The sequence below is a fragment of the Pasteurella sp. P03HT genome, assembly GCF_054052285.1.
In genome coordinates this window covers 1-56457 of record NZ_JBSIUM010000011.1, presented here as the reverse complement: position 1 = coordinate 56457, position 56457 = coordinate 1, and the positions used below count along the sequence as shown (strand labels likewise).

General features: G+C 40.1%; 65 protein-coding genes and 1 riboswitch (1 of these 66 only partly in view). Of the genes, 16 read left to right on the top strand and 49 right to left on the bottom strand.

Going from position 1 to position 56457, the window contains the following annotated elements; all coding sequences use genetic code 11:
- Window positions 1-303 carry the 3' portion of an autotransporter outer membrane beta-barrel domain-containing protein gene (locus tag ACWIT3_RS09195; protein ID WP_457162394.1) on the top strand. It extends 990 nt beyond the left edge of the window, so 303 of the gene's 1293 nt are visible here — the last part of the coding sequence; its start codon lies beyond the left edge, outside the window; the stop codon is at window positions 301-303.
- A gap of 64 nt (window positions 304-367) precedes the next feature.
- Here the strand turns inward: ACWIT3_RS09195 and xylB are convergent, their stop codons facing one another.
- From xylB to mak, 5 genes are read right to left on the bottom strand one after another with little or no spacing between them, the layout of a single operon-like run.
- Window positions 368-1837, bottom strand: a complete 1470-nt coding sequence (gene xylB, locus ACWIT3_RS09190; RefSeq protein WP_457162393.1) for a xylulokinase — start codon at window positions 1835-1837, stop codon at window positions 368-370.
- 17 nt (window positions 1838-1854) lie between these two features.
- Complete coding sequence (locus ACWIT3_RS09185) at window positions 1855-2835, bottom strand: adenosine kinase (protein ID WP_457162392.1); 981 nt, start codon at window positions 2833-2835, stop codon at window positions 1855-1857.
- Window positions 2822-3706, bottom strand: a complete 885-nt coding sequence (locus tag ACWIT3_RS09180; protein WP_457162391.1) for a ketose 1,6-bisphosphate aldolase — start codon at window positions 3704-3706, stop codon at window positions 2822-2824. The genes ACWIT3_RS09185 and ACWIT3_RS09180 overlap by 14 nt, the downstream gene beginning before the upstream one ends.
- 1 nt (window position 3707) lies before the next feature.
- Window positions 3708-4391, bottom strand: a complete 684-nt coding sequence (locus ACWIT3_RS09175) for a D-lyxose/D-mannose family sugar isomerase (protein WP_457162390.1) — start codon at window positions 4389-4391, stop codon at window positions 3708-3710.
- A 57-nt stretch (window positions 4392-4448) separates the two neighbouring features.
- The gene (gene mak, locus ACWIT3_RS09170) at window positions 4449-5360 is read right to left on the bottom strand and encodes a fructokinase (protein WP_457162389.1); all 912 of its coding nucleotides are present in this window, start codon (window positions 5358-5360) and stop codon (window positions 4449-4451) included.
- Window positions 5361-5459: 99 nt separating this feature from the next.
- Between mak and ACWIT3_RS09165 the strand changes: the two genes are divergently transcribed.
- Window positions 5460-6179 carry a response regulator gene (locus ACWIT3_RS09165; protein ID WP_457162388.1) on the top strand — a complete coding sequence of 240 codons (720 nt, stop codon included), beginning with the start codon at window positions 5460-5462 and terminating at the stop codon, window positions 6177-6179.
- Between the two features lie 46 nt (window positions 6180-6225).
- On the opposite strand, the gene ACWIT3_RS09160 is transcribed toward ACWIT3_RS09165, so the two are convergent.
- Genes ACWIT3_RS09160 through ACWIT3_RS09150 form a run of 3 tightly spaced genes read right to left on the bottom strand, consistent with a single transcriptional unit; the run spans window position 6226 to window position 9714 of the window.
- Window positions 6226-7155: an ABC transporter substrate-binding protein gene (locus ACWIT3_RS09160; protein ID WP_457162387.1), complete on the bottom strand. Its 930-nt coding sequence runs from the start codon at window positions 7153-7155 to the stop codon at window positions 6226-6228.
- A 26-nt stretch (window positions 7156-7181) separates the two neighbouring features.
- Complete coding sequence (locus ACWIT3_RS09155) at window positions 7182-8153, bottom strand: ABC transporter permease subunit (protein ID WP_046339242.1); 972 nt, start codon at window positions 8151-8153, stop codon at window positions 7182-7184.
- 49 nt (window positions 8154-8202) lie between these two features.
- On the bottom strand, window positions 8203-9714 hold the full coding sequence (locus tag ACWIT3_RS09150) for a sugar ABC transporter ATP-binding protein (protein WP_457162386.1): 1512 nt from the start codon (window positions 9712-9714) through the stop codon (window positions 8203-8205).
- Between the two features lie 313 nt (window positions 9715-10027).
- On the opposite strand from ACWIT3_RS09150, the gene ACWIT3_RS09145 reads away from it, so the two are divergent.
- Complete coding sequence (locus ACWIT3_RS09145) at window positions 10028-12616, top strand: ATP-binding protein (protein ID WP_457162385.1); 2589 nt, start codon at window positions 10028-10030, stop codon at window positions 12614-12616.
- A gap of 61 nt (window positions 12617-12677) precedes the next feature.
- Here the strand turns inward: ACWIT3_RS09145 and speB are convergent, their stop codons facing one another.
- The 3 genes from speB to ACWIT3_RS09130 all read right to left on the bottom strand — a co-directional run bounded on the left by speB (window position 12678) and on the right by ACWIT3_RS09130 (window position 17082).
- Entirely contained in the window at window positions 12678-13598 is a 921-nt protein-coding gene (gene speB, locus ACWIT3_RS09140) for an agmatinase (RefSeq protein ID WP_457162384.1), read from the bottom strand.
- Between the two features lie 66 nt (window positions 13599-13664).
- Complete coding sequence (gene speA / locus ACWIT3_RS09135) at window positions 13665-15599, bottom strand: biosynthetic arginine decarboxylase (protein WP_457162383.1); 1935 nt, start codon at window positions 15597-15599, stop codon at window positions 13665-13667.
- A gap of 187 nt (window positions 15600-15786) precedes the next feature.
- Window positions 15787-17082, bottom strand: coding sequence for an NAD(P)/FAD-dependent oxidoreductase (locus ACWIT3_RS09130; protein WP_457162382.1), 1296 nt, complete (start codon window positions 17080-17082; stop codon window positions 15787-15789).
- Window positions 17083-17275: 193 nt separating this feature from the next.
- Here ACWIT3_RS09130 and ACWIT3_RS09125 point away from each other — a divergent pair, with 193 nt between their 5' ends.
- Complete coding sequence (locus tag ACWIT3_RS09125) at window positions 17276-18325, top strand: extracellular solute-binding protein (protein ID WP_457162381.1); 1050 nt, start codon at window positions 17276-17278, stop codon at window positions 18323-18325.
- A gap of 66 nt (window positions 18326-18391) precedes the next feature.
- On the opposite strand, the gene ribB is transcribed toward ACWIT3_RS09125, so the two are convergent.
- Window positions 18392-19036, bottom strand: a complete 645-nt coding sequence (ribB, locus tag ACWIT3_RS09120) for a 3,4-dihydroxy-2-butanone-4-phosphate synthase (protein ID WP_457162380.1) — start codon at window positions 19034-19036, stop codon at window positions 18392-18394.
- 112 nt (window positions 19037-19148) lie between these two features.
- A riboswitch (FMN riboswitch) is annotated at window positions 19149-19297 on the bottom strand.
- A gap of 95 nt (window positions 19298-19392) precedes the next feature.
- Here ribB and ubiK point away from each other — a divergent pair.
- From ubiK to ACWIT3_RS09105, 3 genes are all read left to right on the top strand, one after another.
- Window positions 19393-19644, top strand: coding sequence for a ubiquinone biosynthesis accessory factor UbiK (gene ubiK, locus ACWIT3_RS09115; RefSeq protein WP_457162379.1), 252 nt, complete (start codon window positions 19393-19395; stop codon window positions 19642-19644).
- A gap of 75 nt (window positions 19645-19719) precedes the next feature.
- A complete protein-coding gene (nadR, locus tag ACWIT3_RS09110; protein ID WP_457162378.1) occupies window positions 19720-21009 on the top strand; it encodes a multifunctional transcriptional regulator/nicotinamide-nucleotide adenylyltransferase/ribosylnicotinamide kinase NadR in 1290 nt (429 codons plus the stop codon).
- Window positions 21006-21686: a metallophosphoesterase family protein gene (locus tag ACWIT3_RS09105; protein ID WP_457162377.1), complete on the top strand. Its 681-nt coding sequence runs from the start codon at window positions 21006-21008 to the stop codon at window positions 21684-21686. The genes nadR and ACWIT3_RS09105 overlap by 4 nt, the downstream gene beginning before the upstream one ends.
- Before the next feature lie 398 nt (window positions 21687-22084).
- On the opposite strand, the gene rplQ is transcribed toward ACWIT3_RS09105, so the two are convergent.
- The 28 genes from rplQ to rpsJ all read right to left on the bottom strand — a co-directional run bounded on the left by rplQ (window position 22085) and on the right by rpsJ (window position 35810).
- Window positions 22085-22474, bottom strand: coding sequence for a 50S ribosomal protein L17 (gene rplQ / locus ACWIT3_RS09100; RefSeq protein ID WP_032855573.1), 390 nt, complete (start codon window positions 22472-22474; stop codon window positions 22085-22087).
- Window positions 22475-22515: 41 nt separating this feature from the next.
- Window positions 22516-23505: a DNA-directed RNA polymerase subunit alpha gene (locus tag ACWIT3_RS09095; RefSeq protein ID WP_005764296.1), complete on the bottom strand. Its 990-nt coding sequence runs from the start codon at window positions 23503-23505 to the stop codon at window positions 22516-22518.
- 32 nt (window positions 23506-23537) lie between these two features.
- Window positions 23538-24158: a 30S ribosomal protein S4 gene (gene rpsD, locus ACWIT3_RS09090; protein WP_005717911.1), complete on the bottom strand. Its 621-nt coding sequence runs from the start codon at window positions 24156-24158 to the stop codon at window positions 23538-23540.
- 29 nt (window positions 24159-24187) lie between these two features.
- Window positions 24188-24577 carry a 30S ribosomal protein S11 gene (gene rpsK, locus ACWIT3_RS09085; protein WP_005701868.1) on the bottom strand — a complete coding sequence of 130 codons (390 nt, stop codon included), beginning with the start codon at window positions 24575-24577 and terminating at the stop codon, window positions 24188-24190.
- A gap of 17 nt (window positions 24578-24594) precedes the next feature.
- Window positions 24595-24951, bottom strand: coding sequence for a 30S ribosomal protein S13 (rpsM, locus tag ACWIT3_RS09080; protein ID WP_005717912.1), 357 nt, complete (start codon window positions 24949-24951; stop codon window positions 24595-24597).
- Between the two features lie 140 nt (window positions 24952-25091).
- A complete protein-coding gene (gene rpmJ, locus ACWIT3_RS09075; RefSeq protein WP_005548767.1) occupies window positions 25092-25205 on the bottom strand; it encodes a 50S ribosomal protein L36 in 114 nt (37 codons plus the stop codon).
- A 28-nt stretch (window positions 25206-25233) separates the two neighbouring features.
- A complete protein-coding gene (gene secY / locus ACWIT3_RS09070) occupies window positions 25234-26559 on the bottom strand; it encodes a preprotein translocase subunit SecY (RefSeq protein ID WP_457162376.1) in 1326 nt (441 codons plus the stop codon).
- A 7-nt stretch (window positions 26560-26566) separates the two neighbouring features.
- On the bottom strand, window positions 26567-27001 hold the full coding sequence (gene rplO, locus ACWIT3_RS09065; protein ID WP_046339252.1) for a 50S ribosomal protein L15: 435 nt from the start codon (window positions 26999-27001) through the stop codon (window positions 26567-26569).
- Between the two features lie 4 nt (window positions 27002-27005).
- Window positions 27006-27185, bottom strand: a complete 180-nt coding sequence (rpmD, locus tag ACWIT3_RS09060; protein ID WP_046339253.1) for a 50S ribosomal protein L30 — start codon at window positions 27183-27185, stop codon at window positions 27006-27008.
- 6 nt (window positions 27186-27191) lie between these two features.
- Window positions 27192-27692: a 30S ribosomal protein S5 gene (gene rpsE / locus ACWIT3_RS09055; protein ID WP_005764304.1), complete on the bottom strand. Its 501-nt coding sequence runs from the start codon at window positions 27690-27692 to the stop codon at window positions 27192-27194.
- 15 nt (window positions 27693-27707) lie between these two features.
- Window positions 27708-28061 (bottom strand): 50S ribosomal protein L18, encoded by a 354-nt coding sequence (gene rplR / locus ACWIT3_RS09050; RefSeq protein ID WP_046339254.1) that lies wholly within the window; start codon window positions 28059-28061, stop codon window positions 27708-27710.
- A 13-nt stretch (window positions 28062-28074) separates the two neighbouring features.
- Complete coding sequence (gene rplF, locus ACWIT3_RS09045) at window positions 28075-28608, bottom strand: 50S ribosomal protein L6 (protein ID WP_046339255.1); 534 nt, start codon at window positions 28606-28608, stop codon at window positions 28075-28077.
- Window positions 28609-28623: 15 nt separating this feature from the next.
- Complete coding sequence (gene rpsH, locus ACWIT3_RS09040) at window positions 28624-29016, bottom strand: 30S ribosomal protein S8 (protein ID WP_046339256.1); 393 nt, start codon at window positions 29014-29016, stop codon at window positions 28624-28626.
- 35 nt (window positions 29017-29051) lie between these two features.
- Window positions 29052-29357, bottom strand: a complete 306-nt coding sequence (rpsN, locus tag ACWIT3_RS09035) for a 30S ribosomal protein S14 (RefSeq protein WP_046339257.1) — start codon at window positions 29355-29357, stop codon at window positions 29052-29054.
- Between the two features lie 11 nt (window positions 29358-29368).
- Window positions 29369-29908 carry a 50S ribosomal protein L5 gene (gene rplE / locus ACWIT3_RS09030; RefSeq protein ID WP_046339258.1) on the bottom strand — a complete coding sequence of 180 codons (540 nt, stop codon included), beginning with the start codon at window positions 29906-29908 and terminating at the stop codon, window positions 29369-29371.
- A gap of 17 nt (window positions 29909-29925) precedes the next feature.
- Window positions 29926-30237 carry a 50S ribosomal protein L24 gene (gene rplX, locus ACWIT3_RS09025; RefSeq protein WP_457162375.1) on the bottom strand — a complete coding sequence of 104 codons (312 nt, stop codon included), beginning with the start codon at window positions 30235-30237 and terminating at the stop codon, window positions 29926-29928.
- Window positions 30238-30250: 13 nt separating this feature from the next.
- Window positions 30251-30622, bottom strand: coding sequence for a 50S ribosomal protein L14 (gene rplN, locus ACWIT3_RS09020; RefSeq protein WP_005548786.1), 372 nt, complete (start codon window positions 30620-30622; stop codon window positions 30251-30253).
- 231 nt (window positions 30623-30853) lie between these two features.
- Entirely contained in the window at window positions 30854-31111 is a 258-nt protein-coding gene (gene rpsQ / locus ACWIT3_RS09015; protein WP_005764317.1) for a 30S ribosomal protein S17, read from the bottom strand.
- A complete protein-coding gene (gene rpmC / locus ACWIT3_RS09010; RefSeq protein WP_005706394.1) occupies window positions 31111-31302 on the bottom strand; it encodes a 50S ribosomal protein L29 in 192 nt (63 codons plus the stop codon). Before rpmC ends, rpsQ begins: the two co-directional genes overlap by 1 nt.
- Complete coding sequence (gene rplP / locus ACWIT3_RS09005) at window positions 31302-31712, bottom strand: 50S ribosomal protein L16 (RefSeq protein ID WP_005717925.1); 411 nt, start codon at window positions 31710-31712, stop codon at window positions 31302-31304. Before rplP ends, rpmC begins: the two co-directional genes overlap by 1 nt.
- A 13-nt stretch (window positions 31713-31725) precedes the next feature.
- Window positions 31726-32433: a 30S ribosomal protein S3 gene (rpsC, locus tag ACWIT3_RS09000; RefSeq protein WP_005717926.1), complete on the bottom strand. Its 708-nt coding sequence runs from the start codon at window positions 32431-32433 to the stop codon at window positions 31726-31728.
- Window positions 32434-32451: 18 nt separating this feature from the next.
- Window positions 32452-32784: a 50S ribosomal protein L22 gene (rplV, locus tag ACWIT3_RS08995; protein ID WP_005625897.1), complete on the bottom strand. Its 333-nt coding sequence runs from the start codon at window positions 32782-32784 to the stop codon at window positions 32452-32454.
- Between the two features lie 10 nt (window positions 32785-32794).
- Window positions 32795-33070 (bottom strand): 30S ribosomal protein S19, encoded by a 276-nt coding sequence (rpsS, locus tag ACWIT3_RS08990; RefSeq protein WP_005539416.1) that lies wholly within the window; start codon window positions 33068-33070, stop codon window positions 32795-32797.
- 25 nt (window positions 33071-33095) lie between these two features.
- Window positions 33096-33917: a 50S ribosomal protein L2 gene (gene rplB / locus ACWIT3_RS08985; RefSeq protein WP_457162374.1), complete on the bottom strand. Its 822-nt coding sequence runs from the start codon at window positions 33915-33917 to the stop codon at window positions 33096-33098.
- A 19-nt stretch (window positions 33918-33936) separates the two neighbouring features.
- Window positions 33937-34239 (bottom strand): 50S ribosomal protein L23, encoded by a 303-nt coding sequence (gene rplW, locus ACWIT3_RS08980; RefSeq protein ID WP_005724030.1) that lies wholly within the window; start codon window positions 34237-34239, stop codon window positions 33937-33939.
- A complete protein-coding gene (rplD, locus tag ACWIT3_RS08975) occupies window positions 34236-34838 on the bottom strand; it encodes a 50S ribosomal protein L4 (protein ID WP_457162373.1) in 603 nt (200 codons plus the stop codon). Before rplD ends, rplW begins: the two co-directional genes overlap by 4 nt.
- A 14-nt stretch (window positions 34839-34852) precedes the next feature.
- A complete protein-coding gene (gene rplC, locus ACWIT3_RS08970; protein ID WP_005764326.1) occupies window positions 34853-35482 on the bottom strand; it encodes a 50S ribosomal protein L3 in 630 nt (209 codons plus the stop codon).
- Between the two features lie 16 nt (window positions 35483-35498).
- Window positions 35499-35810: a 30S ribosomal protein S10 gene (gene rpsJ, locus ACWIT3_RS08965; protein ID WP_001181005.1), complete on the bottom strand. Its 312-nt coding sequence runs from the start codon at window positions 35808-35810 to the stop codon at window positions 35499-35501.
- Between the two features lie 435 nt (window positions 35811-36245).
- On the opposite strand from rpsJ, the gene ACWIT3_RS08960 reads away from it, so the two are divergent.
- From ACWIT3_RS08960 to dusA, 3 genes are all read left to right on the top strand, one after another.
- On the top strand, window positions 36246-38531 hold the full coding sequence (locus ACWIT3_RS08960; RefSeq protein WP_457162372.1) for an autotransporter outer membrane beta-barrel domain-containing protein: 2286 nt from the start codon (window positions 36246-36248) through the stop codon (window positions 38529-38531).
- A 149-nt stretch (window positions 38532-38680) separates the two neighbouring features.
- Complete coding sequence (locus ACWIT3_RS08955; protein ID WP_457162371.1) at window positions 38681-40054, top strand: chloride channel protein; 1374 nt, start codon at window positions 38681-38683, stop codon at window positions 40052-40054.
- Entirely contained in the window at window positions 40051-41037 is a 987-nt protein-coding gene (gene dusA / locus ACWIT3_RS08950; protein ID WP_457162370.1) for a tRNA dihydrouridine(20/20a) synthase DusA, read from the top strand. Before ACWIT3_RS08955 ends, dusA begins: the two co-directional genes overlap by 4 nt.
- Window positions 41038-41102: 65 nt before the next feature.
- Here the strand turns inward: dusA and asnA are convergent, their stop codons facing one another.
- Window positions 41103-42095, bottom strand: a complete 993-nt coding sequence (gene asnA, locus ACWIT3_RS08945) for an aspartate--ammonia ligase (RefSeq protein WP_457162369.1) — start codon at window positions 42093-42095, stop codon at window positions 41103-41105.
- Between the two features lie 162 nt (window positions 42096-42257).
- Between asnA and asnC the strand changes: the two genes are divergently transcribed.
- The 6 genes from asnC (at window position 42258) to ACWIT3_RS08915 (ending at window position 49081) form a co-directional block, all read left to right on the top strand.
- On the top strand, window positions 42258-42710 hold the full coding sequence (gene asnC / locus ACWIT3_RS08940) for a transcriptional regulator AsnC (protein WP_046339267.1): 453 nt from the start codon (window positions 42258-42260) through the stop codon (window positions 42708-42710).
- Window positions 42711-42735: 25 nt separating this feature from the next.
- A complete protein-coding gene (gene udp / locus ACWIT3_RS08935) occupies window positions 42736-43494 on the top strand; it encodes a uridine phosphorylase (protein WP_046339268.1) in 759 nt (252 codons plus the stop codon).
- Between the two features lie 213 nt (window positions 43495-43707).
- On the top strand, window positions 43708-45048 hold the full coding sequence (gene rimO / locus ACWIT3_RS08930; protein WP_457162368.1) for a 30S ribosomal protein S12 methylthiotransferase RimO: 1341 nt from the start codon (window positions 43708-43710) through the stop codon (window positions 45046-45048).
- 187 nt (window positions 45049-45235) lie between these two features.
- Window positions 45236-48190 carry a YadA-like family protein gene (locus tag ACWIT3_RS08925; protein ID WP_457162367.1) on the top strand — a complete coding sequence of 985 codons (2955 nt, stop codon included), beginning with the start codon at window positions 45236-45238 and terminating at the stop codon, window positions 48188-48190.
- Window positions 48191-48303: 113 nt separating this feature from the next.
- The gene (locus ACWIT3_RS08920; protein WP_457162366.1) at window positions 48304-48774 is read left to right on the top strand and encodes a low molecular weight protein-tyrosine-phosphatase; all 471 of its coding nucleotides are present in this window, start codon (window positions 48304-48306) and stop codon (window positions 48772-48774) included.
- Between the two features lie 94 nt (window positions 48775-48868).
- Window positions 48869-49081 carry a YdcH family protein gene (locus ACWIT3_RS08915; RefSeq protein WP_457162365.1) on the top strand — a complete coding sequence of 71 codons (213 nt, stop codon included), beginning with the start codon at window positions 48869-48871 and terminating at the stop codon, window positions 49079-49081.
- 58 nt (window positions 49082-49139) lie between these two features.
- On the opposite strand, the gene slyD is transcribed toward ACWIT3_RS08915, so the two are convergent.
- From slyD to def, 8 genes are all read right to left on the bottom strand, one after another.
- Window positions 49140-49739 (bottom strand): peptidylprolyl isomerase, encoded by a 600-nt coding sequence (gene slyD / locus ACWIT3_RS08910; protein WP_457162364.1) that lies wholly within the window; start codon window positions 49737-49739, stop codon window positions 49140-49142.
- A gap of 63 nt (window positions 49740-49802) precedes the next feature.
- A complete protein-coding gene (locus tag ACWIT3_RS08905) occupies window positions 49803-50504 on the bottom strand; it encodes an SIMPL domain-containing protein (protein ID WP_457162363.1) in 702 nt (233 codons plus the stop codon).
- A 126-nt stretch (window positions 50505-50630) separates the two neighbouring features.
- Window positions 50631-51041, bottom strand: a complete 411-nt coding sequence (rraB, locus tag ACWIT3_RS08900) for a ribonuclease E inhibitor RraB (RefSeq protein WP_046339275.1) — start codon at window positions 51039-51041, stop codon at window positions 50631-50633.
- 129 nt (window positions 51042-51170) lie between these two features.
- Window positions 51171-51569, bottom strand: a complete 399-nt coding sequence (gene mscL / locus ACWIT3_RS08895; RefSeq protein WP_457162362.1) for a large-conductance mechanosensitive channel protein MscL — start codon at window positions 51567-51569, stop codon at window positions 51171-51173.
- A gap of 82 nt (window positions 51570-51651) precedes the next feature.
- Window positions 51652-53028: a Trk system potassium transporter TrkA gene (gene trkA, locus ACWIT3_RS08890; protein WP_046339277.1), complete on the bottom strand. Its 1377-nt coding sequence runs from the start codon at window positions 53026-53028 to the stop codon at window positions 51652-51654.
- A gap of 116 nt (window positions 53029-53144) precedes the next feature.
- Complete coding sequence (rsmB, locus tag ACWIT3_RS08885; RefSeq protein ID WP_457162361.1) at window positions 53145-54482, bottom strand: 16S rRNA (cytosine(967)-C(5))-methyltransferase RsmB; 1338 nt, start codon at window positions 54480-54482, stop codon at window positions 53145-53147.
- The gene (gene fmt, locus ACWIT3_RS08880; protein WP_046339279.1) at window positions 54482-55435 is read right to left on the bottom strand and encodes a methionyl-tRNA formyltransferase; all 954 of its coding nucleotides are present in this window, start codon (window positions 55433-55435) and stop codon (window positions 54482-54484) included. Before fmt ends, rsmB begins: the two co-directional genes overlap by 1 nt.
- A 68-nt stretch (window positions 55436-55503) precedes the next feature.
- Complete coding sequence (gene def, locus ACWIT3_RS08875; RefSeq protein WP_457162360.1) at window positions 55504-56016, bottom strand: peptide deformylase; 513 nt, start codon at window positions 56014-56016, stop codon at window positions 55504-55506.
- Between the last annotated feature and the right edge of the window lie 441 nt (window positions 56017-56457).

The window sequence follows — 56457 nt, the reverse complement described above, 5'->3', positions numbered from 1 at the left end:
GCGGATAAAAGCTATGGTGTTCGTGGTAAAATTGGAACTAAGTTAACACATCATCATGCTCGTCATACCCTGACGTTATCTGCTAATGTCTGGCAAGATTTTGTCGCAAATAACTCTGTTCAAATCGATAAATTAAACTATCGTGAGCACTATGCAAAAACTTGGGCGGAAGTGGGCATTCAAGCAGAAGTCAAAGTAAATCCTAATTTTGCCATCTACGGCGGATTCCACAAAGAATATCGTTTAAGCCAAGCAAAACGTCATGCCTATAACAGCAATGTAGGGTTAGCAATTACTTGGTAATATCCAAATCATAAAATAAAAAAGCGCGTTATTGATTACCCATAACGCGCTTTTCCCCAATACCTTAATAGTATGTCTTCAATAACTGGACATACCTCGCATAAACTTGCTCATATTGCACCGCACTTCTTGAGTTTGGTTGAACAACCGATTGTGCATCAATCTGGACAAAGTTTTGGCATAACGCTGTTAACTCTCCTTCACCATTTGCCCACATCGCTTGGATTGCACCGCCAAGTGCGGCAGCCTCTTCCTCTTTCAAACAGACCACTTCAGTGTTCATGATATCCGCGATCATTTGTCGCCAAACCGCACTTTTCGCCCCCCCACCAATTAAGCGGATTTGTGATGTTGATAAGCCTGCCTGACGAAATAAATCTAAACCATAGCGTAAAGTAAAACTGGCTGCTTCCATCATCGCACGACATAAATTCGCTTGGGTGAAATTAGCCGCATCTACCCCTAAAATACTGGCTTTGGCCTGTGGTAACGGTGGGACACGTTCCCCGTTGAAAAAAGGTAGAATCGTAATACCTTCTGCGCCAATGGGGCTTTGCTGGATTAATTCGTTAAACTTCGCGACATCAATTTGCAATAAATCCATCAAGTTTTTATTGGCGGAAGTCATATTCATCACGCACACTAACGGTAACCAGCCCCCAGTACTTGAACAGAAATTGGCAATTTCCATCGGCAAGTTCAACAATGGCTTATCCGTATAAGCATAAAGCGTACCCGATGTGCCAAGACTCATGGTGACGATACCTTGCTGAATATTGCCCGTGCCGATTGCCCCCATCATATTATCGCCACCACCAGTTGAAACAATAACGTTTTCGGACAAGCCTAATAGCGTGGCAATTTCAGGGCGAACTTTGCCTATTTTTTGTTGCGCAGAACATAATGGTGGCAACACTTTTTGTGGATCTAATTCTGGGGCGAGCAAAGCAAATACCTCAAGTTGCCATTCGCGTTTCACCACATCAAAATACCCCGTACCTGAGGCATCACCATATTCCATACAAAAATTGCCCGTAAGCCAATAGTTGAGGTAATCGTGAGGCAACATAATTTTGGCAATGCGTTGATATTGTTCTGGATAATGTTTTTTAAACCACAGAATCTTTGACGCCGTATACCCTGTTTGAATCATAATACCGAGTTTTGCGAAAGCCTGTTCTTGCCCGCCTAATAACGCAATACATTCGTCATTTTCCGCTGCTGTTTCGGTATCACACCAAAGTTTAGCGTTGTATAACGGCTGATCGTGCTCATCTAACATCACTAACCCGTGCTGTTGCCCTGAAATGCCAATGCCTTTAATTAAGTGCGGGTCAATGTTGGCAACGTTTATCGCCTGTTTAAAAGCCGTCAATAATGCCTCTGTCCACCATTGTGGTTGCTGTTCACGGCGACCATCCGTATTTTCAATAAGTTGATGGGGCGCATAGCCTATCCCAATGACCTTGTTCTGACGGCTATCGACTACAATGACTTTCGTTCCCTGCGTCCCACAATCAATACCGATATACATAATTCACCCCTCAATCCTTACTTCTGATTTGCGATAAAGCTTTGTAACTTTTCATAACTTACTGCGCCACCTGTTGCCGAAATAGAAAACAAATTGAAATACGCTAATCCGTGACCGAGTCTTAAAACTTCTTGTAACGGCAAGTCATGATGCAAACCATATAGGACTCCTGTGCAAAACGCATCGCCTGCGCCAAGAGTGCTCACAATCTGTTTCTTTTCTACCCAATAAGAAGGTACTGCAATTTTTTCGCCTTGTTTATTGGTAGCTGCTGCCCATTTTGGATCATGCACAATCACGGCTTGACGTACTCCTTGTGCCATGATGTGCTCTGCCATCTGTTGCAATGTCGTTTGATTTGACGCCAAATGTTCACAATCCGTTAACCATTTTGCCTCAACATCATTAATAATCACATAATCCACAAACGGTAATATTGGGCGAATCTGTTGAGTAAAAATGTGTTTATCTGAAACGGAAACTAAATCGATAGAAATCAGAAACCCTTGTTGATGCAGTTGGGTGAGAGTGGCTTTCAGTTTTTCCACATTGAGAAATTGTGGCAATAACGGCAGATAAGCAATATGCGCGATTTTAGCAGGATGATGAATTTGCAAAACTTGCTCAGAACCATATTCCGCCATCGCCCCAACATAATGAAAGAAAGTGCGGTCACCTGTTTGAGAATTGATCATCACATCAGTGAATGAAGTAGGCAGATGTGAAGTAACAACATGTTCGACATTAATATGATGCTGGCGAGCGTGCTGCAAAATAAACGCCCCCTCGCTGTCTTTGCCAATAGCACCAGCAAGAAAACGGGGTAAATCGGGATCCAGCTTATCGAGATTAAACAACACATTCGTACAGCCACCACCACAATGTAATTCCACGTTTGAAATGGTGGCTAACATAGATTCCTGTGGATAGTCGGAAATCACTAGCGTTCTATCCACTAATAAATTACCAATGGCTAAAATACCGTTACGAACCTGCATATAGCTGTGCCTTATTGATGCTATTAAAAATCTGCATTTGCTCTGCAACAGTACGGCTGATGGCTTGTTGCATATTATTCATCATAATAAGGTAATAGTTATATTTCGCATCCAGTTCACTGTTATTAATATCTTGCGTGACACTCTGCAATGCCGTTTGTGACATACCTGTAAAGAAATTAATTTTACAGATCCCACGTTGAATGGTTTTTTGGAAATCTTCTACGCTCAACCCAGATCCCCCATGTAAGACTAATGGCACTGGGACCGCGTGATGAATTTGTTCAAGACGTTCAAAATCTAATTTTGGCACACCTTTATATTTACCGTGTGTATTACCAATCGCAACGGCGAGTGCATCGATGCCTGTTTCACGAACAAACTCCACTGCCTGATCTACTTTAGTATATAGTGCGACATTAGCACTACTTTCTAATGCACCACCTTCATCGCCACCGACAGCTCCTAGCTCGCCTTCAACGGAAATGCCATAGTTTTGACAAAGCTCGACAACTTTACGAGTTTGGGCAATATTTTCTGCGTAAGGCAATTGTGAGCCATCAAACATAATCGAAGAAAAACCGCACTTAATCGCACGTTCAATGGTTGGGAAGGTCAAACCATGATCCAAGTTTAAGCATACTGGGACACCAGCTAGTGCTGCTTTTTTCTTGATGTAATCCACTGTAGGTTCTAAATCAATGTATTTTAAATGCACTTCTGCCACATTAATAATGACGGGAGCCTGTTGCTGCTGCGCCGCGGCAAAGACCGCATCAATAAAATTAGAATCAATTGCATTAAATGCGCCTACTGCGAATTTATGTTGATTTGCGACTGCAAGAATCGACTTCAAATTCAATAATGCCATGTTATACTCCTGTTAAATAATGCTGATAGTCACTGCACAATAAATGGATTGGGCGTTCATCCTCTTCAATTTGAGAAAAGCGCCCTAATGGTTCTAAAAAGCGATTATCGGTTAAGTCATCATTCGCCATTGACACTTCTCCCGCTAATACCACGCCCTCTTCAGCCCAAAAACTGTGATATAACAATGGTGTCAAACAGATGCTTTGCCCTGGTTTTAATTTGATCACACTCCCCGCTTTAACGGTGAGGCACTTACCATCAACTGTTACTTGGATATCCGCTTTTTCATCTAATAAATCCGTTTGCTCATCTCGTTGGTATAATCGGATGGCTAAAGTACCGCCACCACGATTAATGATGTCTTCCATTTTTTTCCAATGATAATGCATCGGAGTAATCTGCCCTTCTTTGACCATCATAATTTTCTCAGCATAAGGCTTATTATTCGTGGAAGACTGATTGCGAATTGTAAATAAGGTTAAACCAAACTGAGCAAAATTATGTAGATTAAAATCCGTGACATCCCAACCAAGACGTGCTTCTAATACTTCTTGTTGTGCAAGCAGATCTTGGGTCTGCCAGTCTGCTAAACTGTACTGTGCAAATTCTGGTAAATGAAAGCAATGTTGTTGCATTAATGCTTTTGCTTCACGAATGACTTGATTAATTTCAGAACGCTTCATGCTGTTTTCCCCTTTCCGATCACAAAAAGTGCGGTTAATGCTCAGACAATTTGCCGTTTATTTCTCTACTGGCCATAGCCATGCCGCCCCCCTCACTCCGCTGGAGTCGCCATGTAATGCTTTGCGTATTGGCGTATGGAATTCTTTACCAAAAATATAATTTGGCATTAGCTTGGGCACATTGGTATAAAGGCGATCGATATTACATACACCTCCTGCAAAGACAATCACATCAGGATCTAACACATTCACATAAGCCGACAACGCTTTTGCCAAACGACGTTCATAGGCTTGCAGAGATTGTTCGGCGATTTCATCGCCTTGTTCAGACAACGCTAAGATTTCATCACCTTTCAGACGTTGACCAGAGCGGCGCTCATAGTCATCACACAACCCCGTACCTGACACAAATTGCTCGACACAACCATGACGACCGCAATAACATTGGTGACGACGCGCAACATCTAATTCCTCTTCGTCCATCCAAGGCAATTGATTATGTCCCCATTCACCCCCAATCCCATTTCCCCCATGGTGTGGCTTACCATTAATCGCAATGCCCGAGCCAGAACCTGTACCTAAAATCAACGCTAATACCACTTCACTCCCTGCGCCCGCACCATCTGTCGCCTCTGATACAGTCATGCAATTTGCATCATTCGCAATACGCACTTCGCGCCCCAGTAACGCACATAAATCTTTATCTAATGGCTGACCATTTAACCAGACTGAATTGGCATTTTTCACTTTATGACTAAAAGGTGAAATGGTCCCTGGAATACCGAGTCCAACCGTTCCCGTCTGTCCCGTTGCTTGTTCAGCATCGTCAACTAACCCTTTAATTGCCTCAAGTGTTGCCTCATAAGAACCTCTTGGTGTTGCTACCCGTTTTCGAAATAATTCTTCTCCTTCATTTGACAGGGCAATCACTTCAATTTTTGTGCCACCTAAATCAATTCCAATGCGCATACTTACCTCATATTGTTAATTTTGTTTATTGATGAATACTCTTTCACCCAGAAATTATATATACTTTATCCATTCTGTGTTCAATAAATGAGTCTTTGCATGCCACAATCTACCGCTATTCTTGTTATTGATGATGATGTTCAAATCTGTGAACTCCTTACAGATATTTTTGAAGAGCATGGCTATTCTGTTGTCACTGCACAAACAGGAACACAAGCTTTGGCGTTATTACAGACAACACAATTTTCACTTATTTTTCTTGATTTAATTTTGCCTGATGTCAACGGGCTTGTGTTACTCCAAAGTCTAAAAACGCTGAGCGCTGCGCCAATTATTATGTTGAGTGGTTTAGACTCTGAATCCGATATCGTGGTCGGTTTAGAAATGGGCGCAGATGATTACATCCCGAAACCCTTTTATCCTCGTGTTGTGGTTGCAAGAGCCAAAGTCGCTTTACGCCGCCAACAACCGTCTCCCTTTACTACACCCAATGTCCAACAAGGATTTACTTTTAATCATTGGGTGCTGGATACCGAAAATCATAAATTATTTTCACCACAAAAACAGGAAATCGAGCTAACCCAGGGTGAATATACCTTATTACATGCCTTAGTTTCGCATGCGCAAAAAGTGCTTTCACGAGAAAAACTATTGGAATTAACCCATAGCGAAAGTTTAGAAATTTTTGACCGCACTATTGATGTTTTGATTATGCGGTTACGTAAAAAAATCGAGCCAAATCCCAAAGCCCCAACTTACATTCAAACGGTTCGAGGCATGGGATATTTATTTTCTGTTGCCGCCGAACGCTGCCATTAATGAGTGCTTCCCCCTCTTCGAAAAGAGGGGGAGCAAAAGGTTTGGATTATTTTACTGTCCAGCCTTTGTAGTCTTTGATGTTATCACGAGTGATTAAATGCACTGGAATTAACACAGGATCTTTCGGTGCTGGTTTGCCTTGTAAAATGTCATAACCAATTTTCACCGCTTCTGCAGCCATCACTTGTGGATCTTGTGCTGGTGTACCACGGAATAAACTGTCTGGTAATTTCAACGCTTCTTCACCATCAGGAGAACCATCCACCCCCATAATAAAGAATTCACTACGTTGTGCTTGTTTTGCGGCTAAGTCAGCACCAATCGCGGTTGGATCATTAATCGCAAATACTGCATCAATTTTCGGATGCGCAATTAATAGTGAGGTCATCACCTCTAACCCACCTTCACGGCTACCTTTAGCGTTTTGGTTGTGAGATAACACTTTGATACCGCTATGTTTCGCAAACACATCTTGGCAACCTTGAACACGGTCTTGCACCGCTGAGACTGGTGGTCCATTGATGATCACAACATTACCTTTACCGTTTAATTTCTCAACGATAGTTTGGCACGCAATTTCACCCGCTTGGTAGTTATTTGATGTCACGGTTGCATCTGCACCATCTGCTGCTACGTCAACAGCAACCACCACAATCCCCGCTTTACGCGCACGTTCTACAGCAGGTCCAATCCCTTTTGAATCTGCTGCATTCAAGATAATCATATCGGTTTTGGCGGCAATGAAGTTATCAATTTGTGCTACTTGTTGTCCTAAATCATAGCCACTTGATACTGAAACCACATTCACTTTGTCGCCCGCCAATTCTTTTGCTTTTAACTCTGCCCCCTTCGCAATTTGCACGAAGAAGGGATTAGCAAGGTCACCGACTGTTACACCGATAGATTTTAATTCTTTCGCTTGAGCGAAAGGTGCGACAGCTAACATTAAAGATACTGCTAAGGTTTTTAATTTCATTACAATTTCTCCTATGAAGTGGATAGTTAAGCTGAACGAGTACGGTATTTATCGATTAATACAGCAACGATGATTACCCCACCTTTAATAACGAGTTGCCAGAAATAAGACACGCCCATTAACGTCATACCATTATTTAAGGTAGCGATAATCAAAGCGCCAATGAGGGTACCCGTAATTGTACCGATACCTCCCACGAAACTTGTGCCGCCCAAAATAACAGCTGCAATCGCATCAAGTTCATAGCCAACACCAAGGTTACCATTGGCACTATACAAACGAGATGCACTCATTACGCCACCTAGACCAGATAATAAACCGCTGGTAGCGTAAACGAAGATTAAAACTAAAGAGACTTTGATCCCAGTTAAACGTGCCGCTTGTAAGTTTCCCCCCACCGCATAAATATGCGTACCGAGCGTCGTGCGGCGTAAAATAAACCAACACACTGCAATCACGGCGAAAGCAATAATCACTAACCAAGGTACCGAACCGAGATAGCCGTTGCCTATCCAACTGAATGAGATTTTTGAGTTAATAACAGTTGTCCCATCTGCCACTAAATACGCGGCACCACGTAATGCGGTATAGGTACCAAGCGTCACGATAAATGGCGGCAGTCCAGCATACGCCACTAAGAGCCCATTAAAAACCCCCATGCCTAATCCTGCGAGTAAGGCTAATGGCACAGCAAATTCCGCTAAAGCGGGATTCAGTGAGCTCACAAGACCGATAACCGCTGTCACCCCAAGAATAGAACCGACAGAAAGATCAATCCCCCCTGTTAGAATCACAAAGGTCATCCCCGCGGCTAACACAATATTGATTGATGCCTGACGCGTAATATTCATCATATTCGCTTCAGTCATAAAGTTTGGTGCCACAAAAGAAAAGACGATGACGATCAATACTAAAATCGGCAAAATCCCCATGGCTTGCATCGCATCAGCAATGGCGAGCTTTTTAAAACCTGCTTTGGCTGGTTGTGCTGTTCCCATTTTTACTTCTCCTCAATCTCTCATTCTGCTATTTTTTTGTATGATTCTGTTAAGCGGCACCACAAGCAAATGCCATAATGCGTTCTTGGTTGATCTCATCCCCCGTTAATTCACCTACGGTATACCCCTCTCGCATAACATAAACTCGGTCGCTCATTCCTACGATTTCTGGTAACTCACTGGAAATCATCAAAATGGCCACCCCTCTTTTTGCCATTTCGATCATCATGCGATAAATTTCACTTTTCGCCCCGACATCCACACCACGCGTAGGCTCATCCATAATGAATAATTTAGGTTCAATCGCGGCCCAACGAGACAGTAACACTTTTTGTTGGTTCCCCCCCGATAAGCCACTCACGTTCACGTTCGCACTAGGCACACGCATTTTTAAGCCCTCAATGGCGTCTTGCGTTGTTTTCTTCCCTTTTGTTTGATCAATGACTAACATCGTGGCATCACGCTCAAGGGTTGCCATGGTGACATTTTTAAGGATGTTCAAATCAAGAAATAAGCCCTCTTCCTTACGGTTTTCAGGTAATAATGCAACATGATGCGCAATAGCATCTCTTGGTGAATGAAAGCTAATTTCGCCCCCACTTAAATATATTTTGCCTTTGGTCGCGTGTTTCACACCAAATAATAAATGTGCTAATTCCGAACGACCTGCCCCGACTAAGCCTGATAAACCAATAATTTCTCCCGCTCTAACAACTAAAGAGGCATCTTGAACCTTATTACCATCGGATAAATGTTCAACACGTAGTACTTCTTCGCCTGCTGGTACTTTTTCTTTATTAAATAAATCGGTTAATGGTCGCCCCACCATCATTTGTACTAATGTGGCGGAATCTAAATTCTCACGAGTTAACGATCCAACGTATTTACCATCGCGTAATACACTCACTCGGTCGGCAAGTTCATAAATTTCTGCCATGCGATGACTGATATAAATAATCGCCATCCCTTCATCACGTAATCGCTTGACCAATTCAAATAGGCGTTCTGTTTCACGAGAAGAAAGTGCTGCCGTTGGTTCATCCATCACTAAAATACGGCTATTACGATGTAAAGCACGCGCAATTTCGACTTGTTGCTGTTCTGCAATCGTTAAAGAAGAGACTTTTTGTGTCGCAGAAAATTGAGCGCCCAAACGATCAAGCACTTTTTGTGATTCTTCTGCCATGGTTTTACGATCTAAACCAAATAGATTTTTAATCTCGCGCCCAAGGAAAATATTTTCGGCAACGGTTAAATTCGGTGAAAGGTGAATTTCTTGATAAATCAAGGTAATGCCCGCTTTTATGGCATCTTTTGGTGAGGTAATAGAAAAACTTTCACCATCGATGAGGATGTCGCCAGCAGAAGCGGTGTAGGCGCCTGCTAAAATTTTCATTAGGGTACTTTTCCCTGCACCATTTTCACCCATCAAAGCATGAATTTCGCCACGATAGATAGACAAATCCACATCTTGCAAAGCATAAAACGAACCAAATCGTTTCGCGATACCTTTCATTTCTAGTAGAGGTCGAACAGGCGAGTCAGTCTTTACTTGTGCCATTTCATACATCCCCATTACAGTGAACATAACAGCATTTAATCATAGGAATATGAATGGAAAATGTTGAATCTCATTCATAATTGTCATAATGTCCAAATTTTCTCAATTTTGAGAAAGGGATCACGAAATTGACGCTGACCTTGACAACATTCATCACGATAATAAGCCCTCACCTGCTCAGTAAATCGAAATGAGATGGGAGAGAATCATCAAGATAGCCGCACAAAAATCTAAACTAATTCATATTTGTCATCGTTTTTTCAATATTTGCGCTTAGAATAAGTGCATCTCAGTTAATGTGCGGTCGAAAAAAATGAAAAATTGGAAAACCTCTTTTTTTGCCAAACCTTATAGTGTTCGCTTTCGCCTGATGCTCTTTTTGATCACGGCAATTTTTCTTATTTTAGTCATCAGCATCACCGCTATCATCGGTTTAAATAGCACTTATAATGCGTTATCTAACTTACGCGATCGCTCACTTAACCAAATGTTTTCGTCAATGACGTTAGGCGTAAAAACAGCTCAAATCTCGACATATGCAAAACGCTTAACTCAAACAACCCGCGCACTCGAATATCAAGAAGAATCCAAAGCCCTTGCCTTACACGCAGAACAATTACAAACGTTACTAATCCAAGCCAAGCAATCCACCTCAGAACAAGACCATCATTTTGCTCAGATTGTGCAACACATTAATTTACTAGGGAAAAGCGTACAAGAACTCTTATTACAAACGCATCAACGCCATATCTTGCACACCAATATTATTAGTGAACTCAATCAGGGTTTATTGCATATTCGCCACATTAAAAGACTGGAAAATCGGACCGCACTTAACCCGCCTTTTCCTCATGACTTCATGTTACAGCTGTCTCGAGTGGAAAAACTGATCGAAGATGCCACTAAAAATAGCTTTTCGACCAGTGTGTTCCTCAGTATCCAAGCGAACTTCCTCTTTTTCCCTGAGGTCACTCACTTAACTGATGTCAATACTGAGTTGACGAAACTCAAGCAATTGTTTCCAGCGATGATCCAACATGCTGAAGCATTAGCTAACATTAACTTACGGATTCAATTTTTGACGTTCCAAATTGATGCGTTAGTTCAACAAATTAATCAGCACTATACGCAACTGGCAAAAGAAAAAGTGGAGAGTGTCGATGTGGAGTCCGAACAAATTCAGCAACAGCTCTCGACCCTTTCTTTGTCTATTTTGTTATTTTCCTTGTTTACGATTCTATTAATTTTCATTCTCGGGAAATACATTTATTCATTAGTGGGCAAACGCCTCTACTCCATTACGGATGCCCTTAAACGTCTGTCACAAGGGGATAAAAATGTCACCGTACCACAACAACAAACGCAAGATGAAATTGGTGATTTAGCGCGTACTTTTGATATTTTCCACCAAAATGTGATCACTCTTGAACGGACAGACTTACTCTTAAAAGAAAAAAGCGAGCTGTTAGAACAAACCTTTTTAGCAATGCGTGATGGTTTGGCGATTTTTGATAATGAACTTCATTTAGTATCATACAATGAGCAATTTAAAACCCTATTACACGATTTCTTTGCGACCAAGGAAGAATGCAGTATTCACTCACTGGTTGATTATTTTAATGAGCAACACGCGACTATCGTAGGAAGTGATCAACCTATTGATTTAGCACTACTGAAAAAAATCCGCCAAACCCAAGATTTCTTGGAAATAGAATATAAACAACAGATTCTAGAATGGCGTGTCAGCCCACTGCAAGATGGCCTAGTCACGTTTTTAATCGATCGTACACAACGCAAAAAACTCGAAAATGAAATTGCTCACAGTCAAAAAATGCGCGCAATTGGACATTTAACGGGGGGCATTGCACATGATTTTAATAATTTCCTCGCAGTCATCATCGGTAACTTAGATCTCATTGATCCGCACACACTTGATGAACGGCAAGCCAAGCGTTTACAGCGTGCACTCAAAGCAGCGGAAAACAGTGCAACCTTAACACAACGCTTATTAGCTTATGCGCGCAAACAGCCCCTTCATCCGACTGCACTTGACATTAATCAATTAGTGCTCGAGTTAAGTGACTTAATGAAACATACTTTACCGCCGACCATTCAAGTGCGGCTAGAATTGGGTGAACATTTGCCTCTTATTTATATTGATAAAAATCAACTTGAGACCGCCTTAGTCAACTTGCTCGTAAATGCAAAAGATGCCCTAAATAATGAAGGCAACATCATCATTCGCACGATTCAACTCAACGTACAACGTGCACACCGCCAAGAACATATGGTGCAATTATCCATTATTGATGACGGCTGTGGCATGGATGAACAAACGCAAAAACGCGTATTCGAACCCTTTTTTACGACAAAACAAAATGGACGTGGCAGTGGGTTAGGTTTGTCAATGGTATATGGGTTTATCCGACAATCCAAAGGACGAGTCAAAATTGACTCTCAATTAAATCAAGGCACAACGATCCATTTACAACTTCCTATCGCCCAGCAAACGGAACAAGCCGATTCTGCGCTTATGCAAGCAGATCCTCTGAGCGAAATGCAATATCAAATCCTCGTTGTTGAAGATAAAGCGAGTTTACGCGAGACATTAGCCGAGCAACTGCGTCAAATGGGCTATCAACCGATTCTAACTGAATCGGGAGAGCAGGCGCTCGCATTACTGTCACAAGGGTTAGAAATTGACTACCTGTTATCAGATATTATGTTAGCAGGAAAATTGACAGGAGTAGACCTCGCTAAGTGGGTAGAAAACCAGTTACCTACAGTAAAAATCTTATTGATTACGGGACACACTGAACAGCTAGAAAAAGCAGAACAATTTCCTGTGTTAGTCAAGCCATTTAAACAAGCTGAGCTCCAACAAAAGTTACGCGCATTGTAAAAATAACAAAAAAATCCACCTACATGTGAGGTGGATGTTTTATTTGTTAAACGTGCGAGTGTTAACCTTTCTTCCAGCCTTGCATATACAACATTTCTAATGCAATCGTGGCGCCCGCTAATGCCGTAATATCAGATTGATCATAGGCAGGTGACACTTCCACTAAGTCCATGCCAACAATATTGACATCTTTCAATGCGCGTAAAATCTTCAGTGCTTTATCCGTGCTTAAACCACCACAGACAGGTGTACCTGTCCCAGGAGCATACGCAGGATCTAAGCAATCAATATCAAAAGTCAAATAAACGGGTAAATCCCCCACCACATCCTTAATTTTTGCCACGGTCTGTTCTACACTTTCATCATTCACTTGCGGAGCAGAAAGCACGGTAAAAGGTAAAGAGCGGTCGAATTCCGTACGAATACCAATTTGTACAGAATGTGCGGCATCAATTAAACGCTCGTTTGGTGCGTGATAGAACATCGTGCCATGGTCAAAATTGCTGCCATTTTCATAAGTGTCCGTGTGGGCATCAAAGTGAATCATCGCTAACTGACCAAAATGTTTGGCATGTGCACGCAATAATGGCAAAGTAATGAAGTGATCGCCACCAAAGGTTAAACAGCGTTTTCCTGCTTTTAGCAGTGCGGTGGTATGCGCTTCTAGCTCTTCAACAAAGTTTTGGTTATCCCCAAAGGAATAAACTAAATCACCGCAATCCACGATCTTTAAACGTTCGCGCACATCAAAATCCCACGGGAAGCGACACTGTTCCCACGCTAAATTGACTGACGCACGACGAATCGCCTCAGCACCAAAACGTGTTCCAGAACGCCCCGATACAGAAGCATCAAATGGTACACCTGTAATCACCCATTCTGCATCGCTTTCTGTTGGGTTGAAGTTGACTGGTAAACGTAAAAAACCAAAATTGTTTGAGACCAAAGAAATATCTTCTTTGTGATGTAACGTGTTGTACATAGTGATTCCTATTGTATATAAGTGCGGTCATTTTCTCCAAAGGTACCGCACGGAATGATTTTCGAATTACTCTTCTTCCAAATATGTGTAGCCATTCAACCCTGCCTCCAGCTCTTTTAAGAATTGAATTGCCTCTGAAGCGGGTAAATTGGAATGCTCGATTTGTTCACGATAACGGGCAAGTAGCTTATTCGGATCAAGATATACATACTCCAACATATCTGCGACCGTATTCCCTTCATCATAATCCACAATGCTCACTTTATTTTGATCACCTACTAGCACATCGACCGTACTGGTGTCACCAAATAAGTTATGCATATTGCCTAAAATTTCTTGATACGCCCCGACCATAAAGAACCCTAAAAGAGGCGGATTATCTTCTTCATAATGTGGCATTGGCATAGTCGTCGTAATCCCGTCACCATCAATATAATGATCAATCGTACCATCTGAGTCACATGTAATATCTAACAATACTGCACGACGGCTAACAGGCTGATTTAAGTTTGAAATGGGACAAACTGGGAATAATTGATCGATACCCCACGCATCTGGCAACGATTGGAACAATGAAAAATTCACATACAATTTATCGGCAAAACGTTCTTGTAGCTCATCAATAATCGTACGGTGTGAGCGGTGCTTTTCATTAAATAGCTGTCCTACTTCGTGACAAATATTGAGGTAAAGTTGTTCTGCCCAAGCACGCTGTTCCAAATTTAGCAGACCAACATTGTATTGGTTATGTACATCGGACAAATCAAACTGGCTCTCATGAATCCAGCTACGTAATGAACGTTTTTCACGTGAAGACTGAATATCCACCCAAGTTTCCCACATACTATGCAACACACTCGGCGCATCTTTTTCAGGCGCATTGAGCAATTCGGGTTGATAACGTTCAATACCAATCACATTCGAAACTAATACCGCATGATGTGCAGTCACACCACGGCCTGATTCTGTAATAATTGTGGGATGCGGTAGCCCATGTTCACGACAAGCTTGCCCAATTCCCCATACCACGGTATCAGCATATTCGTTCAAACCGTAGTTTACAGAACAATCGGATTGGGTGCGGTTTCCTTCATAATCGACACCGAGTCCCCCGCCAACATCGAAACACTGAATATTGACGCCTAACTTATGCAATTCAACATAAAAACGCGCACTTTCACGTACCCCCGTCGCCACATCACGAATATTGCCGAGCTGTGATCCCAAATGGAAATGTAAAAGCTGTAAACAATCTAAACAATCATGTGCTTTTAAACGTTGTACAAGTGCTAATACTTGTGATGCAGACAATCCAAATTTAGACTTTTCACCACCTGATGATTGCCATTTTCCCGATCCCTGTGAGGCTAAGCGTGCACGTACACCTAAACGCGGCTTCACTTGCATTTTTGCTGCTTCTTCTAACACCAACTGGATTTCGGACAATTTTTCAATCACTAAATATACTTTGTGACCCAGTTTCTCACCCATTAAGGCAAAACGGATATACTCACGGTCTTTATACCCATTACAGACAATCACCGTTTGTGTCACCCCCGCATGCGCTAAGACCGCCATCAATTCTGCTTTTGAGCCAGCCTCTAAGCCTAACGGCTGATCAGAATTAATTAACGATTCCACTACACGACGATGTTGATTGACTTTAATCGGATAAACCAGAAAATAATTCCCTTCATAACCAAAATCTTCACGCGCACGTTTAAACGCGAGGTTAATTGAGCGTAAACGATGTTGAATAATTTGTGGGAAACAAAATAAGGTAGGTAAATGTGCCCCCTGCTCTCTTTGTGCTTTCTCCGCAAGGGTTGCTAACGAAATGCGGTTTTGTGGTTTATCTGGGTCAGGACAAACAAAAATATCCCCTTTTTCATCTACGTTATAATAACGCATCCCCCAGTAATTAATATTACACACCTCACGCACCGTATTTTCAGCGTAGGTTGATGGCGTCATCTCAGACGTTAAAATAACTTGTTCCAATGTCTTCGTTTACCTCTTACACGTTGTCATTAAATAATGCAAAAGCGGACCGCACTTTGCTTACTTTGCATTGCTTATAACCTAAGCAAAAACAACGCTAGCATAAAGCAAAACTGACGAAAGCAATAGTCCTCAGAACAAAAAAGTGAAAAGTGTCACATTTCACTTTCTTGCTATCACGACGCAATTAACGATATTTATCTAAAAATCGATAATAGTTACTGCCGATAAATAACGCTGCTTTTTGAATAAATTTACCGCCATGTATCGTAGGAACTTTTAATTTTTCAAAAATTCGTAAACGCGTATCATCGCCTAATATGGCTTCAGCAATAACACGTCCTGCTAATCCCGTCAGAGCCACGCCATGCCCAGAATAGCCCTGTGCAAAATAAACATTCGGTGCAATGCGTCCAATATGTGGATTAGCATTCAACGTCATATCAATTGGACCGCCCCAGCCGTAATCAATTTTAACCTGCTCTAATTGTGGAAAGACATGTAGCATATTGCAACGCATGACGGTTTCCATATTCAAACCAGGGCTCGCATCACTCCCAAACAGCAAGCGATTATCTGCACTCAAACGGTAGTAATCCAAAAAGTAGTTATTATCACAGACTGCCATACGATTGCGAATCAAACTCTGCGCCATCACATCACTCAATGGTTCAGTCGCAATAATAAAACTTTCAATAGGTAAAATTTTACGTGCGATACCACGATGTAACTGCTTAGGTAATGCACGAATATAAGCATTTGTCGCCAAAACTACATCGTTTGCCACCACTGCACCTTGATCGGTTTTCACTTTCACTTTTGTTTTGCCAAGACGGAGATCACATGCTGGAGAATGCTCATAAATTTCAACCCCCAAATCTAAACACGCCTTTGCTAAACCTAAGCAATAATTAAGCGGATGAAGATGTCCAGAACGCTGATCAAACAACGCTCCAGTATAAATATCACTCCCTAGATGCTCGGCTAATGTGGCCTTATCCCATAAGACCATTTGGTCATAACCAAAAAACTCACGGCAAGCTTTTTCCGTCGCGACTAAATCATCCATTCGACGCGGGTTTAGCGCGAGTGTCGCATACCCTCGCTGCCAATCACATTGAATGTGATATTTAACGATACGTTCTTCAATTATCTCTAACGCTTCTAACGACATTTGCCATAACTGATGAGCCGTATCAAAACCGAGCGCATCAATATAGTCGCTAATATCTTCTTCAAAACCATTAATTGCCTGTCCACCATTACGCCCCGACGCACCAAATCCGACTCTCGCCCCGTCTAAGACAATGACTTTTTTACCTTGTTCAGCCAGTTCTAAGGCTGTCGATAAACCAAAAAACCCCGCACCAATGATACAAACATCGGCAGATTGGCGTTGAGTCAAAGGGGGAAAATCAAAATAAAGATTACGCGTCTCCGCATAGTAAGATTTGATATGTTCTTGGTGGGAAAATGTCAACATAAAATCAATCGGTAGTGAAAATTGCGGGCAGTTTACTCTGACTTAGCAAGATGTCAATTTAATTCAACCACTTTGTAAAATTTGCTATACTCCATGCCAAGTTTTTATACTTAATCGCATGACGAAGGATATTCATCCATTTCGTTTATTTTCAACTACACATTATCGTCTTCGGACTTTGGGGGACTCAAAATTGAAAAGACTTTTTAACAATGTGATCACATCACTTGTATTAGCCTCTTTCTTATTCTTCACTCACTCCGCTTTTGCAGCTAAAAAACTCTACGTTTACAACTGGACAGACTACATTCCATCCACTTTAATCGCTGACTTCACTAAAGAAACAGGCATCGAAGTCATCTATTCTACATTTGAAAGTAATGAGGAAATGTACGCTAAATTAAAATTACTTTCAAAAAACAACAGTTACGATCTCGTTTTTCCATCAAGCTATTACATTAACAAAATGGTCAAAGATGGCATGCTACAAAAACTCGATCACACAAAATTGAGCAATTTTCATCAAATTCCAACCCATTTACTCAATAAAGAGTTTGATCCTCAAAATCATTATTCTCTTCCTTACATCTATGGCTTAACTGGTATTGGTCTTAATGTTGAAGAAGTGGATCAAAATAACGTAACCAGTTGGGCAGACCTTTGGAAACCAGAATATAAGGGAAGAGTCCTACTCACGAGTGACGCACGCGAAGTCTTTCATATTGCCTTACTACTCAATGGTAAATCACCAAACACAACTAAAGAGAGTGACATCAAAGCTGCGTATGAACGCTTAGTAGAATTGATGCCAAATGTATTAGTCTTTAATTCTGACTCACCTGAAGTACCATACGTACAAGGTGAAGTCGCATTGGGTATGATTTGGAACGGTTCTGCTTATTTAGGTCACAAAGAAAACAAAAATATTCAATTTATCTATCCCAAAGAAGGCGCAATCTTCTGGATGGATAACTACGCTATTCCTAAAACAGCTAAAAACGTCGAAGGCGCCTATCAATTTATTGACTTCTTACTCCGCCCAGAAAATGCGAAAGTCGTCATTGAACGGATGGGCTTCTCCATGCCAAATGAAGGGGTAAAGGCGTTATTAACACCCGAAATGGTCAATAATCCTGTTCTCTTCCCACCTGCTGAAGAAGTAGAAAAGGGAATTATGCAAGCAGATGTCGGTAAAGCTGTCGATACTTACGAAAAATATTGGAATAAACTTAAAACCAATTAATCGTGCTAAAAAAAGTGCGGTAAAAATCAAATTCTTACCGCACTTGTTTTCATCCACCCTATCGCATTACACATTATACTTCAAACGATAAGCGACCAAATCTTCAATCGTCACCACAGGGAAACCAAATTTTTGTGCAAAGGACACAATTTCTGGTGCACGAGCCATTGAACCATCGTCATTAGTAATTTCACAAATCACACCAGCCTCTTTATAGCCAGCCAAACGCGCCAAGTCAACAGATGCCTCGGTATGACCACGGCGTTTTAACACACCTCCCTCTACTGCACGTAATGGAAAAACATGCCCTGGACGACTTAAATCACTCGGTTTCGCACCATCCGCAATGGCCGTTTTAATTGTCGTCACACGATCTTTCGCTGAAACACCAGTTGCTACACCACGTGCTGCTTCAATAGTAACCGTAAACGCAGTTTGATTCACACTTGTATTATTTTGTACCATCGGTGGCAAATCTAGCTGCTGACACATTGCATCCGTTAAACACAAACACACAATACCACTGCCATAACGAATAAGCATCGTCATCTGCTCTGGGCTGATGGTTTCTGCAGGGAAAATCAGATCGCCTTCGTTTTCACGATCTTCATCATCCAATACTAATACGCCATTGCCTTGTTTAAATGCCTCAAGTGCAGCAATCACACGTTGTTCTGCCTGGCCAAAAGGAGATAAAATTGACTGATTCATAGTAAATTCCTTGAAATATAAATATATTTAGATACCAGAATCAGGGCTGATGAGAAAAATTATGTCGCTAAGAAAATCTTAAACAAAAAATACAGGTTTTAATAAAAAACCTGCTTATTCTCTTCCATCCAGACTATACTGTCGGCTTTGGATTTTCACCAAATCTGCTGACTTTGCTCTATTTTGTTATAGCAAACGCTCGTGGGCTTATGCGACGCACTTACCACCGGTAGGGAATTCCACCCTGCCCTGAGAATGTACAAATAGTATAACGCAAAGTTAATCTTGAAAAAATGTTTTTATTTGTAGCAAGATTACATACAATAGACAGACTTATACAAGATATGGAGTAATTTATGCTAAATCCGAAAAAAATAGAGCAAGTTATACAACAAATTCAAGATTCCTTACCACAAGGTATCAAAGAGTTAGGTCAAGATGCTGAAGCAAAACTGAAACAAACGCTACAAGCACAGCTTTCCAAGCTTGACTTAGTGACACGAGAAGAGTTTGACGTGCAAACTCAAGTTTTGATGCGTACACGTGAAAAATTAGTTGAACTCGAACAACGCGTAAATGCCCTACTTGAACAACAATCGCAGCCTTAACTGACCATCGATGATGTAGCATAAAAGTGCGGTGAGTTTTGATAAGATGTCTGAATAGCCTTCAAGGAATAAAGTATGTCAACTTTTGCCTACTTACAACAAAAACGCAAACAGCTGAACTTAAAAGTCAATGATATTTGCCAGCAAGCTAATATTACTCGAGCTTATTTTAATCAACTCGTTAGCGGTAAAATTAAAAATCCTAGCGCAACTAAGCTTAGTGCATTACATAAAGTCCTGCAAATTACTGAGCCAAATAATAAAAAAGTAGGGGTTATTTTCGGCAAATTTTATCCTGTACATACAGGACATATTAATATGATCTATGAAGCTTTTAGTAAAGTAGATGAAATTCATATTATTGTCTGTAGCGATACAGAACGAGATTTAAAGCTATTTTATGACAGCAAAATGAAACGCATGCCAACAGTGCAGGACCGCCTACGTTGGATGCAACAAATCTTTAAATATCAAAAAAACCAAATTTTTATTCATCATCTCGTTGAAGACGGTATCCCAAGCTATCCAAATGGTTGGGCTGCTTGGGCAGAACAAGTAAAATACCTGTTTAAAGAAAAAAATTTCACCCCAAGTGTCGTATTCAGTAGTGAAGTACAAGATAAAGCGCCTTATGAAAAGTATTTAGGATTAGATGTAGTATTAGTCGACCCAGAACGTCAATTTTTTAATGTTTCTGCAACAAAAATTCGCAATAATCCTTTCCACTACTGGAAATTTATCCCAAAAGAAGTGCGCCCATTCTTTGCCAAAACAATTGCTATTCTCGGTGGCGAAAGTAGTGGTAAAACCGTGTTGGTCAATAAACTTGCTACGGTATTTAACACCACATCAGCCTGGGAATATGGTCGCGAATTTGTGTTTGAAAAATTAGGTGGTGATGAACAAGCCATGCAATATTCAGACTATCCACAAATGGCATTAGGTCATCAACGTTATATCGATTATGCCGTTCGTCATGCTCATAAAGTCGCCATTATTGATACTGACTTCATCACGACACAAGCGTTTTGTATTCAATATGAAGGTAAGGCCCATCCTTTCTTAGACTCTATGATCAAAGAATATCCTTTTGATGTCACAATCTTACTCAATAATAATACTAAATGGGTTGATGATGGTTTACGCAGTTTAGGCAATCAAAAACAGCGTCAACGCTTTCAATTATTACTGAAAAAATTGCTAGATAAATATAACGTACCTTATATTGAGATTGACTCCCCTAGCTATCTAGAGCGCTATAATCAAGTCAAAAAAATTGTTGAGAAAATCCTAAATGAAGAAGAACTCCCTTCGCTACACAATGAACATGGCATAAAATCAGTTTTTGAGGAAGAAGACGTATGATTCTATTTGCAGGTGACCCACATGGTAATTTTGATCACCTCTACCCTTTTATTCAATCACACCAACATGTTGCGTTAATTATACTAGGCGACTTACAACTCACAACGCCAAGTGAATTAGAAAAACTGGCTGAACATTGCGATCTATGGTTTATCCATGGTAATCATGACAGCAAAACCATTTCTGCCTTTGAAGCGATTTGGGAAAGCGAATGGCAAACACGTAACTTGCATGGAAAAGTTGTTGAAATCCAAGGGAAACGTATTGCAGGTTTAGGTGGTGTCTTTAGGGGGCAAATCTGGATGCCACCCAATAAACCCCTTTTCCTTGATCCTATCCATTATTGCCAATATTGCTCACAAGAAAAGATTTGGCGAGGTGGTATTCCATTACGTCATCGCACATCTATTTTCCCATCTGATATTGAAGCATTAGAACAGATGCAGGCGGATATTCTCATCTGTCATGAAGCCCCTAAACCTCATCCATCAGGATTTGATGTCTTAAATGACTTAGCTGAAAAAATGAACGTAAAACACATCTTTCATGGTCATCATCACGAAAATTTTGATTATAAAGCGACGGAAGAGCATCCCTATCAAATTACTAACGTTGGCTTCCGCAGCTTATGTGATATAAATGGTACTTATTTGATTACAGGTATTGATGATCGCTAAGATCATCAATACCTCATTTTGAATAAATGATTTAATGAAAGCCAACTCCTCTCATCAAAATCTACATATCATCTAAATAACAAGGAATCTTATACACACATACGATGTTATCGTAATACTATAGCATTACTCATTGACTCTTCTAAAAGAACACAAGCCTATATTTACTTTATAGCAAATAAAGTACAAAAAACTTCTCGCAAAATAAAGACTGAATGAAATTATTCGCCAATAAATTGAACTCCACTTTTCTCTTACAGATTCAGACTACAATTTCCTCACTGTAAGCATTTTATATCAGCCCTCATTATTGGGTTAAGAGTAATATAAAAAAAGAAAACCCACTAAACAATGTTAGTGGGTTTTATCTAAAATAAGTTATAAGCTAACTTAAATCATTATTCTGCAGCAGCTTCTTCAGTCGCTACTTCTGGGCGATCAACTAACTCAATGTAAGCCATTGGTGCATTATCGCCAGCACGGAAACCACATTTCAAAATACGGGTGTAACCACCTGCACGTTGAGCAAAACGTGGACCTAATTCATTGAATAATTTAGCAACAGTTTCAATGTTGCGTGTACGAGCAAAAGCTAAACGACGATTTGCAACGCTATCTACTTTTGCTAATGTAATTAACGGTTCAACTACACGACGTAATTCTTTAGCTTTTGGCAATGTAGTCTTGATAATTTCGTGACTAACTAAAGAGCTTGCCATATTACGGAACATCGCTTGGCGATGGCTGCTATTACGGTTTAGTTGACGACCACTCTTACGATGGCGCATGACCTTATCCTTCTCAGAAAAATCTTTAACCTATGACCAAACTAGTCTTCAGCAATACTTGCTGGTGGCCAATTCTCAAGGCGCATACCTAGTGATAAGCCGCGCGAAGCAAGAACGTCCTTAATTTCAGTAAGAGATTTCTTACCAAGATTAGGCGTTTTTAATAACTCAACTTCAGTACGCTGTACTAAATCACCGATATAGTGAATTGTTTCTGCTTTCAAACAGTTAGCAGAACGAACTGTCAACTCTAAGTCATCAACAGGACGCAACAGAATCGGATCGAATTCTGGTTTTTCTTCCTTAACTTCTGGTTGACGAACATCACGCAAATCAACGAATGCATCAAGTTGCTCTGCTAAAATTGTTGCTGCACGACGAATTGCTTCCTCTGGATCAATAGTGCCGTTTGTTTCTAACTCGATAACAAGTTTATCTAAGTCAGTGCGCTGTTCAACACGTGCCGCTTCAACATTGTAAGCGATACGGTCTACTGGGCTATAACAAGCATCTACTAATAGACGACCAATTGGTCTTTCTTCATCTTGAGCGTGTACACGAGCTGAAGCGGGTACATAACCTCTGCCACGTTGAACACGAATACGCATATTAATCGATGCGTTTTCATCAGTCAAATGACAGATAACATGCTCAGGATTTACGATTTCAACATCTCCATCATGGGTGATGTCAGCTGCAACAACAGGGCCAATTCCAGATTTGTTTAATGTCAGAAATACATCATCTTTATTCTGAACTTTAACCGCTAGGCCTTTTAAGTTTAGAAGCACTTCAAGAATATCCTCTTGAACACCTTCTTTACTGCTGTATTCGTGCAATACGCCATCAATTTCTACTTCAGTTACAGCACAACCTGGCATTGAAGATAGAAGAATACGACGCAATGCATTACCTAAAGTGTGGCCGAATCCACGCTCTAACGGTTCTAAGATCACTTTAGCATGAGTTGAGCTAATTTGCTCAATATCAACTAAGCGTGGCTTTAAAAATTCTGTAACAGAACCCTGCATTTTATCCTCTCTTTGCTTCTAAGCTTTAACTATTATTTAGAGTAAAGCTCAACGATCAGATGTTCGTTAATGTCTGCTGATAAATCAGAACGTTCAGGAACACGTTTGAACACACCTTCCATTTTAGCAGCATCAACTTCTAACCAAGTTGGTTTTTCTCTTTGTTCTGCTAACTCTAATGATGCTTTAATACGTGCTTGTTTTTTAGATTTCTCACGAACAGCGACTACATCATTAACTGAAACTTGGAATGATGGGATATTAACAACACGACCATTTACAACAATCGCTTTATGACTCACCAATTGGCGAGCTTCTGCGCGAGTTGCAGCAAAGCCCATGCGATAAACAACGTTATCCAATCTACCTTCCAATAATACTAGTAAATTTTCACCAGTATTACCTTTTAAGCGGTTTGCTTCTTTATAATAATTACGGAATTGACGTTCTAAGATACCGTAAATACGACGAACTTTTTGTTTTTCACGTAATTGACTACCGTAGTCAGATAAACGTGGCTTACGAGCGCCATGTTGACCTGGAGCGGTATCAATTTTACATTTTGATTCAATCGCGCGCACACCTGACTTAAGGAATAAGTCAGTGCCTTCACGACGGCTTAGCTTGAGCTTAGGACCCAAATATCTTGCCATTTTCTTTCTCCAACTATCCTAATACGCCATTAAACACGACGTTTTTTCGGTGGACGACAACCGTTATGAGGAATCGGAGTCACATCAGTAATATTCGTAATACGGAAACCCGCAGCGTTTAACGCACGAATAGTAGACTCACGACCAGGACCAGGTCCTTTCACCATAACTTCCAAGTTCTTTAAGCCGAATTCTTTTACAACTTCAGCACAACGTTCAGCCGCAACTTGTGCAGCAAACGGGGTAGATTTACGAGAACCGCGGAAACCTGAACCACCAGCAGTAGCCCATGCGAGAGCGTTGCCTTGACGGTCAGTAATGGTAACGATTGTATTATTGAAAGATGCGTGAATGTGAGCTACGCCATCTACAACTTGTTTTTTTACACGTTTACGTGCACGAACTGGTGTTTTAGCCATTTTTACCTTACCCCGACTTATTTCTTGATCGGCTTACGAGGACCCTTACGGGTACGCGCATTAGTTTTAGTACGTTGACCACGTACCGGTAAACCACGACGATGACGTAAACCACGATAACAACCCAAGTCTAATAGACGTTTGATGTTTAGTGTTACTTCACGACGTAAGTCACCTTCAACGGTAAATTTACCAACTTCGTCACGCAGTTTATCAATCTGCTCTTCAGACAATTCGCTGATCTTAACATCTTCAGCAATACCCGTAGCTGCACAAATAGCTTGTGCACGAGTTTTACCGATACCATAAATTGCAGTTAAAGCGATTACAGTGTGTTTATGATCAGGAATGTTAATGCCTGCAATACGGGCCACTATGCACTCCTATTATTTTAACTAATTTGACACTTTGATCTTGAAAAGCCCGTTTTCAGGATACTCAAACAAAGTGTCAAGGACATAAATGAGCTGAGCAGTATAACTGCCCAACTGGTTCTTTGCAAGAAAAATATCAATTAACCTTGACGTTGTTTATGTTTAGGGTCGCTACAAAGGACACGAACAACACCTTCACGCTTAACAATTTTACAGTTACGACATAATTTCTTAACGGAAGCACGAACTTTCATTGCTTATCCCTTTTATTTAATGGACAAATTATTGTCCGAAACCTTTAAGGTTTGCTTTCTTCAACGCAGATTCATACTTCGTCGACATCAAATGACTCTGAACCTGAGCGATGAAATCCATAATTACTACGACAACAATCAGTAAAGAAGTACCACCAAAATAGAATTGTACATTCCACGCTGATGTCATAACGTAAGGAACCAAACATACAAATGTAATATATAGACCGCCAATTAATGTTAAGCGAGTCATAATTTTATCAACATAACGTGATGTCTGTTCACCTGGTCTAATTCCTGGTATAAATGCACCAGATTTTTTCAAATTATCCGCTGTATCACGAGGATTATATTGCATTGCAGTATAGAAAAAACTAAAGAAAATAATTGCTACAGCATAAACAAGCAAATATAGCGGCTGACCTGGATGTAATAACATTGACAAATCAGTTAACCATTCTAAGCTAGAACCTTCACCAAGCCACTGCGCTAATGTTGCAGGGAATAAAATAATACTTGAAGCGAAGATCGCTGGAATAACACCAGCCATATTCACTTTTAAAGGTAAGTGTGTTGAATGACCACCTAAAATTTGACGACCTTGTTGACGTTTAGCATATTCAACTTTAATTCTTCTTTGTCCTCTTTCAACAAAGACAACAAAGTATGTTACTGCAAACACAATAACTGCGATCAATAAGAGAACTAATAGATGCATTTGACCTTGGCGAGTTTGCTCAATCGTTTGACCAATTGCCGATGGTAAGCCTGCAACAATACCAGCAAAGATAATTAAAGAAATACCATTACCAATACCACGTTCTGTAATTTGCTCACCAAGCCACATTAAGAACATTGTTCCAGTAACAAGGCTAATTACTGCAGTAAAATAAAAACCAAAACCTAAGTTAGGAACTAGTCCAGGTAACATATTTGGTAGACCTGTTGAAATACCAACAGCCTGTAAGGTTGCAAGCACTAACGTTGAATAACGTGTGTACTTACTAATTTTACGGCGTCCAGATTCACCTTCTTTCTTTAACTCTGCTAATGCAGGGTGAACCGTCGTTAATAATTGGATGATAATCGATGCCGAAATATAAGGCATGATACCTAACGCAAAAATAGACGCACGGCTCAATGCACCACCAGAGAACATGTTAAACATATCAATGATGGTGCCTTTTTGTTGTTCAATTAATTGAGCTAACACGGCCGCATCAATACCAGGAACCGGAATGAAAGAACCAATACGGAAAACGATAAGTGCACCTAATACAAATAATAATCTGCTTTTCAGCTCACCTGTACCGCTTTGAGTACTTCTACTTTGATAACCTGGTTGCTTAGCCATTTATTTATTATTCCTCAACTGAACCGCCAGCAGCTTCAATTGCTGCTTTAGCACCTTTAGTTACACGTAAACCACGAACAACGACAGCCCCCTTCACTTCACCTGCTAAAATAACTTTAGCAAATTGAATATCTTTTGTAAGGATATTAGCTGCTTTTAATGATTCAAGTGTCACTACGCCACCTTCAACTTTGGTTAGATCATTTAAACGAACTTCAGCTGTTACCGCTGATTTCATAGAAGTGAAACCAAATTTTGGTAAACGACGATATAAAGGCATTTGTCCACCTTCGAAACCGCGACGAACACCGCCACCAGTACGAGATTTTTGACCTTTATGACCACGGCCACCAGTTTTACCTAAACCAGAACCAATACCGCGACCTAAACGTTTAGCACTGTGCTTAGCACCTTCAGCTGGTGATAGAGTATTTAAACGCATTCTCTTACTCCTCCACTTTAACCATGTATGAAACTTGGTTAATCATACCACGTACTGCTGGTGTATCGATTAACTCAACAGTATGATGCATATGGCGAAGACCAAGACCACGCAATGTAGCTTTATGCTTCGGTAAACGAGCAATAGCACTACGAACTTGAGTTACTTTAATAGTTTTAGCCATTATCAATTACCCCAAGATTTCATCAACGGTTTTGCCACGTTTTGCAGCAACCATTTCTGGTGATTTCATATTTGCTAGTGCATCAATTGTTGCACGAACAACGTTAATTGGGTTAGTTGAACCGTATGCTTTAGACAGAACGTTACGAACACCTGCAACTTCTAATACTGCACGCATTGCACCGCCTGCGATGATACCTGTACCTTCACTAGCTGGTTGCATAAATACGCGAGAACCCGTATGAGAACCTTTAATTGGATGTTGTAATGTACCTTCATTTAAAGCTACATTGATCATATTGCGACGTGCTTTTTCCATCGCTTTTTGGATCGCTGCCGGAACTTCGCGCGCTTTACCATAACCAAAACCAACGCGACCGTTACCATCACCTACTACAGTTAATGCAGTAAAGCTCATGATACGACCACCTTTGACAGTTTTTGATACACGGTTTACCGCGATCAGCTTCTCTTGCAGTTCACCAGCTTGTTTTTCGATGTTTGCCATCTCAAATTACCTCTATTAGAACTGTAGACCAGCTTCACGGGCAGCGTCCGCTAAAGTTTGGACACGACCATGATATTTAAAACCAGAACGATCAAAAGCAACATCTTTGATGCCTTTTGCTAATGCTCTTTCTGCAACAACTTTTCCTACTACTGCTGCTGCATCTTTATTTCCGGTATATTTCACTTGCTCACTAATTACTTTTTCAACAGTTGAAGCAGCGGCAAGAACTTCTGAACCGTTCGGTGCAATCACTTGCGCATAAATATGACGCGGAGTACGGTGAATAACTAAACGAGTTACTCCCTGCTCTTTCATCATATGACGTGCGCGAGCTGCACGACGGATACGAGCTGATTTCTTATCCATAGTGTTACCTTAATTATTTTTTCTTAGCCTCTTTGATACGTACCACTTCATCAGCGTAACGTACCCCTTTACCTTTATAAGGCTCAGGACGGCGATAAGCACGAATATCTGCTGCTACTTGACCGATTAACTGCTTGTCAGCGCCTTTCAACACAATTTCAGTCTGAGATGGACACTCAGCAGTAATACCTGCAGGTAAAACATGCTCGACTGGGTGAGAAAAACCTAAACTTAAAGCAACAGCATTGCCTTTCATTTGTGCTCTATAACCAACACCCACCAATTGTAACTTCTTAGTGAAGCCTTCAGTAACACCGATAACCATTGCATTAACTAATGCACGAGCAGTACCTGCTTGAGCATCAGCGCCAGCAATACCTTCACGTGGTGCGAAGGTTAATTCGTTATTATCTTGCTTAACTTCAACTGCGTCATGAATGGTACGAGATAACTCGCCATTTTTTCCTTTAACTGTTAATAACTGACCGTTGAGTTTTACCTCAACACCGGCAGGAATACTAACAGGTGCTTTTGCAACACGAGACATTTTCCTACCTCTCTATTAAGCTACGTAACAGATAATCTCACCGCCTAAACCCGCTTGGCGAGCTGCACGGTCAGTCATCACACCTTTAGATGTAGAAATCACTGCAACACCTAAACCACCCATTACTTTTGGTAATTCATCTTTACGTTTATAAATACGTAAACCTGGGCGGCTAACACGTTGGATGCTTTCTACAACTGGTTTGCCTTGGAAATATTTTAAAGTAATTTCCAATTCTGGTTTTACACCATCTAAAACTTTAACGCTTTCGATATAACCTTCTTCAGCTAATACATTGGCAATTGCCACTTTTAGCTTGGATGAAGGCATACTAATCGCAACTTTGTTCGCAGCTTGACCGTTACGAATACGAGTCAACATATCTGCGATTGGATCTTGCATACTCATGTATTTTTACTCCGATTCCAAAATAAAGTGGTAAATTACCAACTAGCTTTCTTAAGGCCTGGAATTTCGCCGCGCATTGCAGCTTCACGTACCTTAATACGACTTAAACCAAACTTACGAAGAACACCATGTGGACGTCCAGTTTGGCGGCAACGGTTACGCTGACGGCTTGGGCTAGAATCACGTGGTAAAGTTTGTAACTTTAACACTGCATTCCAACGGTCTTCGTCAGAGGCATTTACATCAGAAATGATCTGTTTTAATTCAACACGTTTTGCGTAGAATTTTTCAGCTAGTTTTACGCGTTTTACATCACGCGCTTTCATTGATTGTTTAGCCATGATAACCTGCCTTATTTACGGAATGGGAAATTAAAGGCAGCAAGTAGTGCTTGACCTTCTTCATCACTTTTCGCAGTCGTAGTGATAGTAATATCTAAACCACGAACACGATCCACTTTATCATAATCGATTTCAGGGAAGATGATTTGCTCACGCACGCCCATGCTGTAATTACCACGACCATCAAATGATTTCGCGTTTAAACCGCGGAAGTCACGAATACGTGGAACAGCAATTGTAATTAAACGTTCAAAGAACTCCCACATACGCTCACCACGTAGTGTTACTTTACAACCGATTGGATATCCCTGACGGATTTTAAAGCCTGCAACAGATTTGCGAGCTTTTGTAATCAAAGGTTTCTGACCGCTAATTGCTGCTAAATCTGCTACTGCATTATCTAGCAATTTCTTATCGGTCAATGCTTCACCCACACCCATATTTAGGGTTATCTTTTCGATTCGTGGGACTTGCATGACAGATTTGTAGTTGAATTTTTCTTTCAATTCATTCACTACTTGATCTCTGTAGTAATCATGCAGTTTCGCCATCGCATTACTCCAGTTTGTTAAATGATTTCATTGTTAGATTTGAAGAAACGAACTTTCTTATCGTCTTCGAATCTAAAACCTACACGGTCAGCTTTATTTGTTTTTGGGTTAAAAATCGCAACATTTGACGCATCAATTGCTGCTTCTTTCTTCACTAAACCACCTTCTTTACCTAAAGCAGGAACTGGTTTTTCATGTTTAGTGATGATATTTACACCTTCAACAATCACTTTACCATTTGGTAACACTTTAGTTACCTTACCACGCTTACCTTTATCTTTACCAGCAAGCACGATTACTTCATCGTTTTGACGAATTTTTGCAGCCATTTGTCACTTCTCCTTACAGTACTTCTGGCGCCAAAGAAATGATCTTCATAAACTTCTCAGAACGAAGTTCACGAGTCACTGGTCCAAAAATACGAGTACCGATTGGTTGCTCTGTGTTATTATTTAAAATTACACAAGCGTTACCATCGAAGCGAATGACTGATCCATCTGGGCGACGAACACCCTTCTTGGTGCGCACAACAACTGCTTTTAATACATCACCTTTTTTAACTTTACCGCGAGGAATTGCTTCTTTCACAGTAATTTTGATGATATCACCAATAGCAGCGTAACGACGGTGCGATCCACCTAGAACCTTGATACACATTACACTGCGAGCGCCTGAGTTATCAGCAACGTCCAGCATAGTCTGTTCTTGGATCATCTTAGTACTCCGCTAAAATTAATAAAACCCTTTCGGGACGAACCTATCCATATATACAGATAGGTCGTGGATTCTACCATAAGAAATAAGATGAAAGCAATATAAACAGCGGTTAAAAATGGAAAGATTTTTAACCACAAGCTCAAATTAAAACTTATGTTTTCAACCAATTTGAATAAAAAAGCCAACGATGTAATATCATTGGCTTTTTAACGTTATATTAAGTTGATATTAAGCAATTACTGCTTTTTCAACGACACGAACTAAAGTCCATGATTTCGTTTTAGAGAGTGGACGACACTCTTTAACTTCAACGACATCACCTAATTTAGCTTCGTTGTTCTCGTCATGCACGTGTAATTTGGTTGTGCGACGGATAAACTTACCGTAAAGTGGGTGTTTAACCTTGCGTTCAATAGCAACAACGAACGATTTGTCCATTTTGTCACTAACTACTTTACCTTGCACGCTACGAATTTTATCAGTCATTACTCACCCGCCTTCTCGGTTAATACAGTTTTTACTTGTGCAATGCTACGACGCACTTGTTTTAACTGATGGGTTTGTTGAAGCTGACCGGTGGCTGCTTGCATACGCAATTTGAATTGCTCACCTAAAAGGTTCACTAACTCAGCATTCAGCTCTTCAACATTTTTGTTACGTAGTTCTTGAGCTTTCATTACATCACCGTCTTAGTTACGAAAGTGGTCTTAATTGGCAATTTAGCAGCTGCTAATGCAAATGCGTTTCTTGCGATCTCTTCAGACACACCATCCATTTCATATAGTACTTTACCCGGTTGGATCAAGGCTACCCAGTACTCAACGTTACCTTTACCTTTACCCATACGGACTTCTAATGGTTTCTCAGTAATTGGTTTATCTGGGAACACACGGATCCAGATTTTACCTTGACGTTTAACCGCACGAGTCATCGCACGACGAGCTGCCTCAATTTGGCGAGCTGTTAAACGACCACGACCAACTGCTTTCAAACCAAAGGTACCGAAGCTTACTTCTGTACCTGCTGCAATACCACGGTTACGACCTTTGTGGACTTTGCGGAATTTTGTACGTTTTGGTTGCAACATCTAGCGATTCTCCTTACTTACGACCTTTGCCGCGTGGAGCCTTTTTAGGCTTGTCAGCAGGTTGTTGTTCTGGTTGCGCGATTGCAGCCATTCCACCGAGGATTTCACCTTTGAAGATCCATACTTTAATACCGATTACACCGTATGTAGTATGTGCTTCAGCAGTGTTATAGTCGATGTCCGCACGTAATGTATGTAGAGGTACACGACCTTCACGATACCATTCAGAACGTGCAATTTCTGCACCACCTAAACGACCGCTTACTTCAACTTTGATACCTTTAGCGCCTAAACGCATTGCGTTTTGTACTGCACGTTTCATAGCGCGACGGAACATTACACGACGCTCTAATTGAGAAGCGATGCTGTCTGCAACTAATTTTGCATCTAATTCAGGTTTTTTCACTTCAGCGATGTTGATTTGTGCTGGAACGCCTGCGATAGCCGCAACTGCGTTACGTAATTTTTCAACATCTTCGCCTTTTTTACCAATTACGATACCAGGACGAGCTGTGTGAATAGTTACACGGATGCTTTTTGCTGGACGCTCAATAGTGATGCGTGAAACTGAAGCATTCGCTAATTCTTTATTCAAGAATTTACGTACTTTGAAATCGCCATCTAAATTATCAGCGAAATCTTGTGTATTCGCGAACCAAGTAGAGCTCCAAGGCTTAACAATACCTAGGCGAATACCATGTGGATGTACTTTTTGACCCATTGCTATTCCTCTACTTTATTAACGATCTGACACAACCACAGTGATGTGGCTAGTACGTTTTAAAATACGATCTGCACGACCTTTAGCACGTGGCATAACACGTTTCATGCTTGGACCTTCATCTACGAAAATCTTCGCTACTTTAAGATCATCGATATCTGCACCGTCATTGTGCTCTGCGTTAGCAATTGCTGATTCAAGCACTTTTTTCACTAAAGCTGCCGCTTTTTTGTTAGTGAAAGTTAAAATTTCTAATGCTTGAGCAACTTTCTTGCCGCGGATTAAATCCGCAACTAAGCGAGCTTTTTGCGCTGAAGTGCGAGCGTAACGATGTTTTGCAATAGTTTCCATCTTTTACCCCTTACTTCTTAGCTTTCTTATCCGCAGCGTGACCGCGGTAAGTACGAGTCGGTGCAAATTCACCTAATTTATGACCGATCATTTCATCAGATACATAAACAGGAACGTGCTGACGACCATTATGGACTGCGATGGTCAATCCGATCATTGACGGAATGATCATTGAACGACGGGACCAAGTTTTAATTGGTTTTTTATCCCCGCTTTCCACCGCCTTCTCTACCTTCTTCAACAAGTGTAGGTCAAGGAAAGGACCCTTCTTGAGAGAACGTGGCATGGCTAATCCTCTTTATTAATTAATATTATTTACCACGACGACGTACGATGAATTTATCAGTACGTTTGTTATGGCGAGTTTTCTTACCTTTAGTTTGAACGCCCCAAGGTGTTACTGGGTGTTTACCAAAGTTACGACCTTCACCACCACCGTGTGGGTGATCTACTGGGTTCATTGCTGTACCACGAACTGTTGGGCGAATGCCTCTCCAGCGGTTAGCACCTGCTTTACCCAATACGCGAAGCATATGTTCTGAGTTACCAACTTCACCAATAGTCGCTGTACACTCAGCTAATACTTTACGCATTTCGCCTGAACGAAGACGTAAAGTAACATAGTTACCTTCACGAGCGATAATTTGTACATACGCACCAGCTGAACGTGCGATTTGACCGCCTTTACCTGGTTTCAATTCAACGTTATGTACTGTCGAACCAACTGGGATATTACGCATTGGTAACGCATTACCAACTTTAATCGGCGCATTTGTACCAGCTTGGATTGTATCGCCTACAGATAAACCTTTAGGTGCTAAGATATAACGGCGTTCACCATCTTTATAAAGCACTAAAGCGATATTTGCAGAACGGTTAGGGTCATATTCAAGACGCTCAACAACCGCTGGAATATCTAACTTGTTACGTTTGAAATCGATTAAACGGTAATGTTGTTTATGACCACCACCAATATGGCGAGTAGTAATACGTCCGAAATTGTTACGACCACCAGTTTTAGATTTAGTATCTAAAAGTGGAGCGTAAGGTTTACCCTTGTGTAATTCAGGGTTCACGATTTTAACAACGTGACGACGACCAGCGGAGGTCGGCTTACATTTAACGATAGCCATTATCTTCTACTCCTCCGAATTACTCTGCACCTTCAACGAAGTCAAGTGATTGACCTTCTTGAAGAGTTACATAAGCTTTTTTCCAGTCACTGCGACGTCCCATTCTTGCACCGTGACGTTTAGTTTTACCTTTCACTACAACGGTACGAACAGAATCCACTTTCACTTCAAATAATTGCTCAACTGCGTTAGCAATTTCAACTTTATTTGCATCTAAAGCTACTTTGAAAACGATAGTGTTAGACTTCTCAGCGTTATTTGTTGCTTTTTCAGAGACATGTGGTGCTTTTAACACTTTTAGCAAACGTTCTTGTTGAATCATGCTAACATCTCCTCAATTTGTTTCACAGCATCTACAGTTACAACAACTTTATCGAATGCGATTAAGCTTACTGGATCGATACCTTGAACATCACGAACGTCTACTTTGTAAAGGTTACGTGCTGCTAAGAATAGATTTTCATCTAAGCTTGCTGTGATAATTAACACATCTTCAAGTGCTAATTCTTTTAATTTTTGTACTAAAACTTTCGTTTTTGGCGCATCAACTTCGAACTTGTCAACAACCACTAAACGATCTTGACGAACAAGTTCAGAAAGAATGCTTTTGATTGCACCACGGTACATTTTCTTGTTCACTTTTTGGCTGTGATCTTGTGGTTTTGCTGCGAAAGTTACACCACCTGAACGCCAGATTGGTGATTTAATATCACCTGAACGAGCACGACCTGTACCTTTTTGACGCCAAGGTTTTTTACCTGAACCAGACACTTCAGCACGAGTTTTTTGTGCACGAGAACCTTGACGAGCACCTGCTGCATAAGCAACAACAACTTGGTGAATCAATGCTTCGTTGAACTCACGTCCGAAGGTAGTTTCAGAAACAGTTAGTGCGTTTGCACCTACAACTTGTAATTCCATCTCTATCTCCTGACTTATGCCTTAACTGCTGGTTTAACGATAACATCACCATTAGTTGCGCCTGGAACAGCACCTTTAACTAATAGTAATTTACGTTCAGCATCAACACGAACAACTTCTAGTGATTGAACGGTTACACGCTCAGCACCTAAGTGTCCTGCCATTTTTTTGCCTTTAAACACACGACCTGGAGTTTGGTTTTGACCAATAGAACCAAGCACACGATGTGATAAAGAGTTACCGTGAGTAGCATCTTGGGTACGGAAGTTCCAGCGTTTAACACCGCCAGCAAAACCTTTACCTTTAGAAGTACCAGTAACATCAACTTTTTTAACATCAGCGAAGATGTCAACATTAATTTCTTGACCTAAAGTGAATTCTTCACCTTCAGTAGTACGAAATTCCCATAAACCGCGACCAGCTTCAACACCTGCTTTCACGAAATGACCAGCTTCTGGCTTAGTTACACGACTTGCTTTTTTAGAGCCAGTAGTAACTTGAATTGCAGAATAGCCATCTGTTTCTACAGTTTTAACTTGAGTAACACGGTTGGCTTCGATTTCGATAACGGTAACTGGAATTGAAACGCCATCTTCATTGAAGATACGAGTCATACCAACTTTACGACCGACTAAACCAATCATTGTAATAACCTCTTAATTAACCTAGGCTAATCTGCACGTCAACGCCGGCAGCTAGATCTAAACGCATTAATGCATCAACAGTTTTTTCTGTTGGCTCAACAATATCAACCAAACGTTTGTGAGTACGAATTTCGTATTGATCACGTGCGTCTTTGTTCACGTGTGGAGAAATCAACACAGTGAAACGCTCTTTACGAGTTGGTAACGGAATTGGACCACGAACTTGTGCACCAGTACGTTTAGCTGTTTCTACGATCTCCGCAGTAGACTGATCGATCAAACGGTGATCGAATGCTTTCAAGCGGATACGGATTCTTTGGTTCTGCATTAGACCAGAGCTCCAATCAAAATTTAGCTAATAAAAAACTAACACCAACACTTTTCTTACTTCTAAAAACGAAAAGGGGTGCAAGTTGACCTATTTATAGTTTCCCAATCGGAAACATTTTGCGTATTACCTATTGTAATACCCGTTTAATAAATGATTACATTAAACGGCTCTCATTAAGAAAGCTGGTGGATTATACCTGAATTAAGGCAGATTGCAAGTATCTTTTTAATGTATATGTTTACTTCATATAAATTGCTTTGGTCTAAGGATTTTTCAACGAAATATATATACCCAAAAGTTATAATGAAATTTAATTTTTATTATTGATAACTATAAATATTAATGATTAAATCATAACCACTGTAAGATGTTGTTGTTTATACATTTTACAAAAAAAGGACTTTTTTATTTATCCAAACCAAGAGAATAGATATGAAAAATATGACACTGAATCGTTTAATCTCGCCGCAAAAAAATTTTAAACTCAATAAAATCTTACTCACATTATTTGCCTTAAATATTGCGCCTACTGTTTTAGCTTTTCCCACAATCACTGTCACTGAAACCACCCTTTCAGTCATAGACAAACATCAGGATAATGAACCCCTTGTTTTTGGTTTAGTTAAAACGAACCAAAGCACTAACTTTGATGAAAAACATCTTTTAAAAGATAACATTCGTATCGACATTGATAATTCAAAAAACCAAGCAAATTCACAAACATTTGGAATTATTTATCTAGTAAAACCAACTCCATCCGATGCAATAGTCACAACGGATACGATTGGTAACAAAAATACCAGCTTAACGAATATCTCTGCTGTTGGGAAAGACATTACATACGGCATCGCAGCTTTAGGTACAAAAAATAAAAATGGTCCTAAGCTGATATTTGAAGGAAAAAAACTTGAAGTAAGCGTTAATTCGCTTAATAACTATGCAATGGGAATAAATGTTCAGAATAATACATTTGGTCAAAATGGTTATGCTCCTGCAACAGTTATTATCAATACTGAAAATACTCTTATCAACGCAAAATCAACACTCAAATTTAACGAAAAAGATCAAGATAATTATGCAATTGCTATGTCTGTGTTCTCTCAAGGTGTATTAGAGATTAATGGTAATTTAGAAGTACATGCAGATACGTTACTTTCTACTCGAGGAGATGCGATTACAAGAATAAATAAAATCAATGACCCGAATAAATTGATTAAACTACACGGTGATATTCATTTTAATTATGATAAACAAACCAGTGGTACACCGATTATCGCCGATGTTGCCATCAACTTAGCGAATGATGCATCTTATTGGAAAGGGAACTCACTCATTTCTGGTACCAATATTCCAGCAGGTTATGATGAATTAAATTCCTTTAAACTTGGCTTGGCAAATGGCGCACAGTGGTTGACAGATAAAAGCAGTATTGTGAATGAACTCACTATAAATAATGGGGTCATTAATATGGCTGGCGATAATACACAAACTGTAAAAATTGAGAGAATCACGGGTCCTGCAGGGACAGTCAATATTCTCGTATCTCAACAAGGTAATGTGCTAGAAACAGGGAGATTGGCTATTCTTTCATCAGGAAATTTACCACATGCCGTAGACAAAACAAAACTGACATTCAACTATCTTGGATTAAATGCAGATCAGCTCGCTTATGATCCTAAATTACTGAACAAATTAGTTTCGAATACATCCGCGCCAGAAAGTCAAGACCCAACGATTACTGCCGAGATCTCAGAAGGCTTACTTGCAGGTAAATTGTCGGCTGAGTTAGAGAATCATTTAACAGGAAACAAAGTTAAACGTATCCATCAAAGTAATAGCACTAGAACCCTTGATTATATTCGCCATATTTCTGCTTTATCTGCGTTCGCTTGGAGACAAGAAAACAATACATTACATCAACGCCTAGGTGAACTACGTAACATGAGTAGCAATGATGGAGTGTGGGCTCGAGTGAGCGGTAATAAACTCAAACTTCAAGATGACTACAGCAATACCAACACAGCTGTCCAAGTCGGTTATGATAAAGCAATTGGTGACTGGCACTATGGTTTTGCGCTTAGCCATAACCGCGGAAAAACGCATGTAACGGCAGGAACAGCTAAAAACAAAGACACCTCACTTTCTCTTTATGCAACATGGTTAGCTCAAGATGGACTCTATTCTGACATCGTATTACGACAAGGATATCTATCAAATGACTATACTTATGATGTTGAAGCAGGAAAAACTGTCGCTGACTATCACACTTGGGGTGTTTCTCTCAGTGGTGAAATCGGTAAAAAAATTGCGCTTAACAACCAATGGTCTATTACGCCACAAGCACAATTATCATCATTCTTCATCAATGGTAAAGATTACACCACAGAAAACGGTCTACGTGTTTCACAAGACACATATAAAAGTACGGTTGGTCGTTTAGGCGTGCAACTTGGCAGAAATATCAAAGAAAACAGCGATATCTATCTTAAAGTTTCTTGGTTACATGATTTCTCAAATCACGTATCAGGCAAAGTAACAAGTAGAAATGTGAGTAAAACCTTTGAACGCCGTTCAGATCGTGCTTGGTTAGAAACGGGATTAGGTATTAACCATAAATTATCTAAAACAAGCTATGTATATGCAGATATGAGCCAAATGTCAGGTAAACATCTCAAATCACCTTGGCAATGGAATATGGGTATGCGTGTTGAATTTTAATTAACGCATCTCCGCTGAAACCTAAAACCACTTTCATCTGAAAGTGGTTTTTTAACGTCAATATCAGTAAATCATTCATAACGATAATTTCAATATCTATCATGAAATGTTATGATAAATGTCTATTCTTTATGCTTTAATGAGCTGTTATGTCTACACGTCTTACCACAATAAAATCAAAAATTCGTTATTTTTTATATAAAAAAATTCGTCAAACCCATCGTATATCGCGCAAAACACTAGAGTTTACCTGCTTATTAATTGGCGCGGCGCTGGTTGCACTTTTTTCCCTTGGTTTTGCTAAATTTGCCGATCTTGGTTTAGAGTTGAATGCTCACTGGACAGCCCAATATCCTGTTGCAGTCTGGTTTGTTCTGCCTTTAGGGCTAGCTTTATTGGCATGGTTTACTGCCAAATATACGCCTTATGTAGCAGGCAGTGGTATACCACAAGTGATCGCGTCCATGAGTCTGCCCTATGGACCGAATAAAAACCGACTCATTGCATTCTGGCAAACGTTATGGAAAATTCCTCTGACTTTCTTAGCAATGCTCATTGGCGCCTCAGTTGGACGAGAAGGTCCTTCTGTTCAAGTGGGCGCTGCTGTTATGCTAGCCTGGGGTAACTTTTGCCGTAAACATGGTGTCGCATTTAACGGGCTAAGTGCAAATGAGTTAATGGCAACAGGTGCTGCAGGTGGATTGGCAGCGGCATTCAATGCGCCATTAGCTGGCGTCATTTTTGCCATTGAAGAACTGGGGCGTGGTGTCCTATTACGCTGGGAACGTCGTGTGCTGTTAGGTGTACTTGCCGCGGGTTTTATTCTGGTCGCCATTGAAGGAAATAATCCTTACTTTCCACGATATCATGGAGAAACATCTGTTCCTTATATGTTTTTATGGGTGGGACTGTGTGGTCTCGTTTGTGGTGTTTTAGGAGGAATTTTTGCCCGCTTATTAGTAAAAGGTCTCGCAGGGCTCTCTCCTGCGAAGATACGAGGCTGGATTCGTCGCCACCCAATTTATATCGCGCTATTACTTGGTTTATTTTTAGCCGCACTAGGCACATATACACAGGGAAAAACTTACGGTACAGGTTATGAAGTAGTGGCACATGCTTTAGATGGTGGAGAAACACCTGCAGAGTTGGGTATATTAAAACTTTTCTCTACAGTGGCGACCTATTGGACAGGTGTAGCGGGAGGGATTTTTACACCCGCCTTAACGACGGGCGCAGGTATTGGCGCACAAATTTGGGCATTCACAGATGGTAGCGTTGATCAACGTTTATTCGTTTTACTTTGTATGGCTGGCTTTCTTGCAGGGGCCACACAATCCCCCGTCACATCAAGTGTCGTCGTGATGGAAATGACAGGTTGTCAGCCTGTATTATTTTGGTTATTGATTTGTTGTTTAGTTTCGTCCATTATTTCACGCCAATTTCATCCTAAACCTTTTTATCATTTTGCAGCGGGACGTTTCCGCCAACGTATTCAAGAAGACACAAAAGAAGAACAAAAATGAGCCAAAATCAACCGCACTTTTATCGAGGTCGCTTTTCTGTAGCACCAATGCTAGATTGGACAACACGTCATTGTCGCTACTTCCATCGTCAATTTAGCCAACATGCTTTGCTCTATACAGAGATGGTGACAACGGGAGCTATTCTCTACGCGAAATATGATCATCTCGCGTTTTCTCCTGATGAAAATCCTGTTGCACTACAGTTAGGCGGTAGCGATCCCGTCCAATTAAGTCAATGTGCTCAATTAGCAGAACAGCGTGGTTACCATGAAATTAATTTGAATGTAGGCTGTCCCTCTGACCGTGTCCAAAATGGGATGTTCGGCGCCTGTTTAATGGCAAAAGCGGACTTAGTTGCGGAATGTGTCAACGCAATGCAAGCAGTAGTTCATATTCCTGTCACAGTAAAAACACGTATTGGTATTGATGAATTGGATAGCTACGACTTCTTGTGCGATTTTGTACAAAAAGTTGCTCAAGCGGGCTGCCAAGAATTTATTATCCATGCGAGAAAAGCCTGGCTTTCGGGGCTAAGTCCGAAAGAAAACCGTGAAATTCCGCCTTTAGATTATGAACGGGTATACCAACTAAAACGGGATTTTCCTCATTTACTTATGAGTATTAACGGTGGCATTAAAACCATTGAAGAAATGCAACAGCATTTACAACATATGGACGGGGTCATGATTGGACGCGAAGCGTATCAAAATCCAAGTTTATTGGGCTATATCGATCACGCGCTATTTGATCCTACCCGTCCAATCATCACACCACGAGAAGCAGTGGAAAATATGTTCCCTTATATTGAGCAACAGCTGAGCCAAGGCGTTTATCTCAATCATATAGTGCGCCATATGCTTGGTGCCTTCCAATCTTGTAAAGGCGCTCGTCAGTGGCGGCGTTATTTAAGTGAACATGCCCATAAAGCAGGTGCAGGGCTAGAAGTTGTTGAAACTGCACTAAGTTTTGTTGAGGAAAGCTAAAAAAGTGCGGTCAAATTTTTAAAATTTTGACCGCACTTTTGTTTTATCGAATAAATTGAATCGGCTTAAAGGATGTTTTCAAATTTTTCCATCACCCATTTTGGCCAAACACTTGATTGCACTTCACCGATATGCTTTTTCTGCAATAATAGCATCACTAAGCGAGAACGACCAATTCCTCCGCCAATTGATAATGGTAAACGCCCATTAATTAAATCTTGGTGCCAATCAAATTGTAAACGATCTTCATTGTTCGTTAACGCGAGTTGCTTACGCAGTGCAGCTTCATCTACACGGATCCCCATCGAAGAAAGTTCGAATGCACGTTCTAATACTGGGTTCCAAACTAAAATATCACCATTTAAACCGTAATACCCCTTTTCCGAAGGTGTCGTCCAGTCATCATAATCTGGTGCACGCATATCATGTGGTTTGCCATCTGACAATTTGCCACCAATACCAATGAGGAATACGGCGCCATGTTCTTTACAAATGGCATTTTCACGCTCTTTATCGTTCATGTTTGGGAAACGCTGAACCAATTCTTCACTGTGCACAAATTGAATCTCTTTTGGTAAAAATCGTGTTAAACCAAATTTATTACTCACTGCTTCTTCTGTTTCCAAAATCGCAGCATAAATTGAACGTACAGTTTGTTTTAAATATTCTACATTACGCTGTTCAGGAGAAATGACTTTTTCCCAGTCCCATTGATCTACATAAACGGAATGAGTCTGATCTAGTGAATCTTCATCAGGACGCAACGCCGTCATATGTACAAATAAACCTTCTCCTTGTGCAAAATTAAAACGTGCTAAGGTATGACGCTTCCATTTGGCTAAGGAGTGAACGACTTCAAAAGTGGCATCTGTGATCTGTTTCACATTTACTTGCACGGCTTTCTCTGCCCCTGAAAGATTATCTTGAATACCATTACCAACTTGACTTAGGATAGGTCCCTGAACTTCAACGATCCCTAAATGTTCTGCTAATTTTTCTGTGAAGGTGTTCTTTGCGAAACTAATTTCTTGTTGTTGTAGAATAAATGACTTTTTCATTACTTAATACCTTAAAAAAATAGATCTATATCAAAAATTGTTTGATATTATTTAATATTCAAGCAACATAACTCAACACATTTCCTTAAAAAAGGGTTATACTATAGATAAATTCAAATGCAAAAGATGTTTTTTTGAATAAAATCTAAAAAGGATAACCTTATGCACAACATTGATAATCTAGATCAGCAAATTTTACGTGTATTAACTAAAGATGCTCGCACACCTTATGCTGAAATGGCCAAAAATTTTGGGGTGAGTCCCGGTACGATTCATGTACGCGTTGAAAAAATGCGCCAAGCTGGCATCATTGAGGGAACGAAAGTTCGAATTAATGAACGGAAACTCGGTTATGACGTATGTTGTTTTATTGGTATTATACTAAAAAGCGCCAAGGACTATGAAAAAGTCATTAAAAAACTCGAATGCTTTGACGAGGTAGTTGAAGCCTATTATACAACAGGAAATTATTCCATTTTTATTAAAGTCATGACGCATACTATCGCAGAATTACATTCTGTGCTTGCAACAAAAATTCAATTAATTGATGAAATTCAATCAACTGAAACCCTAATTTCAATGCAAAATCCGATTTTGCGTGATATTAAACCCTAACCTAACATAATAATAAGGAGAGATTATGTCAGAAGTATTTCATTTAGGTTTAACAAAAGCCATGTTAGAAGGTGCAAAACTTGCAATTACACCAGGTGCACCAGAACGTGTTGAAAAAATTGCACGCTTATTAGAGCGCCCAAAATTTCTTGCATCAACACGTGAATTTACCTCTTGGCTAGGTTATATCGGGGATAAAGCAGTTGTTGTCTGTTCAACAGGGATTGGTGGACCATCTGTTTCTATTGCCGTCGAAGAACTTGCACAATTAGGCGTACGTACTTTCTTGCGAATTGGTACCACGGGTGCAATTCAACCCCATATTAATGTCGGTGACATTTTAGTGACAACAGGTGCAGTCCGTTTAGACGGCGCAAGTTTACACTTTGCACCAATGGAATATCCTGCGGTGGCTAACTTTGAATGTACTACTGCACTCTATCAAGCAGCGAAAGCTTGTGCGAATCAAAACGTTTATGTTGGTATTACCGCTGCTTCTGATACGTTCTATCCTGGACAAGAACGTTATGACACATACAGTGGTAAAGTCTATCGCCATTTCCAAGGCTCATTAAAGCAATGGCAAGATCTCAATGTCATGAACTTTGAAATGGAATCTGCGACATTATTTACAATGTGCTCTGCTTTAGGCTTACGCGCGGGTATGGTTGCAGGCGCCATTGTTAACCGTACGCAACAAGAAATCCCAAATGAAGAGCTCGCGAAAAACGTCGAGAAAAATGCTATCGAAGTCGTTGTTAAAGCGGCAGCACAACTCGTATAACATTTAACCTCTTTTCTACTAAAAACGCTTGATTTCACATCAAGCGTTTTCTTTTTTTATTCTCATCATTTTTCAAAAATCCACCGCACTTTGTTTAGCCATTCAACTTTTTCTATATTATTTAACCTTTTTTAGTATGATTTATCGCCTTTTGTTTATAAATTATGTACAATAAAAAGCTTTCTTGCTTTACTACTCTTTTGAGATTTTTTTATGACATTTTCTTCACCAAATATTGGTTTTATTAGTCTCGGTTGCCCTAAAAATTTAGTTGACTCTGAACGTATTTTGACAGAATTACGTTCTGATGGTTATAACATCATTCCCAGTTATGAAAACGCGGACTTAGTGATTGTTAACACTTGTGGTTTCATTGACAGTGCCGTTCAAGAATCGCTAGAAGCGATTGGCGAAGCACTAGAAGAAAATGGGAAAGTCATTGTAACAGGCTGCTTAGGTGCGAAAGAAGACCGTATTCGTGAAGTTCATCCCAAAGTATTGGAGGTCACAGGTCCACATAGTTATGAAGCTGTGATGACTCAAGTACACAAATATGTCCCGAAGCCAGCGTACAACCCTTATATTAACCTTGTACCAAAGCAAGGGGTAAAACTCACACCAAAACATTATGCTTATTTAAAAATTTCAGAGGGATGCGACCATCGTTGCACATTCTGTATTATCCCATCGATGCGTGGTGATCTGGAAAGCCGCTCCATTGTACAAGTATTAGACGAAGCAAAACGTCTCGTGGAGGCTGGAGTAAAAGAGCTCTTAATTGTTTCACAAGATACCTCTGCTTATTCACTCGATCAGCGAAAAGAAAACCAAAATAAGACAGTTTTCTGGAATGGTATGCCAATTAAAAACAATCTCATTAGTTTATGTGAGCAATTAGGCACATTAGGTGTCTGGGTACGCCTACATTACGTGTATCCCTATCCACATGTTGATGACCTAATTCCACTCATGGCAGAAGGCAAAATTTTGCCTTACTTAGACATTCCATTACAACATGCCAGTCCAACGATTCTGAAAGCCATGAAAAGACCTGGCTCAATTGACCGCACATTAGAACGAATTAAAAAATGGCGTGAAATTTGTCCAGATTTGACATTGCGTTCAACTTTTATTGTCGGTTTCCCAGGCGAAACCGAGGAAGATTTCCAATTACTCTTAAACTTCTTAAAAGAGGCACAACTTGATCGCGTAGGTTGCTTTAAATTTAGTCCTGTTGAAGGAGCTGCTGCAACCACAATGCCAAATCAAGTACCAGAAGAGGTCAAAGAAGAGCGTTTCCACCGTTTTATGCAATTACAGCAGCAAATCTCTACTGAGCGCCTACAACAAAAAGTAGGTAAAACCCTCACCGTAATAGTCGACGAAGTGAATGACGAAGGAATCATTGCACGCGCTATGGCAGATGCACCAGAAATTGATGGTGTTGTCTATATTGATAATCCAAACGATCTAGAGGTTCAAGTTGGACAATTTATCCGCGCGTACATTACTCATGCAGACGAGTACGATCTTTACGGAGATTTAACAAATTAGTTACATTTTCATCATGTTATCACGTTGAACATAGTGATTAATTTGTAATCATCATACAGTAAATGTCCAATTTATTTTTTATCTATCCTTATTTCATAAGCAGTATCGGGGAATAAGGAGCATTACTCATTTAATAAATAAGAATCTTTATCTTCTCAATCTCTCTAACGGAAATAGGTAAAATAAAATGAATAAAATCTACCGCACCTTATGGAATAAAGCGACACAAAGCAGCGTTGTTGTGTCAGAACTCACCAAATCTGGTGGTAAAAAATCATCAGCCAAAACTGGTTTAGTTAATGCTGCTGGGAATATCACCTTAACGGCATCGTTACTCTTCACCACAACTTCAGTTATCGCAACAACAGAAAGTGGCGATAACTTTGAGCAAGCTAAACACAAAACTTGTTACTATAACCCAACGACTCAAAATGTCATCTGTGGTGACAAAGACACAACCGCTGCAACAAAATTTGATTCAAAACCAAGCAAATCTGTTGCGATTGGTAGAAAAGTGAAAACATCGGGGGAAAGTAATGTCGCAATTGGTGCAGATAGCGCAACTACGCATACTGCCTCGATTGCTATTGGTGCTGGTGCAAAAGCAACAAACGATGAAACAGTTGCGATTGGCAAAGGAGCAAAAGCAGAAGGACAATGGGATATTTCTATTGGTCGTAATACGGGTTCTACAGGAAGCAAAAACAGTAACATTGCGGTTGGTGATGGTGCATTAAAAGATGCTCAAGGAACAAACAATATTATTGCGATAGGTACAGGCGCCTCGTCTCAGAGTGGTGGGTCTCACAATGTTGCTATAGGTACAGAAGCAAATAAAAATATCACTACACATTATGCTACCGCTGTAGGTTACAAAACTGCAGCATCTGGTCAAAGTTCTGTTGCAATAGGGAATGGCGCAAAATCCATAGGTGCCACTTCTGTCGCACTAGGATTTACTTCAGCAGCTAATGCCGATTTTGCGATTGCCGTGGGACGTGAAGCAAAAGCAGGGGCATCTTCTGTGGCACTAGGGGCAAAAACGGATGCCTCACAACCAGCAACAATTGCATTAGGTGTAGGAGCAAAAGCAAAAGATCAACGTGCAATAGCAATCGGTGAAAATGCAGATGCATCAGGTCAATTCGCTATCGCAATTGGGACAAAAGACATCAAAGCAACGGGGGCGGCTTCCGTTTCGATTGGACGTGGAACCAAAACAAGATCGCATCACTCCATTGCCATTGGTCTTGATGCAGAAACGGGTGTAGAAGGCAGTGGTGTGAAAGACGCAGAAAGTGCAATCGCGTTAGGACAAAAAGCCAAAGCCAAACAACAACATTCGATCGCATTTGGTCATGAGGCAATGGCAAACCATAAAGATGCGGTTGCACTCGGTGCAAATTCTGTCACAGCAGATGTAATCAAAACCAACGATGCAACAGTACAGGGCTTTACTTATTCAGGTTTTGCTGGCAATGCGCCACTTTCTACCGTCAGTATTGGTTCAGACACAATAAAACGCACATTAACCAATGTGGCTGCAGGACGTATTTCAGAAAATAGCACAGATGCAGTCAATGGCAGCCAATTATATTTAGCATTAAATACGTTCGGATATGTCGGTGACACACTCGTTAAAAATGTATTAGGCGGCAATGCGAACATTGAAAAAGCAGGCAATACTGCTGGTTCTTTAACCATGTCCAATATTGGTGGTACAGGACAAAATACGCTCCATGATGCCATTGCTGCGGTAAATACTGCAGCCGCACAAAAAACAGAAGTCATTGCGGGTAAAAACATAACTGTGAAAAATACAGGCAGCACAACACACCCTCGTTATACGGTTGAAACCACAGAAGACGTTGAGTTTAAAACAGTAAAAGTTGGCGAAAACCAAGAAATCGAAATGGATAAAGATGGGATTACTGCTGGTAATGTGTATATCAATACACAAGAAGATGATATTACGGGATTAAGTAATACGACGTTAGGACAAGATAACTTTGCTGCAGATGGTCGTGCGGCAACAGAAGAACAATTAAGTGAAACTGTTGATAATGTCGTCAAAGTGCTGGGCGGCAATGCACAAAATGAAAATGGCGAAATCAGTATGAGTAATATCGGTGATACGGGTGAAAATACGATTCATGATGCCATCAAAGCAATCAATGCGACCGCTAAAGCCGCTAAAACAACGGTTGAAGCGGGTGAAAATATTGAAGTAACGACGAAAGCAGCTGACGATGGTAGTCAAACTTATACGGTCGCAACGAAAAAAGACGTGAAATTTAACAGTGTGGTCACAAGCGGTACGAAAATCGATCATAATGGCGTAACCTTTGTGAACGATGAAGGAACTGCGATTTCAAATAGTCCAATCATCAGTAAAACAGGCATTGATGCTGGTCAGCAAAAAGTAAAACAAGTCCAAAATGGAGAGGTGACTAAAGCGAGCAAAGATGCGGTAAACGGCAGTCAGTTATTTGCTCAAGGTGAAGGCGTAAAAAACATGATCGGCGGTAATACAACTTACGACGCCACTACAGGTAAATACACAAACCAGGACATTGGTGGAACAGGCAAAAACACGATTCATGATGCCATCAAAGCCAGCCAAACTGAAGTAACGGCAGGTAAAAATATGAAAGTGGCATCAAGTAAAGGGGCAAATGGACAAACCGTATACCAAGTTGCAACACAAGATAAGGTTGCCTTTACAGAAGTCAAAGTCGGACCGAATGTGACAATGAATGAATCTGGTCTACAAGTCGGCAATATTCACCTAAATACTGTTACTAACAAGATCACGGGGATTGCAAAAGGCGAGGTATCTGCGACCAGTACTGAAGCAATAAATGGTAGTCAGCTCTATCACACTCACCAACATATTAATAAGTTAGACAAAAACTTACGTGCAGGTATTGCAGGAGCTAACGCGGCAGCAGGTCTTCCACAAGCCTATTTACCAGGTAAAAGCATGGTTGCTATTGCTGCAGGAACGTATAAAGGTGAAAATGCTTTAGCATTAGGGGTTTCTCGTATTTCAGATAATGGTAAAGTGATCATTAAATTAACGGGAAACACTGACTCCCGTGGCGATGTCGGGGGAAGTGTCGGCGCAGGTTATCAATGGTAATCTCAAGCTACGGCTGAACACATAAATAAATGAGGCGCTATTCGATTGTATTGAATAGCGCCTCATTGTATTCTAGTGAGTCATATGTATTTGATTATCCATAGAGGATCGAAATGACTATTCGTATTTTATTTGTGTGTTTAGGCAATATCTGCCGCTCTCCCATGGCAGAATTTCTGATGCGAGAAAAAATAAAACAAGCAACATTACAAAACGTGATTGAAACCAGCAGTGCAGGAACATCAGGTTGGCACGATGGTGAAAATATGCATTGTGGTACAGCAGAAATCTTAGACTTACATCACATTGACAGTGCAGGATTTCAAAGCAGAAAAGTGCGGTCAGAAGATTGGTCATTGTATGATTACATAATTGCGATGGATGACAACAACTTACAAGATCTTGAGGCACTTTTTGGACATCATCCTGACAAACTATTTAAAATCACCGATCTGTGCCCCCAGTTAGACTACCGTGAAATACCTGACCCTTGGTACACTAAAAACTTCCAGCAGACTTATCAATTATTAGATCAATGTTGTGATGCTTTACTTAATAAAATACGGATGATGCACTCTCTTTAAATTTGTGATCTATAACACATTTATTTTATGTGAATTTCGATAAGATAACTGCTAGGTGTCTATTTTTTATACTTCACTACAAAAAGGAGTACTTATGTTTCCCGAATTTCGTGATTTGATTTCTCAATTAAAAATTGAAGATTCTCATTTTGGTCGTTTATTTGATAAGCACAATGAATTAGATCAACGTATCAAAAATATTGAATTAAATATCGAACTTGGTACGCCTAATGAAGTAGAAAATCTGAAAAAAGAAAAACTACGCTTAAAAGATGAAATGTACGCTATCCTCAAAAAGCATCAATAACGTAAAACTGAAAAAAAGAACCGCACTTAATGTGCGGTTCTTCATTATCTTACTGCGATTAGTGTTTGCATCCACCATTACCACAGCAGCCATCATGTTCGTGATGGTGATCATGGTGATCATGATGATCGTGGCTTCCACATCCACAACCATGATCATCGTCATGGTGGTGATGACCACCACAGCAACCGCCTTCTTGATGAACATGACCATGTGTCATCTCTTCTTCTGTCGCTTGACGTGTCGCAACAACTTCAACGGTAAATAATAATTCTTGACCTGCAAGCATGTGGTTACCATCAACAACAACATCATTTTCCGCGACTTCCGTAATCACCACTGGCAGTGGACCAATATCCGTATCTGCGATAAAACGCATACCCACAACGAGTTCATCAACTCCTTGGAACACATCTTTTGGTACACGTTGCACCATATTTTCATTGTATTCACCGTAACCTTCTTCAGGTTGCACACGTACTTCAAATTTATCGCCCACGGCTTTGCCTTCTAAGGCATTTTCTAGCCCAATCACTAAATTATTATGACCTTGTAAATACTCTAATGGTTGATTTGTCGGCGCCTCATCAACTAATACACCGTCTGCAGTGCGAACTTGGTAAGCGATGCTTACTACAACATTTTTTGCTACTTTCATTATTACTCCAATTTTTAGCGAATGAATTTTGTCATTGTATAAGAAATATCATCCATTAGAAAGTTAATCATGGATTAATTCAATTTTTGCGTGAACTTCTGCTCGAATCTTAGTTCGCCCTGCCTCTAGCTCAATCTCATCTTGATAAGAGGAAGCAGAATTTGCCTGCATCATTTTGGTCGCATAAGCACGTGGTTGAATCATATCATGAGGGGTAGATAAATTGAGTTCAAGCACCTTATACCCTTTGCTCTTTAAGCTAGTTTGGATCACCTTTGCTTTTTGTTCAAATCTTTGTAATACGGCTTGAGTCATTTCTTGTTCTAACGCAGCCAATTTTTCTGTTGATAACGTGGCATAAAGTTTTTCAATCATAAGATGATGATTTAACTCACCAATCAATTTAGCCAATGCAACAGAATCTTTACTTTGTAAAACTAATTCAGCACGACTCACCCAACCATTTTGCTTACCCTCTTTTCCATAACGTACATAAGTATTTCTTTCTTGTGATTGAATCGCCACACTATCTTGTTTTTTAACCAAAGCGACCGCTGCATTCATACGTTCTGTCACTTTCTGATTCAATATATGAATATCTTTGCCCTCTTCTTGTGTAAACATGACGACTTGCATGAGATCTTGAGCCACCTCTTTTTCAACCTCCGCATTAAATGTGATAATGTTCATCGGCGGTGCTTCAGCATAAGTTTCTGTCGCAAAAGGTAATGCCAACAAAGCTAACGTAAGATGTTTCAATTTCATAACCTATCCTTATTAAGAATCAAAAAATAATCACTTATTAGGCAATACCCACTTTAAATAGTTCCAAAAGAAAACCGCACTCCTAGCAAAGCCAAAAGTGCGGTCTTATTTCATACGATTTTAAAATTAATGACGCTCATCTTCATCATCAAAAAACTCACCGTCATCACCATATTCGTCATCATTCTCATTTGGATCTTCAAAATAGGTTCCCCACCCATCATAGATGCCACCCAATTTCTCAACTAAAGGAATAAGCTCTTTTTGTTGAGCATCAATAATTTCAGGTTTTAATGCAACTTCACTGATAATATCAAAACAGAAAATCAGTTTTCCATTATCATCCTCAAACTCTTCTGCTTCAGAAACTTCATAACCAGCTTTAAATGCTTCTACTGCGATTTTTTCCAACTTATCAAAATCATGATGTGCGATATGATGTTCAATAATATACAACGCATCAGGATCACTGCCGTCATTCAATAAATCTGTGATAATTTCACGTGTTTCTGTTTGTAATGCTTGTAAATCAGTCATAATCATTGCCCCTTAGAGATAAACGAGCACTATTGTAAAGTGTCTAGGTAAGTTAAACAAGGTACGCCCTTTTCGCAAGGCAAATAAAAAATCTTCCACAATGGGAAGATTTTTTGAGGATACATGTGATTATTTTTTTAATAAATCACGAATCTCCGTTAATAACACTTCTTCATTTGAAGGTTTCGCTGGCGCTTCTTCTACTGCTGGAGTCTCACGTTTTAATTTATTTAACGCTTTAATCATTAAGAAAATCGCAAAAGCAATGATTGTGAAATCAAATACTGTTTGAATAAACGCGCCGTAATTTAATGTTACTGCAGGCACATCGCCTACGGCTTCTTTTAAGACAATACTTAAATCTTTAAAATCCACGCCACCAGTAAGAATACCTAATACTGGCATAACAACATCACCCACTAACGAACTCACAATCTTACCGAATGCACCACCGATAATCACACCAACAGCCATATCTACAACATTGCCGCGCATTGCAAATTCGCGAAATTCTTTAATAAAACTCATACATGCTCCTAAATAAAATTTAATCTAAATCGGTAGGCATTATAGAAGCTTTTACTTTCTTGTACAGCGTATTTACGCTACTTTAAATAAAGAATACACTCGGCTGAAATAGTTTTTCAATATCCGACACAACCTTCTTATCGCTTAAATACACAATCACATGATCTTCATCTTCAATCACTAAATTTTTCTTAGCCATAATCACTTCTTCACCACGCAAGATTGCTCCCACAATCGCACCTTGCGGTAATTTTAATTCTGAAATTTTACGACCAATCACTAGAGAGGAGCTTTCTTCACCATGAACAATAATCTCAAGCGCCTCTGCCACTCCGTGTCGCAATGAAGCAACATTGACAGTGTCTCCTTTACGTACATGACTTAATAGTGCAGAAATTGTTGCTTGCTGTGGTGAAACCGCAATATCGATAGTACCACCTTGGATAAGATTGATATACGCCATACGCTGAATTAATACCATGGCTTTCTTCGCACCTAAACGTTTCGCCAGTAAAGCCGACATGATGTTCGCTTCATCATCACTCGTTAAAGATAAAAACACATCAATATTTTCAATCTGTTCTTCAAATAAAAAAGACTGATCCGATGCATCACCACAAAAAATCAGCGTATTTGAAAGTTTTTCTGCCAATGCAGTAGCACGCTCCGCATTACGTTCAATTAATTTGACCGAACATTTTCCTTCCAGCGATTTTGCTACACCAATCCCAATATTACCGCCGCCAGCAATCATAATACGCTTATAGGGTTTCTCTAAACGCTGCAACTCACTCATAACAGCTTTAATATGAATCGTTTCACAAATAAATGTGACTTCATCACCTGCTTCAATAATCGTTGAGCCCTGTGGGCGAATCACTTTATCTTGACGTAAGATCGAGACAATACGGCAATCAATATGTGGCATATGATCTTTCAATGCAGAAATTGCATAGCCGACTAATGGTCCACCGTAATAGGCTTTTACTACCACAAGACTAATACGCCCCTCAGCAAAATGAGCAACTTGCAAAGCTCCTGGATAATCAATTAAACGCGTAATTTCATCTGTAACGAGCTTTTCTGGTGAAATAATATGATCAATTGGCAACACACTCGGTTGAAATAATTTATCTTTTTCGCGTAAATATTCTGCATTGCGAATACGGGCAATTTTGGTTGGGGTATTGAATAGCGTATAACTAATTTGGCAAGCGACCATATTAATTTCGTCTGAACTGGTGACTGCGACCAATAAATCAGCATCTTGTGCTCCCGCTTCACGTAACACCTTCGGTGAAGATGCTGATCCATTTACAACACGTAAATCATGCTTACTTTGTAAATTTTCTAGCCGCAGTGACTGGTTATCGACTAACGTAATATCATTATCTTCACTGACTAAATTTTCTGCTAGGGTAGTCCCTACTTGCCCTGCCCCAAGAATGATAATTTTCATTATTCTGTTCTCTCAATCATTAACACCAACCGTTGTATACTCGATGTCACCTTCTCGTTGCGGTAATATCCCTACGGCACTCTGCCAAATAAAAATTCATCTCTTGATTTATCGGTCTAACTTGGTATTTTCCTTAACTTCGCATAATAGAAACCGTCACCACCATTTTCAGTGGGAATAAATTGAAAACCAAGGTTCGGTTCTGCAGCAGAAAAAGGTAAGTCTTCTAACTTAGCATCGCTATTTTTGCGTAGAAATTGCTCAATTTGAAATTTATTTTCTTCTGGTAAGATAGAACACGTTGCATATAATAGAACGCCATTAGGTTTCAATATTGCCCAAAGTGCCTGCAAAATTTGTGCTTGTAACTGAACAAGTTGTTCAATATCTGTTTCCTGACGCAGCCATTTGATATCTGGATGACGGCGAATCACGCCTGTTGCAGAACAAGGCGCATCTAGTAAAATTCGGTCAAATTGAACCGCACTTTCACACACTTGCTCAAGCCACTGTGATGGTTGACTTGCATCTCCACAAATCACTATTGCTGTTTGTTGCATACGCGCTAAATTCTCATGAACACGCTTTAAGCGGCTAGCCTCAATATCCAAAGCCACAACACGTGCATGAGGTGCTTGTTCTAAAATATGTGTTGTTTTTCCACCAGGTGCAGCACAGGCATCTAAAATCAATTCATTATTTTGCGGAGCTAATAACAAGGCTGACCATTGTGCATGTAAATCTTGCACGGTTACTGCACCTTGCTCAAAATGAGGAAGATGAGAAACAGCGGTTGGTTGTGCTAAGCGTAAAGCAAATGGATTATCGGCAGTAAAACATGTCATCCCCTGCTTAGCGAGTAATGTTGCATAACTTTCCACATCTGTTTGTTGCTGGTTCACACGAATCCACATCGGTGGTTTTTGATTATTCGCCTCAATAATATCACGCCAATTCGGATATACTTTTTTTAGGCGGTTGACTAACCATTCTGGATGTAACGTTTGCCAGTTTTTATCAACTTTCGCTAAGATCGGCTCTTGCTCACGTAAGAAACGACGTAATACCGCATTGACTAAACCACGCAAACTTTCAACATTAAGTGCACGCGTCGCATTGACCACTTCATCAACTGCAGCATGAGCAGGAATACGGGTATACAATAATTGATACAAACCAACTAACAATAAGCAATGCACAATGCGTGTTTTTCCTTTTAACTGTTTATCCACAAGCAACGCGATAATCTGTTCTAAACGAGGGAGTACACGACAAACACCAAAACATATTTCTTGTAACAATGGCAAATCTTGCTGCTTCACTTGATTCTGCACTTCTGGAATAAGCACAGATAATGACTTCCCTTGATCTAAAACCTGTAAAATCACCTGTGCAGCAAGTGCTCTTGTTGAAAGAGCGGTATGTTTTTTAGAAATTTTTTCACGCTTCTGCATTAGAGTACCTTACCGACAGTAAACCAATCCGCCCTTCCATTTAACAATTCTTGCGCAGACATTGGTTTCTTACCCGCGGGTTGTAACTGTAATAAATTTAATACACCTTCCGCTGTTGCAATTTGAATCCCTTGTTTATCCGCAGTTAGAATTGTACCAATAGGCTTATCGACATGTGGTAATACCGTTGCCTGATAAACTTTCAAAATGTGTTCATTACCTTGTAGATCCGTCGTTGAAAAATAACTAATCGGCCAAGGATTGAATGCACGAATACAACGTTCCAACTGTGCTGCTGACAAGCTCCAATCTAATTTAGCCTCTTCTTTAGATAATTTTTCAGCATAACTAGACTGAGAATGATCCTGCTTCACTGCCATAAATTTACCCGACTCTAAATGATCTAAAACATCAAGTAATGCTTCGGGCGCAATGTCAGCCAATTTCTGATATAAACTTGCAGAGGTTTCTTCTGGTGTAATATCACAATACACTTTATGTAACATATCGCCTGTATCCAATCCCTCATCCATCTGCATAATGGTTACACCTGTTTTCATATCACCCGCCCAAATTGCACGTTGAATAGGGGCTGCCCCACGCCAATGAGGTAATAACGAACCATGCACATTAAGACAACCCAAACGTGGCATATTCAATACAGTTTTAGGCAAAATCAAACCATAAGCAACCACAACCATCACATCTGCATTTAATGCAGCTAACTCAGCTTGAGCCTCAGGCGTACGTAATGATTTAGGTTGGTAAATCGGTAACTGGTATTGTTGTGCCAATTGTTTTACTGCACTCGCTTGTAGTTTTTTACCACGCCCTGCGGGTTTATCAGGCTGAGTGTAAACAGCAATAACATGATGAGAAGAATGAAGAAGGGCTTCTAAATGTTTAGCGGCAAAATCAGGCGTACCCGCAAAAATAATATTTAATGGTTTCATAATAAAATTAGATAATGTTCTACGTTATGAATCAAAACACCCACGCAAACGCGTGGGTACTCAATGAATTACTGCTGTTTAGCTAACTGTTTTTGCCATTTAATCAGCTTTTCTTTCATACGTTGGCGTTTCAAAGGTGATAAATAATCAGCAAATACAATGCCATTTAAATGATCGATCTCATGCTGAATACAAATAGCTAATAAACCATCTGCTTCTAAAATATATTCTTCACCATGTCGATTCAATGCTTTCACTTTCACTTTTTCTTTACGAGGTACAAAGCCTCTCATACCAGGTAAAGACAAACACCCCTCTTCAATCCCCGTTTCACCACAACTTTCAATAATCTCAGGATTAATCAATACATATTGATGTTCTTTTGTCCCTTCTACATCAATAGTGATAATACGTTGATGAATATCTACTTGTGTTGCAGCTAAGCCGATTCCTTCTTCGTGGTACATTGTTTCAAACATATTATCAACAATCTCACGAATTTGATCATCCACAACGTCAACAGGTTTTGCTACTGTTTTTAAACGCTCATCTGGATAAACAAGTACATTTAATAAAGCCATAAGTTCTCTTTTCTAATTTATTTAACAAGTCATTCTTTTATTCTAACGTTTTTTCATTTTTTTACCAAATTCTTAGGAACATTAAGACAAGAATACTGCATACTTATAAAATAAATGAAGCGGTAATAATCCCTTACATTCCGCGTTGTCATGAATCGAAAACCTGTTATCTCAATCTACGTAATGTACTTTTATCCTGTTCATTACACAATACAACATAAATAATCTCACTAATCTTTTATCTGCTGTAACTTACAAGCGCTACTCTCAACATGCAATACCAATAACATAAAAATTCCATACCTTACTCATAAAACACAAAGCAGAGATAAAAAGCAATATCGAAGTCTATCTCAGCCAGATTGGTGATGAAACAGATAAGATGTATGCAGTTCGACTGTAAGAGATACAAGTAAAATGATATTAGCCAGTAGCAGTTAT

What these genes read in the sequence shown, in the direction of transcription:
- xylB (WP_457162393.1), bottom strand. Translation starts at nt 1,837, where the DNA reads ATGTATATCGGTATTGATTGTGGGACGCAGGGAACGAAAGTCATTGTA.
- ACWIT3_RS09185 (WP_457162392.1), bottom strand. Translation starts at nt 2,835, where the DNA reads ATGCAGGTTCGTAACGGTATTTTAGCCATTGGTAATTTATTAGTGGAT.
- ACWIT3_RS09180 (WP_457162391.1), bottom strand. Translation starts at nt 3,706, where the DNA reads ATGGCATTATTGAATTTGAAGTCGATTCTTGCAGTCGCAAATCAACAT.
- ACWIT3_RS09175 (WP_457162390.1), bottom strand. Translation starts at nt 4,391, where the DNA reads ATGAAGCGTTCTGAAATTAATCAAGTCATTCGTGAAGCAAAAGCATTA.
- mak (WP_457162389.1), bottom strand. Translation starts at nt 5,360, where the DNA reads ATGCGCATTGGAATTGATTTAGGTGGCACAAAAATTGAAGTGATTGCC.
- ACWIT3_RS09165 (WP_457162388.1), top strand. Translation starts at nt 5,460, where the DNA reads ATGCCACAATCTACCGCTATTCTTGTTATTGATGATGATGTTCAAATC.
- ACWIT3_RS09160 (WP_457162387.1), bottom strand. Translation starts at nt 7,155, where the DNA reads ATGAAATTAAAAACCTTAGCAGTATCTTTAATGTTAGCTGTCGCACCT.
- ACWIT3_RS09155 (WP_046339242.1), bottom strand. Translation starts at nt 8,153, where the DNA reads ATGGGAACAGCACAACCAGCCAAAGCAGGTTTTAAAAAGCTCGCCATT.
- ACWIT3_RS09150 (WP_457162386.1), bottom strand. Translation starts at nt 9,714, where the DNA reads ATGGCACAAGTAAAGACTGACTCGCCTGTTCGACCTCTACTAGAAATG.
- ACWIT3_RS09145 (WP_457162385.1), top strand. Translation starts at nt 10,028, where the DNA reads ATGAAAAATTGGAAAACCTCTTTTTTTGCCAAACCTTATAGTGTTCGC.
- speB (WP_457162384.1), bottom strand. Translation starts at nt 13,598, where the DNA reads ATGTACAACACGTTACATCACAAAGAAGATATTTCTTTGGTCTCAAAC.
- ACWIT3_RS09130 (WP_457162382.1), bottom strand. Translation starts at nt 17,082, where the DNA reads ATGTTGACATTTTCCCACCAAGAACATATCAAATCTTACTATGCGGAG.
- ribB (WP_457162380.1), bottom strand. Translation starts at nt 19,036, where the DNA reads ATGAATCAGTCAATTTTATCTCCTTTTGGCCAGGCAGAACAACGTGTG.
- ubiK (WP_457162379.1), top strand. Translation starts at nt 19,393, where the DNA reads ATGCTAAATCCGAAAAAAATAGAGCAAGTTATACAACAAATTCAAGAT.
- nadR (WP_457162378.1), top strand. Translation starts at nt 19,720, where the DNA reads ATGTCAACTTTTGCCTACTTACAACAAAAACGCAAACAGCTGAACTTA.
- ACWIT3_RS09105 (WP_457162377.1), top strand. Translation starts at nt 21,006, where the DNA reads ATGATTCTATTTGCAGGTGACCCACATGGTAATTTTGATCACCTCTAC.
- rplQ (WP_032855573.1), bottom strand. Translation starts at nt 22,474, where the DNA reads ATGCGCCATCGTAAGAGTGGTCGTCAACTAAACCGTAATAGCAGCCAT.
- ACWIT3_RS09095 (WP_005764296.1), bottom strand. Translation starts at nt 23,505, where the DNA reads ATGCAGGGTTCTGTTACAGAATTTTTAAAGCCACGCTTAGTTGATATT.
- rpsD (WP_005717911.1), bottom strand. Translation starts at nt 24,158, where the DNA reads ATGGCAAGATATTTGGGTCCTAAGCTCAAGCTAAGCCGTCGTGAAGGC.
- rpsK (WP_005701868.1), bottom strand. Translation starts at nt 24,577, where the DNA reads ATGGCTAAAACACCAGTTCGTGCACGTAAACGTGTAAAAAAACAAGTT.
- rpmJ (WP_005548767.1), bottom strand. Translation starts at nt 25,205, where the DNA reads ATGAAAGTTCGTGCTTCCGTTAAGAAATTATGTCGTAACTGTAAAATT.
- secY (WP_457162376.1), bottom strand. Translation starts at nt 26,559, where the DNA reads ATGGCTAAGCAACCAGGTTATCAAAGTAGAAGTACTCAAAGCGGTACA.
- rplO (WP_046339252.1), bottom strand. Translation starts at nt 27,001, where the DNA reads ATGCGTTTAAATACTCTATCACCAGCTGAAGGTGCTAAGCACAGTGCT.
- rpmD (WP_046339253.1), bottom strand. Translation starts at nt 27,185, where the DNA reads ATGGCTAAAACTATTAAAGTAACTCAAGTTCGTAGTGCTATTGCTCGT.
- rpsE (WP_005764304.1), bottom strand. Translation starts at nt 27,692, where the DNA reads ATGGCAAACATCGAAAAACAAGCTGGTGAACTGCAAGAGAAGCTGATC.
- rplR (WP_046339254.1), bottom strand. Translation starts at nt 28,061, where the DNA reads ATGGATAAGAAATCAGCTCGTATCCGTCGTGCAGCTCGCGCACGTCAT.
- rplF (WP_046339255.1), bottom strand. Translation starts at nt 28,608, where the DNA reads ATGTCTCGTGTTGCAAAAGCACCTGTTAGTATTCCTGCCGGTGTTGAG.
- rpsH (WP_046339256.1), bottom strand. Translation starts at nt 29,016, where the DNA reads ATGAGTATGCAAGATCCAATCGCAGATATGTTGACTCGTATTCGTAAC.
- rpsN (WP_046339257.1), bottom strand. Translation starts at nt 29,357, where the DNA reads ATGGCTAAACAATCAATGAAAGCGCGTGATGTAAAACGCGTAAAACTA.
- rplE (WP_046339258.1), bottom strand. Translation starts at nt 29,908, where the DNA reads ATGGCGAAACTGCATGATTACTACAGAGATCAAGTAGTGAATGAATTG.
- rplX (WP_457162375.1), bottom strand. Translation starts at nt 30,237, where the DNA reads ATGGCTGCAAAAATTCGTCAAAACGATGAAGTAATCGTGCTTGCTGGT.
- rplN (WP_005548786.1), bottom strand. Translation starts at nt 30,622, where the DNA reads ATGATCCAAGAACAGACTATGCTGGACGTTGCTGATAACTCAGGCGCT.
- rpsQ (WP_005764317.1), bottom strand. Translation starts at nt 31,111, where the DNA reads ATGACTGATAAAATTCGTAGCGTGCAAGGTAAAGTAGTTAGTGACAAA.
- rpmC (WP_005706394.1), bottom strand. Translation starts at nt 31,302, where the DNA reads ATGAAAGCTCAAGAACTACGTAACAAAAATGTTGAAGAGCTGAATGCT.
- rplP (WP_005717925.1), bottom strand. Translation starts at nt 31,712, where the DNA reads ATGTTGCAACCAAAACGTACAAAATTCCGCAAAGTCCACAAAGGTCGT.
- rpsC (WP_005717926.1), bottom strand. Translation starts at nt 32,433, where the DNA reads ATGGGTCAAAAAGTACATCCACATGGTATTCGCCTAGGTATTGTTAAG.
- rplV (WP_005625897.1), bottom strand. Translation starts at nt 32,784, where the DNA reads ATGGAAACTATTGCAAAACATCGTTACGCTCGCACTTCAGCGCAAAAA.
- rpsS (WP_005539416.1), bottom strand. Translation starts at nt 33,070, where the DNA reads ATGCCACGTTCTCTCAAGAAGGGTCCTTTCCTTGACCTACACTTGTTG.
- rplB (WP_457162374.1), bottom strand. Translation starts at nt 33,917, where the DNA reads ATGGCTATCGTTAAATGTAAGCCGACCTCCGCTGGTCGTCGTCACGTT.
- rplW (WP_005724030.1), bottom strand. Translation starts at nt 34,239, where the DNA reads ATGATTCAACAAGAACGTTTGCTAAAAGTGTTAAAAGCACCACATGTC.
- rplD (WP_457162373.1), bottom strand. Translation starts at nt 34,838, where the DNA reads ATGGAATTACAAGTTGTAGGTGCAAACGCACTAACTGTTTCTGAAACT.
- rplC (WP_005764326.1), bottom strand. Translation starts at nt 35,482, where the DNA reads ATGATTGGTTTAGTCGGTCGTAAAGTTGGTATGACTCGTATCTTCAAT.
- rpsJ (WP_001181005.1), bottom strand. Translation starts at nt 35,810, where the DNA reads ATGCAGAACCAAAGAATCCGTATCCGCTTGAAAGCATTCGATCACCGT.
- ACWIT3_RS08960 (WP_457162372.1), top strand. Translation starts at nt 36,246, where the DNA reads ATGAAAAATATGACACTGAATCGTTTAATCTCGCCGCAAAAAAATTTT.
- ACWIT3_RS08955 (WP_457162371.1), top strand. Translation starts at nt 38,681, where the DNA reads ATGTCTACACGTCTTACCACAATAAAATCAAAAATTCGTTATTTTTTA.
- dusA (WP_457162370.1), top strand. Translation starts at nt 40,051, where the DNA reads ATGAGCCAAAATCAACCGCACTTTTATCGAGGTCGCTTTTCTGTAGCA.
- asnA (WP_457162369.1), bottom strand. Translation starts at nt 42,095, where the DNA reads ATGAAAAAGTCATTTATTCTACAACAACAAGAAATTAGTTTCGCAAAG.
- asnC (WP_046339267.1), top strand. Translation starts at nt 42,258, where the DNA reads ATGCACAACATTGATAATCTAGATCAGCAAATTTTACGTGTATTAACT.
- udp (WP_046339268.1), top strand. Translation starts at nt 42,736, where the DNA reads ATGTCAGAAGTATTTCATTTAGGTTTAACAAAAGCCATGTTAGAAGGT.
- rimO (WP_457162368.1), top strand. Translation starts at nt 43,708, where the DNA reads ATGACATTTTCTTCACCAAATATTGGTTTTATTAGTCTCGGTTGCCCT.
- ACWIT3_RS08925 (WP_457162367.1), top strand. Translation starts at nt 45,236, where the DNA reads ATGAATAAAATCTACCGCACCTTATGGAATAAAGCGACACAAAGCAGC.
- ACWIT3_RS08920 (WP_457162366.1), top strand. Translation starts at nt 48,304, where the DNA reads ATGACTATTCGTATTTTATTTGTGTGTTTAGGCAATATCTGCCGCTCT.
- ACWIT3_RS08915 (WP_457162365.1), top strand. Translation starts at nt 48,869, where the DNA reads ATGTTTCCCGAATTTCGTGATTTGATTTCTCAATTAAAAATTGAAGAT.
- slyD (WP_457162364.1), bottom strand. Translation starts at nt 49,739, where the DNA reads ATGAAAGTAGCAAAAAATGTTGTAGTAAGCATCGCTTACCAAGTTCGC.
- ACWIT3_RS08905 (WP_457162363.1), bottom strand. Translation starts at nt 50,504, where the DNA reads ATGAAATTGAAACATCTTACGTTAGCTTTGTTGGCATTACCTTTTGCG.
- rraB (WP_046339275.1), bottom strand. Translation starts at nt 51,041, where the DNA reads ATGACTGATTTACAAGCATTACAAACAGAAACACGTGAAATTATCACA.
- mscL (WP_457162362.1), bottom strand. Translation starts at nt 51,569, where the DNA reads ATGAGTTTTATTAAAGAATTTCGCGAATTTGCAATGCGCGGCAATGTT.
- trkA (WP_046339277.1), bottom strand. Translation starts at nt 53,028, where the DNA reads ATGAAAATTATCATTCTTGGGGCAGGGCAAGTAGGGACTACCCTAGCA.
- rsmB (WP_457162361.1), bottom strand. Translation starts at nt 54,482, where the DNA reads ATGCAGAAGCGTGAAAAAATTTCTAAAAAACATACCGCTCTTTCAACA.
- fmt (WP_046339279.1), bottom strand. Translation starts at nt 55,435, where the DNA reads ATGAAACCATTAAATATTATTTTTGCGGGTACGCCTGATTTTGCCGCT.
- def (WP_457162360.1), bottom strand. Translation starts at nt 56,016, where the DNA reads ATGGCTTTATTAAATGTACTTGTTTATCCAGATGAGCGTTTAAAAACA.